Source organism: Caballeronia calidae (assembly GCF_900044055.2).
GTDB lineage: Bacteria > Pseudomonadota > Gammaproteobacteria > Burkholderiales > Burkholderiaceae > Caballeronia > Caballeronia calidae.
Window position 1 is genome coordinate 281,352 of the sequence record NZ_FCOX02000001.1, and the last position, 57,267, is coordinate 338,618.

Below are 57,267 nucleotides of genomic sequence, written 5' to 3' on the forward strand. Positions count from 1 at the left end.
GCGGCGCGGTCGTGCGCGCGCACGCGGCGGGGCTGTCTTCGCGCTCGATCGCGCATCGGCTGTCGGCGTGGCGCGCGTTCTATCGATGGCTCGCCGAGCGCGTCGAGATGCCCGCGAATCCCGTCGCGACGGTGCGCGCGCCCAAGCGCGAAAAGACGCTGCCGAAGGCGCTTTCCGTCGATGACGCGATGGCGCTCATGGACGCGCCGCAATCCGGCACGCCCGAAGCGCTGCGCGATCACGCGATGCTCGAGCTCTTCTACTCATCGGGCTTGCGGCTCGCGGAACTGGTGAGTCTCGACGTGCAGCACGTCGAAACGTCCGTGAGTTGGCTCGATCTCGAGAACGCCGAGGTCCACGTCCGCGGTAAAGGAAAACGCGAGCGCAAGGTGCCGGTCGGCAGCAAGGCGATCGAAGCGTTGCGCGCCTGGATCGCCGTGCGCGGCCAGTTCGTCAAGCTCGATCCGCACGCGCTCTTCCTGTCCGTGCGCGGCAACCGCATGGCGCCCGGCGTGGTGCGCGAGCGCGTGAAGCGGCTCGCGCTCCAGGCGGGCATTCCGTCGAACGTGCATCCGCACGTGCTGCGTCACTCGTTCGCCACGCACGTCCTGCAATCGAGCGGCGATCTGCGCGCGGTGCAGGAGTTGCTGGGCCACGCGAGCATCACGGCCACGCAGGTGTACACGTCGCTCGATTTTCAGCATCTCGCCCGCGTCTACGATAAGGCGCACCCGCGCGCAAAGAAGCGCGATTGATTCCTCCGGCGCCTCACGCGCCTCACTCGCATCGCAATGAACACCATCACCCTCAAACCGGCGAAGGAAAAATCGCTCGTTCGCCGCCATCCGTGGATTTACGCCAACGCCATCGCGCGTATCGACGGCACGCCCGCGCCGGGCGCGACCGTCATCGTGCGCGCGGCCGACGGACGTTTCCTCGCGCGCGCGTCGTACAGCCCGCAATCGCAGATTCGCGCGCGCGTGTGGACGTTCGATGAAAGCGAGCCCGTCGATCACGCGTTCTTCAAGCGCCGCGTGCAGCGCGCGGTCGCACATCGGCAGACGATGGTGAAGGACACGGGCGCCACGCGTCTCATCTTCGGCGAGGCGGACGGCCTGCCCGGCCTGATCGTCGATTACTACGTCGCGGATGACGGCACTCACGCGCAGCTCGTCTGCCAGTTCATGGCGACGGGCGTCGAGGCGTGGAAGGAAGCGATCGTGCAGGCGCTGATCGCCGCGACCGGCTGCCCGAACGTCTACGAGCGCTCGGATGTATCGATCCGCCAGAAGGAAGGGCTCGAGCAGACGACCGGCGTGCTCGCCGGCGACGCGCCGCCCGACACGCTCATCACGAACGAATGCGGCGTGCGCTATCACGTCGATGTGCGCAATGGCCACAAGACGGGCTTCTACGTCGATCAGCGCGATAACCGCGTGCTCGTCGCGCAGCACGCCGCCGGCCGCGAAGTGCTCAACTGCTTCTGCTATACGGGCGGCTTCTCGCTCGCCGCGCTGAAAGGCGGGGCGACGCGCGTCGTGTCGGTCGATTCGTCCGGCGAGGCGCTCGCGCTCGCGCGGCAAAACGTCGTCGCGAATGGCTTCGATGCGCAAAAAGCCGAATGGCTCGACGCCGATGCCTTCAAGACGCTGCGCCGCCTCTACGACGAAGGCCAGCGCTTCGACCTGATCGTGCTCGATCCGCCGAAGTTCGCGCCGTCGAAGGAAACCGTCGATCGCGCCGCACGCGCCTACAAGGACATCAACCTGAGCGGCTTCAGACTGCTGCGTCCGGGCGGCTTGCTGTTCACGTACTCGTGCTCGGGCGCGATCGATTCCGACCTGTTTCAGAAGATCGTGGCGAGCGCGGCGGCGGACGCGCGCGTCGATGCGCGCATGCTCAAGCGGCTGGGCGCGGGCGTCGATCATCCGCTCTTGACCGCGTTCCCCGAAGGCGAATACCTGAAAGGGCTACTGTTGCAAATCGCCTGATCGGCCCAAAGTAGGCGCAATTCACGCGCGAAAGGCGCAAGAAGCATCGGCTTGACAAATATGTTTCAATAATCGATTCAGCGCGATTCCTGAACTTAAAAGGACACAGGCGACACCATGATTCCCGTAACCATCCTGACCGGCTTTCTGGGCAGCGGCAAAACCACGCTGCTCAAGCGCATCCTGAACGAGCAGCACGGCATGAAGATCGCCGTGATCGAGAACGAGTTCGGCGAAGAGAACATCGACAACGAAATTCTCGTGCAGGAGACGAACGAGCAGATCATCCAGATGAGCAACGGCTGCATCTGCTGCACGATCCGCGGCGATCTGGCGCGCGCGCTCGAAGATCTCGCGAACCGCAAGAAGGCGGGCACGCTCGATTTCGACCGCGTCGTCATCGAAACCACCGGCCTCGCGAATCCGGGCCCGGTCGCGCAGACGTTCTTCATGGATAACACCGTCGCCGACGAATTCCTGCTCGACGCGATCATCACGCTGGTCGACGCCAAGCACGCCGATTCGCAGCTCGATCAGCACGAAGTGGTGCAGCGGCAAGTCGGGTTCGCGGACCGACTGTTCGTCACGAAGTCCGATCTCGTCTCCGCCGATGAGCTCGATTCGCTCAAGCATCGTCTGGTGCACATGAACCCGCGCGCGGCGATCAAGGTCGTGAATTTCGGCGATGCCGACATCAAGGAAATTTTCGACCTGCGCGGCTTCAACCTGAATTCGAAGCTCGAGATCGATCCGGACTTCCTCGCGGAAGAAGAGGAGCACGATCACGACCATGATCACGCGCACGATGACGATCACGATCATTCGACCTGCGGCCACGATCACAGCCACGATCACGACCACGGGCATCATCATCACCATCACGCGCATCACGACGACAAGATCAAGTCGTTCGTGTACCGCAGCGAAAAGCCGTTCGATCCGAACCGCCTCGAAGACTTCCTCGGCGGCATTCTGCAGATCTATGGCGAACGCCTGCTGCGCTACAAGGGCGTGCTTTATATGAAGGGCGTCGATCGCAAGGTCGTGTTCCAGGGCGTGCATCAGATGATGGGCAGCGACCTCGCCGGCAAGTGGATGCCGGTGGATAAGAAGAACAGCAAGATGGTGTTCATCGGTATCGAGCTGCCGAAGGATCTGATCACCGACGGCCTGGACGCCTGCCTCGTGAAGTAATCCGGCACGCATCTCGCTTGGATCGTGCCATTCACGCGGGGCGAAATAGGACGCTGATCGGAAACGCCGCCGCGAACGGCTCGCGCGCGGCGTTTTTCATATTCGCGATCTTTCGATGCGGGTATGTAGGCGCGACCACGAACCGACATCGCTTTTTGCACGTCCAAGCGTTATATTTTTGAAATTCCGGCGCGAATTGACAGGGTTTTCCTCGGTTATCGTCGGAAATTGCGGTTCAGTTACAATACAGCCCCACTGGAGAAGGGCAGTTTCGCTGGATGTTCGTCAGAACGTTCGACCAGCGGATGTCAGTAAAGGGATGTCCCGTCGGGACGATGCCTCGATTTGCCGGGGGAAGGCAAATCAAGACAAAGCACCGGGGCCGGAAATTTCCCGGGCCATGCGAATGCGCCCGGTCATCCGGAGCATCATCCAATATCGGTTTCCAGAGGAGTTCGGCCCCGCATCGGCGTATCGCAAGCTTCAAGCGTACCGATGCGCTGCATGCGGGTAACGCAAGTGCGGGCGTTGCGAAGACATCGCCTTACATTGAAGAAGCAAGCAGATGACAACGAAACTCTTGACCGAAGCCGAAATCCTGAAGATGAGCGAGAAGGATTACATGAACGAGGATCAACTCGCCTTCTTCAAGAACCGGCTCGAGCAGTTGCAAGCGGACATTCTGAAGAATGCCGGCCAGACGACGGAGAATCTGCGGGAAACGGTGATCGTGCCGGACCCGGCGGATCGCGCGACCATCGAGGAAGAGCATGCACTGGAACTGCGCACGCGTGACCGCGAACGCAAGCTTCTGAAGAAGGTGCAGCAATCCCTCGCGCGCATCGAATCCGGCGATTACGGCTGGTGCGAGGAAACCGGCGAGCCGATCGGCATTCCGCGCCTGCTCGCGCGTCCGACGGCCACGCTCTCGCTCGAAGCTCAGGAACGCCGCGAACTGCGTCAGAAGCTGTTCGGCGACTGAGATCGCCGCCGGCCGGCGTGCGTTGCGGGACCGCCCGCCACGGGGAGCACGCCGCCGCGAAAAGTCGCGCACGCGCTTTGCAGCAGGAAAAAGGCACACGTCGATCGTGTGCCTTTTTTGCTTCCGGTCGGGTAAAAACGCGGGACATCCTGCCGCACGCCTTGATAAATCCCCCGTCGCCCTAAAATGATTCCGACGCGCCCCGCACAGGCATCATCGCGGCAGGCGCGCGCGCGGCGCCGTCGGCCCGAGGCCACTGGCCCGGCGGAACCCCGCGCCGTGCACTCCATCGAATTCTCGACTGCGCGGCGGCTTTAGCTCAAAGACAAAGCCGCCCCGCGTCCTTCTGTTTTCACAAGGAACGCACATGGAACAATTTCACGGCACGACCATCGTCTCCGTGCGCCGCGACGGCAAGGTCGCGCTGGGCGGCGATGGTCAGGTGACGCTCGGCAACATCGTCATGAAAGGGGGCGCGAAGAAAGTGCGCCGCATCTATGGCGGCAAGGTGCTGGTCGGCTTCGCCGGCGGCACGGCCGATGCGTTCTCGCTGCTCGACCGCTTCGAAGCGAAGCTCGAGAAACATCAGGGCAATCTGACGCGCGCCGCCGTCGAACTCGCGAAGGACTGGCGCACCGATCGCATGCTGCGTCGTCTCGAAGCCATGCTGATCGCCGCCGACGCGAGCGCGACGCTCGTCATCACCGGCAACGGCGACGTGCTCGACCCCGAACACGGCATCGCTGCGATCGGCTCGGGCGGCGCCTACGCGCAAGCCGCGGCGCAGGCGCTCGTCGAAAACACCAGTCTCTCGCCGCGCGAGGTCGTCGAAAAGGCGCTCACCATCGCCGGCGACATGTGCATCTACACCAACCACAATCGCGTCATCGAGACGATCGAGTAAAGGACTGAAGCGATGACCACCATGACTCCCTCCGAAATCGTCTCCGAGCTGGACAAGCACATCATCGGTCAGAAGCGCGCGAAAAAGGCCGTGGCCGTCGCGCTGCGCAACCGCTGGCGCCGTCAGCAGGTCGCTGATCCGCTGCGCCAGGAAATCACGCCGAAGAACATTCTGATGATCGGGCCGACAGGCGTCGGCAAGACGGAAATCGCGCGTCGTCTCGCGAAGCTCGCGGACGCGCCGTTCATCAAGATCGAGGCGACCAAGTTCACCGAAGTGGGCTACGTCGGCCGCGATGTCGACAGCATCGTGCGCGATCTGATCGAGATTTCGGTCAAGCAGACGCGCGAATCCGAGATGAAGAAGGTCCGCACCAAGGCCGAGGACCGCGCGGAAGACCGCATCCTCGACATTCTGCTGCCGAGCGCGCGTCCGGTCGGATTCGGCGCGTCGAACGCGATCGAGTCGAGCGGCGAAGGCGGCGACAACGCCACGCGTCAGACCTTCCGCAAGCGCCTGCGCGAAGGCGCGCTCGACGACAAGGACATCGAGCTCGACGTGGAAATGCCGCAGGTCGGCATGGACATCATGGGGCCGCCGGGCATGGAAGACATGACCGAGCAGATCCGCTCGATGTTCGCGAACATCGGCGGCGGCAAGAAGACGCGCCGCAAGGTGAAGGTGAAGGAAGCGCTGAAGCTGCTCACCGACGAGGAAGCCGGCAAGATGCTCAACGACGAAGAGGTCAAGAGCAAGGCGGTGCAGAACGTCGAGCAGAACGGCATCGTGTTTCTCGATGAAATTGACAAAATCGCGTCGCGCAGCGAAGCGGGCGGCGCTGAAGTGTCGCGCGCGGGCGTGCAGCGCGATCTGCTGCCGCTCGTCGAAGGCACGACCATCAACACGAAGTACGGGATGATCAAGACCGATCACATCCTGTTCATCGCGAGCGGCGCGTTTCATCTCGCCAAGCCGAGCGACCTGATTCCCGAGCTGCAAGGGCGCTTCCCGATTCGCGTCGAGCTGGATTCGCTGTCGGTCGAAGATTTCGAATCGATCCTGAATGCGACCGACGCGAGCCTCGTCAAGCAGTACAAGGCGCTGCTCGCGACGGAAGGCGTCGAACTCGATTTCGCGCAGGAAGGCATCCGGCGTCTGGCCGAAATCGCGTTCTCGGTCAACGAGAAGACGGAGAACATCGGTGCGCGGCGGCTTTATACCGTGATCGAGAAGCTGCTGGAGGAAGTGTCGTTCGCGGCGGGCAATCACACGGGCCAGCCGGTGCACATCGACGCGGCATATGTGGACCGCGCGCTCGGCGAAGTGGCGCAGGACGAGGATTTGTCGCGCTACGTGCTCTGACCAAAGCGCGCTATCTAAACGAAGAAACCGGGCCGCGAGGCTCGGTTTTTTTGTGCTCGCTGCGTTTGCTGCGTTTGGTATAGGCGAAAAAAAGCCCGCCTAGGTTGGCGGGCTGAATCCATATCAGGAGGAGACATGGAGGAGACAGTTCCAATCATACACAGCCGCCTGATGCGACGCAATACAAATTTTAGTAAAAACCCCTATAGCGTCGACTTGTGGTATCTGCGCGTCATTTTTGAGATTCCGCCCGCCGATGACAGCGCAAGAAACGGCGCGTAACCTCATTTGCATGGCTCTACCGTGGTCCCGTACCCACGAGCCATCGAGGTCGTCATGAAAACCGTAGCAGACCCCAATTTCACATCGGAAGGGAGCCGCTGGCAGGCAGTCGTCGATCGCGACGAGCGCGCGGACGGCGCCTTCTTCTTCGCCGTGCGCACGACCGGCGTGTTCTGCCGGCCGTCGTGCGCGTCGCGCGCGCCACGTCGTGAGAACGTCGAATTCTTCCCGACGACGGACGCTGCCGAGCAAGCCGGATATCGCGCGTGCAAGCGCTGCCAGCCGACGAGCCTGCCGCGCGAACTGGCGATCGTCGAGCGCGCGTGCAAGGTGCTCGACGCCGATCCGCAGCAGCGCATGACGCTCGCGCAGTTGAGCGACGCCGTGCACGTCAGCCCATTTCATTTGCAGCGGCTTTTTTCGCGGATCGTCGGCATTTCGCCGCGCCAGTATCAGGCGGCGCAGCGCGCGGGCGTGCTGCGCGACGCCTTGCAGCGCGGTCGCGACGTCACGCGAGCGACGCACGACGCCGGCTTCGGCTCGCCGTCGCGCATGTACGAAGCGGTGCCCGCCGAACTCGGCATGACGCCATCCGCATACCGTCGGCAGGGCGCGGGACTGACCGTGCGCTACGCCACCGCCGATACGCCGCTCGGCCAGGTGCTCGTCGCCGCGACGGACAAGGGCGTCTGCAATATCGCATTCGGCGACGACGCGAACACGCTCATCGAGCAGCTCGGCGCCGATTTCGCGCGGGCCGAGCGTGTCGAGGATGCCGCGAAGATGGAGCCGTTCATCGCGCAGATTCGCGCGTATGTGCAAGGCACGCGCGAGCGCTTCGACTTGCCGCTCGACATCGGCGCGACCGCGTTTCAGCGTCGCGTGTGGGATGCGTTGCGGCGCATCCCGTACGGCCAGACGCGCAGCTATACCGAGATCGCCGAATCGCTCGGCTCGCCGCGCGCGGTGCGGGCAGTGGCGAATGCCTGCGCGTCGAATCCGGTGGCGCTCGCGATTCCGTGCCATCGCGTGATCGGCAAGGACGGCGCGATTGCGGGCTATCGCTGGGGCAAGCCGCGCAAGGAAGCGTTGCTCGAAACCGAGCGCGCGCGCAACGAAGCGAACAAGGTCGCATGAAACACGGGCGCTCGCCGTCGATCTGACGCGCGAGCGCTCCGTTCTCCTCGCGAGCCGTCCGAAGCGGCTTCAAAGCGCGCCGCCAAGCGCCGCGCAAATCTCCCTAAAAACCCGCAAACCCTTGCCGGATCTGGGTCCAAGCAGGCCTTACACCGAGATGTTAAAGTGCCCGCTACCCCAAAAATACGATCCGGGCGCATGCCGCTCGCGCTCCTCGCAGAACGTTTCAATGGCAAACAAGAATTCGGCTCACCCCAAGTCCGGCGCTTTTGAGCGCAGGCTTGCCGCGCTCGCGTCCGGCCCCAACGCCGACGCGTTGCGTCAAGGCTTGCGCGGCATCGAAAGAGAAAGCTTGCGCGTGACGCCGCAAGGCAAGCTCGCGATGACGCCGCATCCGCGTTCGTTCGGCTCGGCGCTGACGCACCCGCTCATCACGACCGATTACTCCGAAGCGCTCGTCGAACTCATCACGCCCGCCGAATCCGACGCGGCCATCACGCTCGACCAGCTCGACGCGCTGCATCGTTTCGCGTACGCGCACATGGGCGACGAGTTGCTGTGGAACGACTCGATGCCCAATTCCTTGCCGCCCGAGGACGAGATTCCGTTCGGCTATTACGGCACGTCGAACATCGGCAGACTGAAGACGGTGTATCGCCGCGGGCTCGCGCTGCGCTACGGGCGCACGATGCAATGCATCGCGGGCATCCACTACAACTATTCGCTCGACGAAGCGGTGTGGCGCGCGTGGCAGGCGCTCGATAATTCGAGCACGCTGTCCGCGAAAGACTTCCAGTCGGAGCGCTATTTCGCGCTCATCCGCAACTTTCGCCGCACGAACTGGCTGCTGATGTATCTGTTCGGCGCTTCGCCGGCGTTGAACAGGCGCTTCGTCGAAGGCAAGCCGCATCACCTGGAAACGTTCGACGCCGACACGTTCTTTCTGCCGCACGCGACCAGCCTGCGCATGAGCGATCTCGGCTACACGAACAATCCCGCGCAGGCGGACCTGCTGCCGAGCTACGACGATCTCGATGCCTATCTCGACGTGCTCGCCAAAGCGGTGAGCCAGCCGTACGCGCCGTATGAAGCCATCGGCACGCAGCGCGACGGCGAATGGGTGCAGATCAACACGAACGTCCTGCAGATCGAAAACGAGTTCTACTCGACGATCCGCCCGAAGCGTGTCACCTACTCCGGCGAGCGGCCGTTGCACGCATTGGCCGAGCGCGGCGTGCAGTACATCGAAGTGCGCTGCCTCGACATCGATCCGTTCGAACCGACCGGGATCTCGCTGGAAACCGCGCGTTTTCTCGATGCGTATCTGCTGTACTGCGCGCTGGAAGACAGCCCGCCGTTGCCGCGCGACGCGAGCATCGAAGCGAACGGCAACTTCAGCGCGGTGGCGAAGGAAGGGCGCAAGCCGGGCCTCGCGCTGCAACGCGACGGCGCGAGCGTGTCCATGCAGCAATGGGCCGAGGAGCTTTTCGATGCGATCGCGCCCGTCGCGAAGACGCTCGACGCGCTCAACGGCAACGACGATCACACGCGCACGCTGGCGGCGCTGCGTCCGCGTATCGCCGATGCATCGCTCACGCCGTCCGCCCGCGTGCTCCAGACGATGCGCGACAAGCAGCAATCCTTCGATGACTTCGCGCTCGATCTGAGCACGCGCCACGCACAAGCATTCCGCGCGCGCCCGCTCCCGCCCGACGAAGAGCGCATGATGGAGGAACTCGCGGCGAAATCGCTCGTCGAGCAGGCCGTGGTCGAAAGCCGCGACACGGAATCGTTCGAAGCGTTCGTCGCCGCGTATCAGGTCTACAAGCTGAATCCCGAGAGCGCGTAAGGCGGAAGTTTTTCCGCTGTTTCGTTTCGCGAAACGGCAAGATTTGCCGGTTATGCAACAGACGGAAACGCATCGCAACATCATCCGGCTCGGCTGGTCGAAGGATTGCCGACTTATCGACGATTCGGGGGAGCAATGAAAAAGAAGTTCTTCGGCGCGGCCGCGCTGGGGGCCGCGTCGCTCGCGCTGTTGAGCGGCTGCGCGGTGGATGACCAGGTCAGCAGCACGATCATGGAACAGGCCACGCAGCCGCTCACCTGCATGAGCAAGGCGGAATGCGACGCGTGGTGGGCGCGCGCCCAGGTGTGGGTGACCAACCACTCGGAATACAAGCTGCAGACCGTCACGGATTCGATCATCCAGACTGCGGGGCCGTCGAGCGGCAAGCGCGCGCTCGCGTATCAGATCACCAAGACGCCGACCAACGAAGGGACCGCGACCATCGGCTTCGCGGCGCACTGCGACAACCCGCTCGGCTGCCAGCCGAATCCGTGGGAGGCGGGCGCGAACTTCAAGCAGTTCGTCCGCAACGGTCCGGGGCTCCGGAAAACCGCCACGCCGCAAGCCGCGCAGGCAGACGCCGTGGCACCCGCCGCGCCGGCGCCGGGCGGCGTGCAGGTGAGCCCGCTCGATCAACCCGTCCCGCTCAATCTCGAGAGCCAGCCGGGCCAGTCCGCAGCGCCGCCGCTTCAGTGACCCATCATGGCTGACGCGCCCTTCTTCGGCCGCGTCAGCCACACCATCACGGCCAGCGCGAGAAACGCATAGAACGAAATGCGGAAGAAGTCGTTGGTCGACATCATGTACGCCTGCGCCGTCACCACGCGATCCAGCTGCGCGGTCAGCGCCTGTCCCGACAAGCCCAGTCCCGAGAGCAGATCCGAGTAAGCCGACGTGCCGGCCGAATACGGCGTGACCGATTCGGTGAGCCGCGCGTGATGGCGGATCATGCCGTTTTCCCACATCGTCGTGCTGACCGCCGTGCCGATCGCGCCCGACAACACCCGCAGAAAGTTCGACAGGCCCGCCGCGCCCGCGAGCCGGTCGTCGGAGACGCTGGAGAGCGTGATCGTCGTCATCGGCACGAAGAAGCAAGCCACGCCGATGCCCTGAATCAGGCGCGGATAAATGATCTCGTGGAACGGCGTGTCGAGCGTGAAGGTCGAGTTCCAGTACGACACGAACGCGAAGGTGACGAACGCCAGGCTCGCGACGACGCGCAGCTCCAGCCGATGCATGTTCTGCCCGATGAGCGGCGAGAGCACGAGCGCGAGGATGCCGACCGGCGCGACGGCGAGACCCGCGAGCCACGACGTGTAACCGAGCACGGTCTGAAGCCAGAGCGGCAGCACCACGACCGAGCCGAAAAAGGCGAGAAAGCCGAGCGACGTGATGAGCACGCCCATCGCGAAATTGCGGTCGCGGAACAGAGAGAGGTCGATCACCGGCTCCTTCTCGGTCAGCTCCCACGCCAGCATGAACGCGAGCGACACCGCCGAAACGATCGCCAGCGTCACGATGAAGTTCGAGCTGAACCAGTCGTGGTCGCGGCCGAGATCGAGCATCATCTGCAGGCTGCCGACGCCGATCACGAGCAGCGCGAGACCGACGCCGTCGATGGGCTGATTCGTCGTCTTCGTCTCGTGGCCGCGAAGCAGGAAATACGAGATCGCCGCCGAAAACACGCCGATCGGCACGTTGATATAGAAGATCCACGGCCACGTGTAGTTATCGCTGATGTAGCCGCCCATCACCGGGCCGAAGATCGGCGCGACGATCACGGTCATCGCCCAGAGGCCGAGCGCGAGGCCGCGCTTTTCCGGCGGATAGCTGCGCATGAGGATGGTTTGCGACAGCGGGACCATCGGGCCGGAGACGAAGCCTTGCAGCAAGCGGAACGCGATCAGCGATTCGAAGTTGTGCGCGAGCCCGCACAGCGCCGACGCGATCGAAAACAGCAGCACGGAAATCGTGAACAGCTTCACCTCGCCGACGCGCCGTGCGAGCCAGCCGGTCAGCGGCACCGCGATCGCGGACGCGACCGAGTACGACGAAATCACCCACGTGCCTTCGCTCGTCGCGACGCCGAGGCTGCCGGAAATCGTCGGCACGGCGACGTTCGCGATCGATGTATCGAGCACTTCCATGAAGGTGCCGAGCGCGAGGCCCATGGTCAGCAAGGCGAGGATGCCGCCGGTGAGCGGCATGCGCGCGGGCGGCGTGGAAGGCGTGCTCGTCGCGGATGTGGACATCTCATGTTCTCCAGCGCGGACGGTGCGTCAAACACGCATCGCGCGCAAACTTTCTCTTGCCGAGGCATTCTCTGCCCAGACAGTGAAATCAGCGAAATAGCTCGCTAGTTTCGTCGGATTATTCAGGATAATTCTTCGTCGTCGACGCAGGGCGTGCAATGCGCGAAAGGCGTATTGCCGATGATCCGCCCGAGCATCCCGAGCAACAGATCCAGTTCCGACCGGCTGAAACCTTGCAACTGCTCGTTGAGCACCGCCGCGCCGATGACCGGCAAGCGCTCGGCCGCGTCCCGCCCGCGCCCGGTCAGACTCAGCTCGACGATCCTACGATCCGCCTCGCTGCGCGCGCGGCTCACGAAGCCTTTCTTTTCGAGCCTGTCGAGCATGCGCGTCATCGAGCCGCTGTCATAGGACATCTCGCGCGACAGCTCCAGCGGCGTGCGCGCCCGCCCCGACGCGAGCAGCATGATCACGCCGATTTGCTGCGACGTGAGATCGAGCGGTTTGAGCGCCTCATCGGTACGCATGATGAGCACGTTGCGCGCCTTGGCGAGGTAATAGCCGAGGCTCGTTTCGAGCTGGATCGTGGCTGGATCGTAAAGCGGTTCGCTGTTCATCGACTTCGGTCAAAACGGGTGACGCGGGTTGCGACATTGCGTCGCGTCACACGACGGCAACAACTGCGAAAAAGCAATCAGTAGTGTCTTGAAAACTAGTTGCACAGTCAATATTATTACATGCAACGAGTTACGCGCTTGATGCGCCGCCCGAGACTATGTTCTGATCGCCAGCTGCGTCGTTCGCGACGCCCGAAGGACCATCCAATGACCCGCTTTGCCCGCTCCGCCCGCCGACGCTTCGGCCCCATCAGCAGCACGATCGCCAACGCTTCCCGCCACTTCGTCCCGCCGAAGCTGGGTTCCTGGAAACTCGCGTTGTATCTGATCGTGTTCCTGCTGCCGGGCGGATCGTTCGTGGTGCTCGGCATGGGATGGTTCGAGAATCGGCAGCGACGCAAGGCGGCGGCTTCGGCCAAGCCCAGAAAGGCATCCACGCGCCCGATGCTTCCCGCGCCATGTTCGCCATGTCCCGGAAGCGGCGGCGCTGGCGGCGCATGATCCGCACGCGTAACGCGTCGTAACCTATTCCCTTCTCCGCGTAACACCCGCCTTACGGCGAACCCGTTACCCTAACGTCTGCCCGACAACGCCCGGCGCGCGCATTTCGAGTGCGCGCCGCGTTCCGTTACCATCTCGGCTTGCCGCGTTCGTCGCATCGGACGGAGCGGCGCCGACAGGATTCCGACAAGCAGATGCCGTATCGCCCCGCCTTTCCCGCTCCTTTCATCACACGCCGGCTGACCGCCACGGCACTGGCCGCCACGCTCGCGATGCTCATCGCGGGCTGCGCGGTCGGCCCCGATTATCAGCGCCCGTCGACGGCAGTCCCGGCCAGCTACAAGGAAGCGCCCGAAGGCTGGAAGGTCGCGCAGCCCGCCGATCAGATCGACCGCGGCTCATGGTGGACCATCTACAACGACGCCCGCCTCGATGAACTCCAGACGCGCCTGAATCAGTCGAATCAGAGCATCGCGCAGTTCGCGGCGGCTTACCGGCAGGCACGCGCGCTCGTCGGCGAGGCGCGCGCGGCGTATTTCCCGACGATCGGCGCGTCGGCATCGGCATCGCGGTCGGGAACCGGCGCGGGCAACCGGTCGACCAGCAGCTCGAGCCTCGGCCAGCAGGGTTCGATCAACAACCAGTTCAGCCTCGCGCTCGACGCATCGTGGGAACCGGACCTCTGGGGCAGCGTCTCGCGCACGGTCAACGCGCAGAAGGCGGGCGAGCAGGGCGCCGCCGCCGATCTCGCCAACGCGCGGCTGTCCGCGCAGGCGACGCTCGCGCAAAGCTACTTCCAGCTGCGCTCGCTCGACGCCCAGCAAAAGCTGCTCGACGAGACCGTCGCCGCCTACGAGCAATCGCTCAAGCTCACGCAGAATCAGTACGCGCAGGGCATCGTCGCGCGCTCGGACGTGATTCAGGCGCAGACGCAGTTGCAGTCCGCGCAGGCATCCGCGATCGATAACGGCGTCGCGCGCGCGCAGTTCGAGCACGCGATCGCGGTGCTCGTCGGCGAACCGGCATCCACCTTCTCGATTCCGCCGATTCCCCTCGACGCCACCCCGCCCACGGTGCCCGTGCAGATGCCCTCCGCCATTCTCGAGCGGCGTCCGGATATCGCGTCGGCGGAACGCAAGGCGGCCGCGGCGAACGAGCAGATCGGCATCGAAATGGCCGCGTATTTCCCCACGCTCACGCTCTCGGCGCAAGGCGGCTTTGAAAGCTCGGTGCTGTCGCAATTGCTGCGCGCGCCATCGCGTTTCTGGACGCTCGGGCCGGATATCGCCGCAACCATCTTCGACGGCGGCCTGCGCTCCGCGCGCACCGAAGCCGCGCGCGCCGCCTACGATCAGAACGTCGCGACCTATCGGCAGACGGTGCTCACGGCGTTCCAGGACGTCGAGGACAATCTCGCGTCGCTGCGCATTCTCGAGAAGGAAATCGTCGTGCAGCAGCAGGCCGTCGCGTCGGCGCAGCAGGCGCTCGCGATCATCAACAATCAGTACAAGGCGGGAACGGTCGCGTACATCAGCGTGCTGACCGCGCAGACCACCGCCTTCACCGCGCAGCAGAAGCTCGCGAATATCGCGGGGCAGCGGATGGTGTCGTCGGTGGGACTGGTAAAGGCGCTCGGCGGCGGCTGGGATGTCGCGCAGATGGATCGCGAGACGGGCGCGGTGGAGGCGCCCGCCGCGGCCGCGTCGGCTGCGAGCGCGACGCAAACCGCGAACCGCTGATCGTTCAGCGCATGAAGGTGAGCGCGACCGTATCCGGATCGGTATGACGGCCGAGCAGGTTCAGAAGACCCGCGAGGTTTTCGCGCTGCTCGGGCGCGGCGGTGGCCGTGCCCTGAAACGACGTCGATCCCTGCGATAGCGATCCGTTGCCGTTGAGCATCAGCGGCCCCTTGCTCGTCGAGAGATCGATCGTCGCCGATGCGCCCTGCGCCTGCAGCGCGACACGGTACGAGCCGAGCGGCTTCACGCGCGAGACGCGCGAAGCCATGTCATCGAGCGTGACGACCACTTGCCCGTAAGCGTTGCGCTTCAGCAGGCGGAATTCGGTCCACGAGAGCCGCACGCTACCGTCGAAATCCAGCGTATTGAACGGCGCGCCGAGACCCGCGAGCAGCGCCGCGGGCACCGCGATCTGGCCGGCGGTCACCATCGCGCCGCGCGTGGTGGCATCGACGACCACGGCATCGGGCATCGCTTCGGTCTGGCGCATCGTCATGTGCACGCGCCCCGTGAAGAGCGGCAGGAAAGACGTCGTCCATTCGATGCGTCCCGGCAGAAGCGTCGCGCCCGCGCCATCGCTGCCGGCGGCGAGCATCAGCGTGGCCGAGCCGTGCCACAGCGAGCCGGCAGGATCGACCAGATTCACGTGGCCGCCCGTCGCCTTCGAGAACTGCGGCACGATCCACGCGGCCGGCATCATTACGAGCAACGTGCCGGCGACCGAAATCAACATCACGAAAATCGCCGGCAACGTCTGCCGGATTCGTCGCGTCCAGTAGCTCATTTCACGCCGGCCGGTTGCAGCGATGCGGTCAGGTCCACCTGGCCATCCGGCTTGAGCGCCGTGACATGCGCCTCCGACACCTGCACCTTGAACTGCTTGCGCGCGTCGTCGAGCCACATCGTCCAGTTCGGGAACGACGCGTTCTTCAACTGGATCTGCACCGCCGCGCCGATCACCTGAACCTGCGTCGGCTGCATGCCGTTGTCGGCGAGCGATTTGGCGAGCGCATCGCGCAACGCGCCGCCCGTCGGCGTCACGCCTTCGGCGCTGCCCGCGAGCGAACGCGCTTCGTTGGCTTGCGCGGTCATCGTCGCGAGCTGGCGCTGCATCGTCGGCAAGCTTTCGCGCAGCCGCGCGCGGCCTTCGAACGCAGGCGCCCACAACACGAGATACACGAGCGCGAGACCGAGCGCGAGGCCACCCCACATCAGGAGCGTCTTCTCGCGCGGCGTGCGCACTTCCCAGAATTCCGACAGTGAACGTCCGATTTCCGCTTTCATTGGCCGCTCCTGATCGTCCATTTGCCGGTGTTGCTATCGATCGAACCGTTCAGGCCGTTCGCGGCGAGGCGCTTCGTGAGGTCGGGATCGACCTTCGTTTCCGGCTTGAAGGTCACTTCCAGATGACGGTCGCGATAGTCGAGCCCCGCGACGCCGTTCACCGGCACGGGACCGAGCGAGCGCGCGAGGCCGTCCGCCAGCGACAGGAAATCCGACGGCGACAGCTCGCCCGACGCCACGCGCAGGCGATCGAGATTGCGCGACATCTGATCGGGCGCGTCGAGCACGACGGTCGTCTTCGGGAACGCGTTGAGCAGCAGCTCGGTTTCCTGCGCGCTGATCGCGTCGCGCTGGCGCGCGAGTTGCAGCCATTGCACGTTGACGCCGATGATCGACACGACGATCGACGCCGCCACGAGCGCGATCGGCACGCGCAGCCGACGCATCGTTGCACGGTCGAGGCGCCACGGCTGCGCGGCGAATTCGAACTGGCACAGATCGAAGCGGCTCGCGACGGCGTTGCGCGCGAGCGCCTCGAATGCGAGCGGCTGCGCGCCCGCGACGGCCGCCGCGGCATTGCGCGAGCCGGACAGACGCGGCTCGTCGCCGGGCAGATCGACGAGCGAATAGAGCGTCGTGGGATGAACGCCCGCGAGCGCGCCGAGCGTCGCCTCGATGGAGTCGGCGGGCAGCGCGAGGCCTTCGCCGAGCGCCGCGCGCTCGCCACGCGCAATCGCGATCTCGATGCGCTGCGCGCCGGCCACGGCGGGCGCAGGCGCGGCCATCTCGCCGATCAGCGCGGGCGCGGTCGAGACGACGTGACCGAGCAGGCCCGCGACGAACGGCGTCGGCGGCGCTTCGTGCTCTTCGCCTTCCGCGGCTTCCTCGACGAGCGCCGCGGCCGGAACCGGCAGGCAGCGCATTGCGGGTACGGCCTTCACATTGCGATGTCCCGCGCCCGCGAACGCGCCGAGCACGAAGCGGAACCAGCCGCGATCGATTACGGCGACGACGCGCTTGCCATCCGCGAGCTCGACCGGATCGACGGCGATATGACACGTCTGCGGGTCCTGAATCAGCTGATCCTCGACGACGTTCGGCAGCGCCTGCCGCAAGCGCGGCCCCTTGAGCGGCGGCACGGAAGCGGCGAGCAAAAGCGTGTCACGCGCGGCGACGATCAGCACGGTCGCGCTCGCGCGCGGCAGAAGCCCGAGCGCCGCGCGGCCGCTGCGTTGCGGCTCGCCGCGCTTGTCGAGCAGCAGAAACGGCAGATCCGGCAGATGCCACTCTTCCGAGCGCACCGCGGGATCGCGCGGCGGTAATAGAACGATCAGTGTGCTCAAAGGCCACTTCCTCTCAACAATGACTGCGGCACGTCTTCAAAGCGTGTCGCGCGTATAGACGATGCGCGTCGTATGCGTCGTCGGATCGCGATAGACGAGCGTCGTGCGCTCCAGTTGCGCGCGTTCGTGTTCGACGCGCCCGTGAATCACGAAATACTTCGTGGTGACGTCCATCTCGTTCGGATCGATCGACACCGTCTTGACGCCCGCGCCGGTCAGCGCGAGCTGCACATTGCCGACATCGTGGAAGAACACCGTCTCGCGGCGCGCGACGAACGCCTGCCCCTGCGACAGATTCATCCCCGGCACGACGGCCGCGACGACTTCGGCGGGCGCGGTGTTCATGTTCACTGCAGTCGTCGTCGGCAGCACGGTGACGAACGGGCGAAGCTTCGCGACCGCTTCCGCCGAAAAGCCCGGCACGTCGAGCAGCGAATCGACGCTGATCATCTGCAAGGGCGCGACGGGCGCGTTGCTGTCCGCGTCCTTCAGGCCGGGATCGTCGGTGAAGTTGCCGCCGCCCATGCCGCCGCCTTGCGCGATCGCCGCCATCGTCGATTCGGCGCTCTGGCCGGTCGCGCCCGTCGCGCTGTTGCCGGTCTGCGTCTGAAAGCGCGTCGCGGAGCGCGCGAGGCCCGCGCGCATCTGCAGCGCCACGGTTTTCGCCAGCGAGCCGTTGATGCCGAGCATCGCGAGCAGCCGCTGAAACGCCTGAATCTGCGCGACGTTGATGGTCAGCACGCCGGGCGTGGGTGTCGACACCAGATTGCGCAGGTTGAACTTCGCCTGCGCGTCCTCGATCGAGCCGGACAGATACGTCGATGCGCCTTGCTGCGCGCGCACTTCGCCGATCTGCCCGAGAAAATCCGACAGCTTCGTCTTCGCGATCGGCACGCCCCACACGCCGCCGAGATACGTGACCGTCGGCGAGGTGTCCGCTTCCGAGCGCAGGATGAGGCGCGTCCAGTCGAGCGCGCTGCGCGAAATCCATTGCGCCTGTGCGAGCAGCCGCTGATTCTCGATGCGGCGAATCTGCACCTGCTGGCGCCACAGCATGCCCGACACCAGAATCGCCGCGAGCGATACGACCAGCAGCGCGCTGATGATCGCGACGCCGCGTTGCTTCTTCCCTGGCCTGTGCGCTCGCATCGTCATTCCCCGACCAGAAACACGCGCGTGAGCGGCACTTGCAGACTGCGCGCGCCGACCGCGACCTGAACGCCCGACACCGCGCGCGCCAGTGGCGCGTTGCCCAGTTGCGGCACCTTCAGGTTGTTGTCGTTCTGGTTGATCTGCGAGAGCACGTCGCCCATGCGCGTCGTCCAGCCTTTTTCGGGGATGTACACGCGCGTCGCGAGCGTGGCCACCCCGCCCATCAACGGCACCGCGCTCCAGCCGTCGGCGCGATCGCCCGATGACAGCGCGCGGCGCACTTCGCCCACGTTCGACAGCGGCGGCGATGCATAGCGCACGATGCGCCCGTCCGACAGCCGGTAACGCACGACCTGCAGACGCGGCGCCACACCCTGCGCGAACACGCCGCGCACGATCTGCAGCGAGCCGTTGCCGATCTGCACCGCGGGCTGGCCGGCTTCGTCGTCGGTTGCGGCCTGGCGCGCGTCGATGCGCATCTGGTCGAACAATTGCGCGACGATGCGCTCGTCTTCCATCGAATTCTCGATGGTCGCGCGGCCGCGAATCACGGAGTCGAGCCCGCGCCACGACAGCACGGCGATCACCGCGAGAATCGCGATCGCGATCAGCATCTCCAGCAGCGTGAAGCCGCGCTGCCCGCTGCCGATGCGAAAGCGGCGGTCAGAGCGAGCGGTTCGTTTCATTCGCTACCACCGTGACCATTTGCGCCAGATAACCGGAGCGGCCGGGCGTCGAGACGAGCATCTCGACGCGCCGGAAAATCGGATTCGGCGTCTGACTCACACGCTGCGTGCAGTTGAGCTTCAGATTGCCCTGCGAGCAGTCGAAGGTGCGCGAGCCGACCGGCGGAAACTGACGCGACAGCTTGAGCTGCGCGAGCTCGTTGTCCGCGCTCCAGCCCGCGAGCAGCCGCCGATGCAGGTCCGCCTCGCCCGTCGCGAGCGAGCCGACCGCGCGCACCGAAGCGGCAAGCGCCACCGCGATGATCGCCAGTGCGACGAGCACTTCGATCATCGTGAAGCCGGGTTGATGTCGACGACGTTGGCGCATCATCGCACCTGGAAGCGGCCGTTGCCGCCACTGACGATGGTCGCGCGCCCCGCCGGCGAGATCAGCGTGATTTCCATCGGCGTATCGATGGCCTCGGTGCCGAACACGAGCCGGCTCACCGACTTGTCGGAATCGAGAAACTGGATCGATACGCCGGTCACGCCGCCTTCCCAGCGCCGCGCGCGAAGCAGATCGTCGCGCAGCGGACGCCAGCCGTCTTCCGTGCGGATGTCGAAGCGGAAGCCGCCGTCGACCGGCTGCCACGCGATCGGCCGCGCGCGCACCTGCGCTTCGTCGCCCGCCGATTCGAAGAGCAGCGCGAGCCGCTGCGCTTCCTCGTTGAGATCGGTGCGCGGATTGCGCGTCAGCTGCAGCGACGCAAGCGACACGAGCAGCCCCGCGATCACGAGCACGACGAGCATTTCGAGCAGCGTGAAGCCTGCGTTGCGCCTTGCTTGTCGTTGCCTGTTCACGCCGCTTTCCTTCGTCTACTTCCGGATGCTTATTGCCACGACCCGACGTCGGCATCGTTGCCTTCGCCGCCCGCCTTGTTGTCCGCGCCGTAGCTGAACACGTCGATTTCGCCGTGCACGCCCGGATTCAGATATTGATACTGGCCGCCCCACGGATCGTTCGGCAGGCGCTCGAGGTAGCCGCCGTCCTTCCAGTTGTTCGGCACCGGCTCGGTCGACGGCTTTTCGATCAGCGCGCGCAGGCCTTGCTCCTGCGTCGGATAGCGGCCGTTATCCAGGCGATACAGCTTCATCGCCTGCATGATCGTGCCGATGTCCTGCTTCGCGGCGACGCGGCGCGCCTCGTCCGGGCGGCTCATGATCTTCGGCACGATCAGCGCGGCGAGAATGCCGAGAATCGCGATCACGACCATGATTTCGATCAGCGTGAAGCCGCGCTGGCGACGACCTTGCGCCTGAATTTGTTGGATTCGCATGCGGCGTTGGGTCCACATTTGCATGACTGCTACCTCTTGTATTGAAGTTTTCATTTCCGGGCCTCATGCCCGGTGATTTAAAAAATCGCGCGGCTTCGCATCTCGACGAAGCCGCCGCTCATTCTATCGATGTGCTTTCACCGCGTGATTCGTGCCCGCACGAGGCATCGCGTCGCGCTCAGCGCACCCAGATTGTGGGCCCGGGCGGATTCTGCGGCAGGAAGATCTCCGATTTCACGCCGTTGCGATCGATGATGATCGAGCGCGCGCGCACTTCCGAGAGCTTCACGCCTTGCGTGAGCGGACTGCCGAGCGATATCGCGCGCGCCGGCTCGCCGCCGTAGCTCACGATCGCGGCGGCGCCGCCCTGCAACGCGAGAATGCCGAACAGATGCACATCCGAATTGGCCTGCCGCTCCAGGCGTCCGCCGAAGATCGTCGCGGCCTGTTCGACCGACGGCGCGCGTGTCGCGGCGGCGGCGGGCAGCGGCGCGGTCTGGCGCGAGGTCAGCGTGACGACCCAGTACGTCACCGTCACGCAGAAGAGCGCGAGGGCGGCAAGCGTTAGCAGGCGAGTTTGCAGGGCGTTCATTACTGCACCAGATTATTCAGTTCGATGATCGGCAGCATCACCGCGAGCACGATCACCAGCACGACACCACCCATCGCGAGAATGAGCAGCGGCTCGAGCAGGCTCGTCAGGAACATCGTGCGGCGTTCGAGTTCACGCGCTTCGCCTTCGGAGGCGCGGTCGAGCATCGAGGTGACGTCGCCGGTCGCTTCGCCGGAGCGGATCAGATGGACCAGCACGGGCGGAAACGTCTTCGTGTTGCCGAGCGCGCGCGACAGGGACGAGCCTTCGCGCACGCGCACGATGGCGTCGTCGACGTTGTTGCGCATCGCCGTGTTGCTGAGCGTTTCGCCGGCCGCCTGCAGCGCGCGCAGGATCGGCACGCCGGCGGCGGTCAGGATCGCGAGCGTGCTGGCGAAGCGCACGGTGTTATAGCCGCGCACCAGCTTGCCGATGAGCGGCGCGGTCAACAGCCACCGGTCGAACGACATGCGCGGCCCGGGCCGCGAGAGGATGCTTTTCACCAGCCACGCGAAGAGCGCGACGCCGATCAGCACCGCCCACCAGTAGCTCCGGACGAAGGCGGAAAGCGACATCATCATGACGGTGAGGAAGGGCAGTTGCTGCTTCGTGCTCGCGAACACGTTCACGACCTGCGGCACGACATAGCTCAGCAGAAACGTGACGATGCCGAACGCGATGATCGTCACGATGCCCGGATACGTGAACGCCAGGATGATCTTCTGCTTCAGCGCGTTGCGCTGCTCGATGTAATCCGCGAGACGCGACAGCACGAGCCCGAGCTTGCCGGTGTGCTCGCCCGCCGCGACGAGCGCGCGATAAATCTCGGGAAAATCCTTCGGATGCTGCGCGAGCGCGTTGGCGAAGGAATGGCCGCCGAGCACTTCCGCGCGGATCGCGGCCATCAGTTCGCGGATGTAGTCGCGCTCGGACTGCTCCGTCAACACCTGAAGCGTTTCGCCGAGCGGCAGCCCGGCGATCAGCAGACTCGCGAGCTGGCGCGTGAGAATCGCCTGCTCGCGCGTCGACAGACGGCGCCCGAGCGAAAGCCTTTGCTGACGCTCGCCGCGCGTGCGCGAGCCCGCCGCCTCGACGACGAGCGGCGTCAGGCCTTGCGTGCGCAGGTGACTGCGCGCGGCGCGGGCGCTGTCGGCGTCGAGCACGCCTTTCTGCGTCTTGCCCGCCGAGTCGATCGCTTCGAAACGAAATGCCGGCATCGATCAGTCTCCGCCCGTCACGCGCAACACTTCTTCCAGCGAAGAAACGCCCGCGGCGAGCCAGCGGTCGCCGTCCTCGCGAAGCGTGCGCATGCCTTGCTTGCGGCCCGCTTCGAGAATCTCCGCGTCCGCGGCGTTGCGATGGATGAGCGGCCGGATCGTGTCGTCGATCAGCAGCAGTTCATAGACCCCGCGGCGGCCGACATAGCCCGACTGGCCGCATCGGTCGCAGCCGACGGGATGGTAATGCTTCGTGCCGTCTTCCTCGACGCGCTCTTCCTTGCACACCGGACACAGTTGCCGCACGAGCCGCTGCGCGAGCACGCCGAGTAGCGACGAAGCGAGCAGATACGGCTCGACGCCCATGTCGGTGAGACGCGTGACGGCGGAGGCGGCATCGTTCGTGTGCAGCGTCGCGAGCACGAGGTGGCCCGTGAGCGACGCCTGCACCGCGATCTGCGCGGTTTCGAGGTCGCGGATTTCACCGATCATGATGATGTCCGGATCCTGACGCAGAATGGAACGCAACGCGCGCGCGAACGTCATGCCGATGCGCTCGTTCACCTGCGTCTGGCCGATGCCCGACAGGTCGTATTCGATCGGATCTTCCACCGTCATGATGTTGGTGGTCGTGGTTTCCAGCCGCGACATCGACGCGTACAGCGTGGTCGTCTTGCCGGAGCCGGTCGGCCCGGTCACGAGCACGATGCCGTGCGGCTTGCCGATGAGCTTGTCGAAGTTGACGAGCGTGTCGCGCGCCATGCCGAGCGTTTCGAGGTTCAGGCGCTGCGCGTCCTTTTCCAGCAGACGCAGCACCGCGCGCTCGCCGTGGCCGGTCGGCAGCGTGGACACGCGGACATCGACGGGACGCCCGCCCACGCGCAGCGTGATGCGGCCATCCTGCGGCAGACGTTTCTCGGCGATATCGAGCTGCGCCATGATCTTGATACGCGAGATCAGCGCGCCGTGCAGCGCCTTCTTCGGGCGCACGACATCGCGCAGCGTGCCGTCGACGCGAAAGCGCACGACCGACGCGTTCTCGAACGGCTCGATGTGAATATCCGATGCCTGCTCGCGCGCCGCCTGCGTCAGCAGCGCGTTGATCATGCGGATGATCGGCGCGTCGTCCTCGGATTCAAGCAGGTCTTCGACTTCCGGAATGTCCTGCATCAGGCGCGACAGATCGACTTCGCCTTCCACCTCACCGACCACCTGCGCCGCGCTGCCGTCGTTGCGCGCGTAGGCCGAATTGATCGCGGCGGCGAGCTCGTCGCCGGATTTGCGCACGATCGACACCGCGCCGAAATTGCGCGCGACTTCGGCGAGCGCTGCGTCGGACGTGCGCTCGCTGATCCACACTTCGATGCTGTCGGCGTGCTGATGCGCGAGCAGAATCTGCCCGCTGCGCGCGAAGCCGTAGGGCACGAGGCGGGCCGCCAGCGGCGACGCCGCGTCGTTCGCGCTCTCGACTGCATCGTTGACCGTGGTCACGGGCTGACTCCCGGCTGGTTGCCGTCGAGCGATTTCGCGCTCGGCTGGTTGTTCGGCACCGCGTAGTTGGCCGCGCCGTTGCTGTAAGGCGCGCCCGGCTGCGGCGGATACGTGCCGCCCTGCGGCGCCGGACCCACTTCCGGATTCTGCGGCAGCGTCGTGCTCGGGCCGGGGCCGCGCGTCGTGTTGCTCCAGTCCAGCAGATTCTGGGCCGGCGCGCCGCCGCCTTCGCTCGGGCCGAGCGGCTTCGGCGGAATCACCGGCACATTCTGATCCTTGATGAGGCGGTTGTCCGTCGTCGAGCCGTATTGCTGCTGACGCAGATAGTCGTAACGCGTGTTGGTGATCTGCGTGGCGGTCGACTGATCGCGCACGATCACCGGGCGCAGGAACACCATGAGGTTGGTCTTCGTGCGCGTCTTGCTTTCGCTGCGGAACAGGCTGCCGATGAACGGAATATCGCCGAGCAGCGGAATCTTGCTGTTGTTGTTGTTGTACTGGTCCTGCATCAAGCCGCCCAGCACGACGATTTCGCCGTCGTCGGCGAGAATGGTCGACTGCACCGAGCGCGTGTTGATGGTCACGCCGCCGGGGTCGTTCTTCGTGCCGTTATCGACGCTCGAGTCTTCCTGATAAATCTGCATCTTGAGCACGCCGCCGTCCGTGATCTGCGGCTTCACGTGCAGCGTCACGCCGACGTCGCGGCGATCGAACGTGTTGAACGCGGTGACCGAGGTCGCGGCGTTGGCGGTCGGCGTGGCGTAGGAGCCCGTCACGACCGGCACGTTCTGGCCGACGACGATCTTCGCTTCCTCGTTGTCGAGCGTAATGAGGTTAGGCGTGGACAGGATATTCGCGTCCGACGACGTCGACAGCGCCTGCAGCAGCCCGCCGAGACCGAACAGGTTGCCGAAGCGGTGCAAGAGGCCGATGTTCAAACCCTGCGCGAGAAGGCCGGTCGTCGACGTGATCGCGGACGGATTCTGTGCGATCGCATTGCCCTGCAAGGTCAGATCGACGATGTTCGTGTTGCCGCTGCCGAAGCTCGAACTGCCGTACAGCGCGTTGTTGCCGCCGTTCGACAGCAGCAGGCCCTGCCACTGAATGCCGAGATTCGCGCCGGTCGTCGCCGAGAGTTCGACGATCAGCGCCTCGATGTACACCTGCGCGCGGCGCGCGTCGAGCTGGTCGATCACGGCGCGCAGGTTGCGGTACATCGGATCGGGCGCGGTGATGATCAGCGAGTTCGTCGCGGCATCGGCCTGGATCATGCCGCCGCCCTGATCGTTGCCGGACTCGTTCTCCTTGTTCGACGAGAAGCTCGAGTCGCGGTTGCCGCCGCTGCCGGACATCGGATTGCTGCTGCTTCCCGAGCTGCCGCTCATACCGCCGGGCAGCGGCGGCATGCCGGACTGACCCGTGGACATCGACGAATTGCTCAGACCGCCGCCGCTCTGGCCGAAGCTGTTCGAGCCGGTATTGGAACCCGACGTGTTGTCCGAGCTGTTATTGCCCTTGCCGAGCATGCCGCGCAGCGTCTTGGCGAGGCGCGTCGCGTCGGCGTTGCGCAGCGCGACGACGTGCATGTTGCCCGGTTGCGTGGTGGGCGCGTCGAGCTTCTGCGCCAGTTGCTTGGCCGCCGCGAGACGCGCGCTGCTCGAAGCGCGGAACATCAGGGAGTTGGTGCGCGCATCCGGCGTGACGGTGACTTTGAGCGTCGCGTCGGTGCTGCCGACCGTGCCGGGATCGAGCAGCTTGTTCATCTGCTCGGCGACGTCGATGGCGTTCGCGTTCTTCAGCGTGAAGACGTCCACCTCGCGTCCGGCCGCCGTGTCGACGCCCGCGATGATGCCCGCGATGCGGCGGACGTTATCGGCGTAATCGGTGACGACGAGCGTGTTGTTGGCCGGGTAGGCCGCGATCGTGTTGTTCGGCGAGATCAGCGGACGCAGCACCGGCAGGAGGTTATTCGCCGATTCGTTGCGCAGCTGAAAGACCTGCGTGATGACCTGATCGCCGCGCGCGGCCGGCGCGTTGCCGACGTAGGTCGGCACGCCCTGGAGCTTGGCGTCGGCCTCGGGCACGACCTTCAGGACGCCGTGATCCTGCACGAGCGCGAAGCCCTGCATGCGCAGCGATGATTGAAGTGTCTTCAGTGCCTGTTCCTCGGGAACCGGGTTCTCCGAGACGAGGTTCAGTTGCCCCTTGACGCGGGGATCGACGATGATCGTTTTGCCGGTGGCGGCGCCGATCGCTTTCGCGACCTGGTCGATATCCGCGTTGACGAAATTCAACGTCACTTGCGCGTGCGCGGCTTGCGCGACGATAAGTCCCGCCGCCAGCAGTGCCGTCGCCATGCGACGCAGTGCCATAGGTTGTCTTCTCATGGATGTGATGTCAGAGCCGGGTCTCGAAGAGCCGGCCAAGGCAGCATCGCTCGTCAGCCGAGAGCGCCGCCTACCGCGGCGTGGTTCGGGCAGACCCGGCCACCGCGATCATTTTAAAAAATATGACGATAACAGCTTTAAGTAACGAAATCGTGCCAATTCGTTCCGGATCAGGTTGCCCTTCCGCTGCTCGTTCGATACAAATTCCAGCGCGCTCAAGCTTTCGAATAACTTGCCGATAGACCGTATCTGGGCGATTCCAAGCGTCGGCCGATGTACGCGGGAGCCGAATTGTAACCTGTCCAGATGTCTTATTATTCATACATTTAGAACGTGCCCATCCGACCGGCCGCTATACTTCCGCGCCAGCAGTCTTTGGGTGGCTGAAATGGGCCTATGTCTGATAGCCAACTTATGGCCTGAATCGTCAGCCGGTATGATACGGTCGGTTCCGCATTCCGGGCGGTGACAAAAAGGACGGGTTTTCCCCCATTCAGCCCGGCCGCGGACGTTGATTTGTTGGCGTTGGCGCCGAGGCGCCGCAACGGCGGCATGACGTTCCGCATGGGCGGATGGAGTAGAAGAGAAGATGAAGAGAATCGTGCGACTGCTTGCGATATGCGGGCCGCTGATCGCGGCCGGCTCCGCGCATGCGGACTGCTTCGACGAAGCGGCGAAGTATCAGAAGGTCAACCCGCTCATCCTGCGCGCCATCGCATGGCAGGAATCCCACAACAAGCCCGACGCCATCAACAAGAACGCGAACGGCTCGACCGATTACGGGTTGATGCAGATCAACTCCATCCACCTCAATACGCTCGCGCAGTACGGCATTTCGAGCGGCACGCTGATGGAGCCGTGCAAGAGCGTGTACATCGCGGCGTGGCATCTGCGCCAGAAGATGAACAAGTACGGCAATTCGTGGCAGGCGGTCGGTGCTTACCATTCCGAAACACCGGCGCTGCGCGACAAGTACTCGGCGCAGATCATCGAGATCCTTCGCCGCTGGAAGCTGGTTCAGGCCACGCGCTAACCGGCCGCCTCCGCGCCGCGTCCGGCGCATTTGATGCAAAATCCCCTATTCGATTGTCCGCGTTGCCCCAACGGCAGCGCGGACCCGCGCTCGCGCGCTCCATTCCCCGTCACGCTTTACTGCGATGAACCAAACGCCATTGCCCATCACCGTGCTATCGGGATTCACCGGCGCGGGTAAGACCACACTCGTCGATGCCTTGCTCGCCAACGCCGAAGGCTTGCGGCTCGCCGCCGTGACATGCGGCAAGGTCGCCGCCGGCGCGGACCGGCAGACCACCGACCTGCCCAACGGCTGCATGCTGTTGAGCCTGAGCGACCGGTCCATCGAAGCCGTCGAGCGCGCGATCACCTGGATCGCGGAACAGCAGCGGTTCGATGCGGTCGTCGTCGAAACATCGGTCATCGCCGATCCGATGACGATCGCCGAGCATCTCGCGTTCGGCGACGACGACGATGCAACGCTCGCGGGCCGCGCGCAGCTCGATACCTTCGTCACCGTGATCGATGCCGCGAACTTCTCGCGCGACTATGCCTCTTCCGATGCACTCGCCGAGCGCGGTCTTCCGTCGGCGGACCATGACGAAGAAGACGGCAAGACGGTGGTCGAGACGCTCGTCGAGCATATCGAATTCTGCGATGTCATCGTCATCAACAAGACGGATCTCGCCGGCGCCGACGAAGTCGGAAAAGTCGCGCGCATTCTGCATGGCCTCAACCCTCGCGCGGTTCAGGTGCGAACGCAGTCGGGCAATGTGCCGCCCGATGAAATCCTGAACACCGGCCGCTTCGATTTCGATGCGACCGCGAGCGCGCCCGGCTGGCTCGCGATCCTCAATGGCGAGCATCCATCGAGCGACGAACCCGATGCGTTCGGCGTCGGCCATTTCGTGTATCGCGCGCGCCGGCCGTTTCATCCCGAGCGACTGTGGAATCTGCTGCATCAGGAATGGCCGGACGTGTTGCGCGCGAAGGGCTTCTTCTGGCTCGCGACGCGAAGCGATGTCGGCGGCTCGCTGTCGCAGGCGGGCGGCACGGTGCGGCATGGTCCGGCAGGCGTGTGGTGGGCGGCGCAGGATCGCAGCGAGTGGCCGACCGATGACCCCGAACTCGAAGCGGAGATCGTCGCGGAATGGTATGGCGATCCGGATGACAACAGCATCGGCGATCGTCGGCAGGAGCTCGTTCTGATCGGCCTGAATCTCGATCCTGCCTCCTGGCAGGATAAGTTCGATGCATGTCTTTTGAGCGACGACGAATGGGCGCTCGGTCCCGATGGCTGGCAACGCTTCGCCGATCCGTTCCCGGCATGGGAAGTCGAAGACCACGACCACGACCACGATCACGACCATGGTCCGGATTGCGACTGCGAGGATCATCGACATTGATCGCTGTGCCGGCTCGATGCAATGTCGAGCCGGCAACCGCAACGTGAACCGAAGCGCACAGTCGAAAAAAAACCCGCCGAAGGCGGGTCATGTACAACTGGCTACCCTTGGTAGCCGCACAATCGGCAAGATGCTTACCGCTTGTTCACTGCGTCCTTGAATGCCTTGCCAGCCGTAAACTTGACCGTCTTGGCGGCCGGAATCTTGATGGATTCGCCGGTTTTCGGATTGCGGCCGGTGCGCGCTGCGCGCTTTCCCGAGCCGAAGCTGCCGAAGCCGATCAACTGCACTGCGTCACCTTTCGAGACAGCCTTCTTGATCACTTCGAGCAACGTGTCCAGCGTTTCGCCGGTTTGAGCCTTGCTGGCGCCGGTTTGAGCGGCTACGGCGTCGATCAATTCCTGTTTGTTCATTAAGGTTCCTTTATCAGTTTAGGTTGACACGAACAGCGCGAACGCGCCGATTATACGTGCGCAAGCGGTGCAGGCTAGTAGGGACGGCCTTCTGGCGTGCCCGCCCGACGGATCGGCGTTGCTTCGCGCCATCTCACCGGCGTTGCTCCACTTCGTCGCCTTCACGCCGCCTCTGTACGCGGCGCTTGGTATGATAGCGCAGCGCAAACCCAATCAGGATAAGGGTTTCAAAGATTTACCCTTATATTTTCGGGGCTCCCGGCCGACTTTTTGGCGTAGAACATCTGGGTGCGATCCATGCTACGCGAGCTGATCATCGAATACGGCCTGCCGTTGGTTTTTGCCAACGTTCTGCTCGAGTGCCTCGGCCTTCCGCTCCCAGCCTTGCCCACATTGGCTTTGACGGGTGCGATCACGGTCTCCGCGAGCTTCGCATCGGGTGCCTTTTCAGGCTTGCCTTCGCTCTTTCCATCGGCTGCATTCGGACCGCTTGCTGCGATCGTCGTGACCGCCAGCATCGCCGCGCTCATCGGCGATACGCTGTGGTTCTGGCTCGGGCGCCGCTACGGCAGCCGTGTGCTCGGCTTCATGTGCAAGCTCTCCATCTCGCGCGATACCTGCGTGACCCGCAGCCTCGACTTCTTCGGACGCTTCGGCGTGCGCATTCTCGCGCTGTCGAAGTTCATCCCCGGACTGTCGACGCTTGCGATTCCCGTTGCGGGCGCGACCGGCATCGGCTTCGGGAGCTTTCTTTTCTATGACGCGCTCGGCGCGCTGCTGTGGTCCGGCGTGGGCGTCGCGTTCGGCGCGATGTTCGCCGATCTCGTCGATAGCGCGCTCGCCTGGCTCGACCTGTTCGGGCGCGGCGTGATCGTGCTTGCGGGCATCGCGCTTGCGCTCTATCTCGCCGTGCGCTGGTGGCAACGCGTGTCATTGTTGCGCAGGCTGCGCATGGCACGCATCGATATCGCCACGCTGCGCACGCTGCTCACGGACGAGCCGCCGCCGCTCGTCATCGACGTGCGCCGTCGCGAGCGTCGCGCGATGGATCCCTATGCCATTCCCGGCGCGCTGCTGCTGCATGACGATGCCGCATCGCAGCTCGCGGACATCGCGCGCGACCGCAAGCTCGTGACGTACTGCGATTGCCCGAGCGAAGTGTCGGCGGCGCTCGCGGCAAAGGAACTGACCGCGCATGGCTTCACCGATGTCGCGCCGCTGCTCGGCGGACTCGAAGCATGGCGCGCGGCCGGTTATGCGCTCGAGCCGCTGATCGTCGAAGACACCGCGAACGGCGCAGCGCATGGCATCGCCAAGTCTTCATCCGTTTGATCTTTCATCGCGCATCCGCTTCACGCGACGCGCGGCCTCTTCATCTATCGCATGACCGAATCCCTGCTTTTCGCGCCGCACGATCTGCCCGCGCGCTGGCGGCACAAGCGCGTCTTCACGTTCGTCGATACGACGTTCAGTGTCTTTCTTTCTCTCTGGCAACGCTGGCGCGATGACGACGCGCGTTGCGACCGGCTGCATGTCGTCGCGCTTGCGCCGCTCGCCTCGCTGGACGATGCACCTTCGGCCGACGACGCATCGCCGCTCGCCGCTGAACTCGCACGCGCGTGGCCGATGCGCGTGCCGGGCGTGCATCGGCTGGAGTTCGATGAGGGACGCGTGGTGCTCACGCTGGCCATCGGTGACGACGTGCAGGAGATGCTCGCGAAACTCTGGCTACGCGCAGACGCTTTCCATCTCGATCCAGCCGGCGATCCGCGCAAGCTGTGCAAATCGCTCGCGCGTTTTGCCGGCGACGGCGCGACGGTCAGCACGATCGTTGCCGGTGATGCGCGGGCGCAACTCGAGCGCGCGTTGGCGGCATCGGGTTTCGCGTGTTCGTCGTCCGCGACGGATGCGCCGCTCACCGCGCGCTTCGCACCGCGCTGGCGTGTGCGGCGTCACGAACCGCCGCTTCCTTCCGATGCGAACGCGCACGACGCCATCGTGATCGGCGCGGGCCTCGCGGGTTGCGCGGTGAGCTCGCGTCTCGCGGCGCGCGGCTGGCGCGTCACGCTGATCGATCGTCACGCGCTGCCCGCACGCGATGCATCGGGCAATCCGGCAGGCGTGTTTCATCCTATCGTCTGGCGCGATGACAGCGTCGCCGCGCGCCTCACACGTGCCGGCTTTCTCTACACGTTGCGTCGATGGCGAGCGCTCGAAGCGGCGCATCACGATTTGTCGAGAAGCGGCGCGGGCCTGCTTCAGATCGCCGATACGCAGGAAGACGCCGATGCGCTCGCCGGCGCCATCGCGCGCTTCGCGTATCCGCCCGATTACGTGCAACCGATGACCCGCGACGATGCATCGCGCCTCGCCGGCGTCGATGTCGCGCGCGGCGGCTGGTTCTTTCCGCATGGCGGCGCAATCTCGCCCGCGGCGATATGCGCGGCGCAACTCGCCGATGCGTCCGCACTCATTACGCCGCGCATGAACACGGACGTTGCGCGCATCGCGCACGATGGCCGCGTCTGGCGAACCTTCGACGCGAACGGCGATGAGATCGCGAACGCGCCGGTCATCGTGCTGGCCAATGCACACGACGCCGCGCGCCTCGCGCATCTCCATGGCGAACCGACGCGCAGCGTGCGCGGCCAGCTCACCGTGCTCGCGCAAGGCGCGCTCGATGCGTTGCGCATGCCGGTGATCGGTGAAGGGTACGCGGTGCCGCTCGGCAGCGATGGCGCGCTGATCGGCGCGACCTACGACATCGACGATACCGACCGCGAGATCCGCGATACCGGGCATCTCGAGAACATCGAGCGCGTCGCAGGCATGTTGCCGCAGCTTGCATCAGCGCCGACGCAAGTCCGTGCGGGCCGCGTCGCGTTTCGCTGCGTGACGAGCGACCGCATGCCGATGATCGGCCAGCTCGCCGACGAAAACGCCGCGCGACGCGATGCGCATCAATTGTCGGGCGCATGGCCGCTCGACCTGCCGCGCATGCAGGGGCTTTATGGCGCGTTCGCGTTCGGCTCGCGCGGCCTCGTCTGGGCGACGCTCGCGGCGGAGCTGATCGCATCGCAGATCGAAGGCGAGCCGTGGCCGATCGAGCGCGAACTGGCCGAAGCCATCGACCCAGCTCGCTTTTTGCTACGGGCATTGCGTCATGGGGAAATCGGCTCGGCTTAGTTATCCCCGTCGTGCTGTGGATAACCCGTCGGATTGCAGGCGAAAGACATGTGAACGCGTTGTGCACGTAAACGGGACAACTGAGGCGTCCGGTTTACGCGCCCAAAGTTGTTCCAGGTTCGCCGCGCGGCACCAACATGTTTACGGCCCGCTTTTGCTTTTTCCAAATGATTGAATAAAAAGACGAAAGCTGTGTTATCCACAGAAAAAGCAGGTGCTTGTTAACCACTACTACGTTTATATAAAGTAAACCTGTAAACACCTGACGGCGAGCCCATCGGGCAGCCGTGAACCAAAACTCCGGACGCCGCGCAAACGGCTACCGGTCAGCCTTTCCATTCCGGTCCAGGCTCGGCGGTCGCTTTTACTTCATAAGAATCATGAGTTTGGACTTTCTGTCAGGGGTTCCGAGGTATGGCACAATCGCGCTTCTTCCTGCGTCGCGCCGTCGAGACGGCGACCGCTTCAATGGAACGATGGTTGCGCGCCAAGAATCTGATACCAAGCCGCATCGTCGTTCACTGTGTTCGGCCCGGCATCGGGGCGAGCGCCCCATGCGTTCCTCGTGTCATACGGATCCGGGATCTCCGGTGCGACATTGAGAGCATGTAGGGCGCATCGCTTGCCGGCCGGACGCGTCGTCTAATTCGTGCACGGTCTGACCGTGACGCCGTGTTCGTTCGTATTTCGTTTCGCCTGAATGAACCAACGCTCGCCTGGCCGGGCGGATGCGCCTCGCCTGCGAGCGCGCACCGCGGACGCCAGTCACGCAACGGAACGTGCACTCCCTGCAGCAACAAGCAGCAATGAAGGAGAAGCCAACACGATGAATTCGGCATTTTCATTTTTGCCCACGTGGCCGCTCGAACCCGACGCCATTCTGTGGGCCGGGCTCGCGCTCGTCACGGCGGGACTCGCCGGCGAGCTGCTGTGGCGCGCTTGGCGTCTGCCGCGCATCACCGGTTTCGCGGTGATCGGGCTGATCGCCGGCAATGCGGGGCTCGGCGTGATCGACGCCAGCGCGGGCGGCCTGTCGCGGCCGCTGCTCGATGTCGCGCTCGGCCTGCTGCTCTTCGAACTGGGTGGCCGGCTCGATTTGCGCTGGATCCGCCGCAATCCGTATCTGATCCTGTCGAGCATCGCCGAGTCGACGCTGACGTTCGGCCTCGTGCTGATCGCGCTGACGCTGCTCAACGTGCCGACGATGCCCTCGGTCGTGATCGCGGCCATCGCGATGGCCACGTCGCCCGCGATGGTCATTCAGCTGAAGACCGAGCTGCGCGCGGAAGGCCAGGTCACGCAGCGCCTCATGACGCTGACGGCGCTGAACAGCATGTACGCGGTGGTCGTCGAGAAGCTCGCGGCCGGCGTCTTGCATCAGGAGATCTACGGGAATGCGTTCGCGACGATCCTTCAGCCGTTCTATCTGCTGATCGGCTCGCTCGTGCTCGCGTTCCTGCTCGCGCGCGCGTGCAACATGCTGGTGCGGCGCCTGCCGGCCAACGACGAGCATTCGTTCGTCGCGCTCTTCGGGCTCGTGCTGCTGGCGATCGCGATCGCGCACATCTTCAAGCTGTCGACGATTCTCGCGCTGCTCGCCGCGGGCATCATCGTGAAGAACGCCGATGAACGGCCGCAACTGTGGCCGTCGCATTTCGGCTCGGCCGGATGGCTGCTCACCGTGATTCTTTTCGCGCTCACGCTGACGTCGTTCCACTGGCGCGACATCGCGCTCGGCGGCATCGCGGCGCTCGGGCTGATCTTCGCGCGTTTCATCGCCAAGCTCGTCGGCGTCCTGATCTTCGCGAAGCCGAGCGGGCTGAACCTGAAGCAGGGCGCGGCGCTCGGCGTCGCGCTGACACCGATGTCGGCGCTCGCGTATCTGCTCGTCGACGACATGTACGTGCTTTATCCCGACTACGATCCGACGCTGCGCGCGATCGTCATGTGCTCGATCGTCGTGCTGCAGATCGTGGCGCCTTTCCTGGTTTACCGCAGCTTGTCGGCGGTGGGCGAGCGGCGCGAATGACCGCGCCCCGCCTGCCCAAGCATTGATCATTCAAGAGGCGTCATGGCACTCGAACCTTTCATCAACTCCGAACCCTTCACGTTCGGCGTCGAGCTGGAGATCCAGGTCGTCAACACGCACGACTACGATCTGACCCGCGCGGCGTCCGACCTCATGCGTCTCCTCAAGGACGAAAAGATTCCGGGCAACATCACGCCCGAGATCACCGAAAGCATGATCGAGCTGTCGACCGGCATCTGCACGACGCACGAGCAGGCCGTCACCGATCTGCGCAGGATCCGCGACGTGCTCGTCGCCGCGGCGGATCAGCTGAACGTCGGCCTCGCCGGCGGCGGCACGCATGCTTTCCAGCAGTGGAGCGATCGCCAGATCTACGACGCGCCGCGCTTCCAGTACATCTCCGAGCTGTATGGATACCTTGCCAAACAGTTCACGGTGTTCGGCCAGCACGTGCATATCGGTTGCCCCGATCCGAACAGCGCGCTCTTCCTGCTGCATTCGATGTCGCGTTACATCCCGCATTTCATCGCGCTTTCGGCATCGTCGCCGTACATCCAGGGCGTCGATACGGGTTTCCACTCGGCGCGGCTGAACTCGGTATTCGCGTTCCCGCTGTCGGGCCGCGCGCCGTTCGTGCTGACGTGGGACAGCTTCGAGGAATACTTCTCGAAGATGGTCAACACGGGCGTCGTCAACAGCATGAAGGACTTCTACTGGGATATCCGGCCGAAGCCCGGCTTCGGCACCATCGAAGTTCGCGTGATGGACACGCCGCTTTCGGTCGACAGGGCCGCGGCGATCGCCTGCTACATCCAGACGCTGTCGCGCTATCTGCTGCTCGACAAGCCGCTCACGCCGCGCGAGGACGATTACCTCGTCTACACCTTCAACCGCTTCGAGGCATGCCGCTTCGGGCTGGAAGGCACGTGTATCCATCCGCAGACGGGCGAGCGGCGCACCATCGGCGAGGACATTCTCGCGACGCTCGACGTGCTCGCGCCGCATGCCGAAGCGCTCGGCTCGCAGGCCGCGCTCGCGCAGGTCGCGGATATCGCGCGCGGCATCAACGACGCGACCTGGCTGCGCGATGTAGTGCACAAAGAAAAGTCCCTGCACGAGGCGGTCAGGCAGCAATGCCTCCAGTGGCGCCGATAACGCCGCGCTTGGCGCTCACAGGGATCAGCCAGTCATGATCAAAGGCCGCTTCGATTCGCTTCGAAGCGGCCTTTCTCATTGGGGCAAATGAAACATGTGCATGACGAGCAGCGGGAATAAAGCGCTCGCGGCAACGTTTGAAGAGGAACCGATAAGGCGACGCTAAGGTTTACTTCAGGAAATCCGTATACATCCGTAATAGTAGTTAGCAAGGCGCGGGCCCTTCTGTGGAAAACGTCAAAAAACGGTGCAAAGTCAATGCACTAGCACAATGATAAGCATGGGGATTGTGCGTGCGCCGCGGCATGACATTCTGGACAACGGAAGGGCGCCGATGCGGCATCGAGTGTTATCAAGAATACGTCCACATACAAAGAAGACGTTTTTCCACGGGTTATCCACAGTTCTGCGTGGATAATTAAGGTGTACGTTTGTTCTATGTCGCTTAGAATGGCGACTCTGCTGATATAGCGTTATAGTCGGCAGGAGAATAGCGCCACGAGCAGGAACATAAGACGGCGCATAACGAAGAGGGTTGCAATGTCCCCAATCGGGTATGGCCAATTGGCTTGGCACGCCTGAATTTTGAGACGGCGGGGACCGAGAGCGGAGTGCAGTTCGCAAGGGGTTCGGAGTACTTTCTGCGGGCGGCGTTTCGAATGAGGTGTTCGCGGCGGTCGCGCGAACATGCCGTCAAAACCATAAGCGGAACAACAAGCGAAAGACTATGAGTGAAGGCGTTTACGGAGAGCAGGCGACGGGGCGGGTGACCCACGGCCTGCTGAGGCTGAGCACCGCGATGCGCAGCCAGGCATGGGAATGGGCGGAAGGCGCGGGGCTCACGCCGACCCAGGGTGAAATTCTCGTTCTGCTGATGCAGCGCAAGGGGCCGATGCGTCTCGGGGAGATCGCGCGCGAAACGGCACTGACCGCCGCCACGACGAGCGATGCGGTGAGCACGCTCGAAGGCAAGGGTCTCGTCGAAAAGCGCCGTGCGATCGACGACGGCCGCGCGCTCGCGGTGCGTCTGACCGCGCGCGGCCGCACGGCGGCGAAGAAGGCGCTGCAATGGCCGGACTTCCTCTCGAAGGCGGTCGGCACGCTGCGCGAGGACGAGCAGGTGGCGTTCTATCGCACGCTGCTCAAGACGATCCGTCAACTCGAGTCGCAGCAGCAGATTCCGGCGCACCGCATGTGCCTGTCCTGCTCGCACTTCGAAGCCAGCAAGAATCCGAAGAAGACGCCGCATCACTGCGCGCTTCTGCAGATCGACATGGCCGACACCGATCTGCGTCTCGACTGTTCGGTATACGAAGAAGCCGACGTCGCCACGCAGAAAAAGAGCTGGAAGGTCTTCGCGCAGGTCGCCTGACCTGGCAGGCTCACCGGGTAAGCGAGATGTGGCGTCATCGGGCGCTGTGAGGCTGCGGCGAGTCGGTTAGACTGTGCCCGTCGCGCCTCGCCGCGAGGCGCGGCTCGTCTGATTTGTTCCGAGCCATGCACAGCCGACCTACGGAAAGCCGCCGATGAAACATGAAGTTCTGGCGATTCGCCACGTCTATTTCGAAGATCTGGGCAGCCTCGAACACGTGCTCGGCGATCGCGGCCATTTGGTGCGCTATCTGGACGTCGGGCGCGGCCGTATCGACGCGCCGAATCCGCTCGATCCTTCCCTGCTCGTCGTGCTCGGCGGGCCGATCGGCGCGTATGAGGACGCGCACTATCCTCATCTCGCGCCGCTTCTGTCGATGCTCGAAAAGCGCATCGCGGCCGGCTTGCCGACCATCGGCATCTGTCTCGGCTCGCAGCTGATCGCGCGGGCGCTCGGCGCGCGGGTGTATTCGTCGGGCAAGCTCGAGCTCGGCTGGTCGCCGCTCACGCTGACCGATGCCGGGCGGGCGTCCGCGCTGCGTCATCTCGAGGTCGAGGGCGCGTCCGTTCCCGTCTTTCACTGGCACGGCGATACCTTCGATCTGCCCAAGGATGCGACGCTGCTCGCGTCGACCGACGCGTGCGCGCATCAGGCGTTCACCTGGGGCGAACACGTGCTCGCGCTGCAATGCCATCCCGAAGTGCTCGTGGAGCGCTTCGAGAGCTGGCTCGTCACCTATCCGGGCGATATCGCGAGAAGCGGCACGACGGTCGCCGCGCTGCGCGAGGACACCGCGCGCCACGGCGCGAATCTCGAGCGCGCGGCCCGATCGATGTTCGGCGAGTGGCTCGACCGCTTCACCGTGCAGGCACGCTGACTTGCGATGACGTGTGATGGTATGAACCATCGCGCGTGATCCGGCGCGATGGCTGTCCTGCACGATAGAAAGCGCGGTGCTATTCTCGATCGCTCCTTTTCTAGCGACGAGTCTTGCTCATGAGCGCGCTGTTCACTCCCACGACCTTACGCAGCCTCCAGATCCCGAATCGCATCTTCGTCTCGCCGATGTGTCAGTACTCCGCCGAGCGCGGCGAGGCCACGGCGTGGCACATGATCCATCTGGGCCAGCTCGCGTTGTCCGGCGCGGGCATGCTGTTCATCGAGGCGACGGCCGTCGAGCCGGACGGGCGCATCACGCCGGGCGATCTCGGCCTCTGGGACGACGTCACCGAAGCCGCGCTGCGTCCGGTGCTGGCTGCCATCCGCCAGTATTCGAAGATTCCCGTGACGATGCAGCTGGCGCACGCGGGCCGCAAGGCATCGAGCCGTAAGCCGTGGGAAGGCGGGCAGCTCATTTCCGTCGCCGATGGCGGCTGGATGACGTACGCGCCGTCCGCCATTCCTCACAAGCCGGAAGAAACGCCGCCGCTCGCGCTCGATGCCGCCGGCCTCATTCGCGTCAAGGAAGCGTTCGTCGCGTCGGCGAAGCGTGCGGCGCGGCTCGGCATCGACGGAATCGAAGTGCATTGCGCGCACGGTTATCTGCTGCATCAGTTTCTCTCGCCGCTTTCGAATCAACGCACCGACGAATACGGCGGCTCGCTCGAAAATCGCATGCGTTATCCGCTCGAAATCTTCGATGCCGTGCGCGCCGCGTTTCCCGCCGACAAACCGGTCGGCGTGCGCGTGTCCGCGACGGATTGGGTCGAAGGCGGCTGGGGTATCGAGGATACGATCGCGTTCGCGTCGGAGTTGAAGAAGCGCGGCGTCGACTGGGTCGATGTGTCGTCGGGAGGCGTGTCGCCGTTGCAGAAGATTCCGTTGTCGTCCGGCTATCAGGTGCCGTTCGCGCAGGCCGTGAAGGAGGCAACCGGCGTGACGACGATCGCGGTCGGCCTGATCACCGAGGCGAAGGAAGCGGAGGACATCGTCGCGAGCGGCAAGGCGGATTTCGTCGCGATGGCGCGCGCGATGCTCTACGATCCGCGCTGGCCGTGGCATGCTGCCGCGGAGCTCGGGGCGACCGTCACGGCGCCGCCGCAATACTGGCGCTCGCAGCCGCGCGAACAGAAGAACCTCTTCGGCGAGATCACCATCGGGCAACGTTGAAAAGTATGGAGCACCGCCAGGGCGGTTGAGCTTTCGCGCGCCGGGAGTGTAGGATACCGGTGTGTTGAGCGCATGCGTTCAACCTAGCGAACGCGGCGCCTCCGAGGCCACCGCGTTTTTTTTCATCCCGATGTTCATCCCGAGCGCGCGGGAGCGAAGCGTTATTTAAGGATTCATTCGATGAGTTCACGCAGGGTCACCGTTCGCCGCTCCGGCGTGCACGGCAAGGGCGTGTTTGCCGTGAAGCGAATTGCCGCGGGCGAGCAGGTGATGGAGTACAAGGGCGAGCGCATATCGTGGAAGGAAGCGCTGCGCCGCCATCCGCACAATCCCGACGAGCCGAACCACACGTTCTACTTCGCGCTCGACGACGGCCGCGTGATCGACGGCAAGATCGAAGGCAACAGCGCGAAGTACATCAATCATTCGTGCGCGCCGAACTGCGAGGCGGAGGAAGTCGAAGGCCGCGTGTTCATTCACGCGCTGCGCGACATCGAGGCGGATGAGGAGCTGAACTACGACTACGGGCTCGTCATCGAAGGCCGCATCACGAAAAAGCTGAAGAAGGAATACGAGTGCCGGTGCGGCGCGAAGAAGTGCCGGGGCACCATGCTCGCGGTGAAGAAGGAAAAGAAGAAGAAATAGTAGGCCGCCCATACGCGGCGCTTCGATTCGAAAGAGCCACGGCAGTGGCTCTTTTTCATTCCTCGGCGGGCTTCACTTCCTTCAGCGGCATACGCACGATGAAGCGCGCGCCGCCTTCGGGCGCGTCCTCGTAATGCACGGTGCCGCCGTGCAGCACCATGATGTCGTGAACGATCGCAAGGCCGAGGCCCGCGCCGCCCTCCACGCTTTGTCCATCGCCGCGGAAGAAACGCTTGAAGAGATCCGGCTGCTGATCCGGCGGAACGCCTGGGCCGTTGTCCTCCACGACGACTTCGCCGAAACGGCGGCCTTTCGTGTCTTGCCACTCGGACACGGTCATCGTGATGCGCGCGCCTTCGCCGCGGTACGGCGGAATGTACTTGAGCGCGTTGTCGATCAGATTCGCGAGCACTTCGCGGGCGAGCACGAGGTTGCCGCGCACGATCATCGGATGCTGGTTCTCGGGATCGTCGAGGCGCTGAAAACCCAGGTCGACGTGCGCGGCGAGTGCGCGCGGCACCCATTCCGCGCCGGTTTCGAAGGCGAGCGCGGCGATATCGAAATCGGAGAAGCGGGCCGCCTGTTCACCCGGCTCGGCACGCGCCAGCGACAGCAGCTGATTCGACAGCCGCACCGCGCGATCCGCCGATGCGCGCAATTCCTTCACCGCTTCGATTGCCTTCGCGGGATCGCGCGAGCTGAGCGCCTGCTCGGCGTGCAGCTTGACCGCAGTCAGCGGCGTGCGCAGTTGATGCGCGGCATCGGCGATGAACTTGCGCTGCGCATCGAGCGCGGTTTGCAGGCGCACGAGCAGGCCGTTCATCGCGCTCGTGAGCGGACGGATTTCGCTCGGCACGTAGGTTTCATCGACAGGCTCGAGCGAGATGTGCGTTTGCTGATTGAGCGTGTCGGCGAGATCGGTGAGCGGGTTCAACTGCTGATTCACGACGCGCCACACGATCACCCAGCCGGCGAGCAGCAGCAGCGCGAGCGGCATCATGATCGCGATCAGAAACTCCACCGCGATGCGATAGCGCGAGCCCACGCGCTGCGCCACCTCGACGACGATCGGATTGCCGGTCGGCTGCGGCACGCGCACTTGTGCCGCGCGTACGGAGACGCCCTGAAAGTGCGTCTCGAAGACGTATGCGTAGTGAATGCGCCGCACGCTCGTGCCCGTCAGCGGCAGTTCCGGCTCGCCGGCGATTTCCTCGTCGCCCGTGCTGATGCGGTAGATGAGCTGCTCGACGGGATCGGAGAACATCGCCTGCGCGAGCGGGGGCACGGTGACGGGCGCATCGACGCCCGCGAGCTGGATCTGCTTGCCGATGGCGGTGGCGAGATCCGCGAGCGAGCGGTCGACCACGTGCTGTGTGTATTGCCACGCGAGCCAGTACGCCATGAGCCCGCTCATCAGCGCGAGCAGGGAAAGCGGTGCGGCGAGGCGGCGCAGCAGCGTGCGCCGCAGGCTCGGCGGCGCCGGCGTTTCGGTGGCTTTCGATCGCGCCAGATCGAGCCAGTCTTCGCGGGCGAAACGTTGATCGCCCGCGCGGCGGGTGGGAAATCGCAAGGCGGTCTACGGCAGAAGCATTACGCCGCTTGCCGGATCTCCTGAAGCAGATAGCCGAAGCCGCGAACCGTCACGATTTCCACGCGCGTGTTCTCGAGTTTCTTGCGCACGCGATGCACATACACTTCGATGGCGGTATCGCCCAGATCGCCGCCGAAGTGCGTCAGATGATCCTGCAACTGCGCCTTGCTCACGACGCGGCCGTGGCGCAGCAGCAGCATTTCGAGCACCGCGAATTCGCGCGGCGAGAGTTCGAGCGGACGCTCGTCGTTGAAGATGCGGCGATCGACGCCCGACAGACGCAATCCGCCGAGCGACACTTCCGGACGCGGCACATCGCCATGCGGGCCGCTGCGGCGCATGACGGCGCGGATGCGCGCCTCGAGCTCCTGCGGCTCGAAGGGCTTCAGCATGTAGTCGTCGGCGCCGCTGTTCAGGCCTTGCACGCGGTCGTGCAGTTCGTCGCGCGCGGTGAGGATGATCACCGGCGTGTGGCGGTTGCTTTGGCGGAAGCGCGAGAGCAGCGTCATGCCGTCGATGCCCGGCAGGCCGAGATCGAGAATGACGAGTTCATGGCGATTCTGCGCGAGCGCCTGCTCGGCGAAGATGCCGTCGTGCACCATGTCGACCGTGAAGCCGGATTGTTCGAGGCTGCTTTGAATGCCGCGCGCGATGGGGCGGTCATCTTCGATCAGAAGGATTCGCATGGAGTCGCTCAAGTACAATGGGTTGAGCTCGGGCGGGCGGGGCGGTCGGTGACATGCACGACGCAGCGGCGCGGGCTCGAGCCGGTTTAAAACTCACATCTCATGCGGCGTTGCGCGGCCGTTTCCTGAATACCGCGAGCGGCCGTACATCGAATGTATTTCTGCCCGGACATGGCTGTCATCTCGATCAACGAACTCGAAGCCGCGATCAACTACTGGCGCGGCCGCTCCCCTTCGAGCGGCGACGAACTCAGCCTCTGCAAGGAGGCGAGCGCGTTGTCCAGGCCCTATGCGCTGCTGATTGTACAGCGTCAGTCAAGCCTGCCGCCCGAGCAACTGGACGACGAGGCGCGCGCCGCATGGGAAGCTTACGAGCGCTTCAAGAATGGCATTCGGGACTGAAAGTTATCTGACACCCAAGCTTTCTTTTCGCTGTTCGAATGCTTCCAATTGTTCCGGATTCCGGCAATTCCGCGCCATTCTCGCCTTTCGGCGGTGTCATGGTTGGTAACACACACGTTACCTTGTTTGCTTCGGTAATCAATTAGTAATATAGGCGCGAAACGGCCCTTTCGCGCAAAGGGTTTGTGAGCACGGCGTCTTCGATGCGATAAAGTCGCACTCACCACCGCTCCCGCGCACATCCGCCTCATGCTCGAACTCGATCATTTCGACCTCGCCCTGCTCGACGTGCTTCAGCGCTTCGGACGCGCCACGCATCAGCAATTGGGCGAGCAGGTGCCGCTCTCGCCGTCGCAGATCGGGCGGCGTCTGCAGCGGCTCGAAGCGACGGGTGTCATCGAAGGGTATCGGGTGGTCTTGCGGCCGGAGAAGCTCGGTCTCGGCGTGACGGCGTTCACGAGCCTGAAACTGAAGCATCACGGCGATTCGGTCATCGAGCAGTTTCAGCAGCAGATCGAGATGCTGCCCGAAGTGCTCGAATGCCACGCCACCGTGGGCGACGCGGATTATTTGCTGCGCATCGTCGCGCCGGATCTGAACGCGCTCTCAGGCTTCGTGATGAAGAAGCTGATGCGCGTGCCGGGCGTCGACAGCGTGCGCTCGAACATCGTGCTGACGACATTCAAGCGCAACGGCCCGCTGCCGCTTTCTCATCTCGCCGACGACGCCTCGGGGCTCAGCAAATCCACGTAAGCCAGCGGCACGAGGTCCGACTGCGCGACGCCGAGGCGGGCGAACATCGCGTGCGCTTCTTCTTCGCCGCCGGCTTCGTCGTCATCCTGGGCGAGCACCACTTCCAGTTCGATGAAATCGCCGAGGCCGTCCACGCGATCCAGATGGATGCGGGTGCGCCCGACGAGGTACACATGCCGCTCCTTCGAAACGATGCCGCGCGTGGTCAGCGCCTGCGCGAGCAGCGCATGCATCGCTTCCGGATTCGTGACGGGGCTGCGCGTGTAGTACGAAACTTTGGGGCCGTCGCGATCGTCGCGCTGATAGAAGATCAGCTCGGACGGCGTGCCGTCGTCGAACTGGCGCAGCTTGAGGCGGCCGGTCGGCACGTCGTAGAAGAAGTCCTGCTGGCGAAACACCAGCGGCGCGTCGGCGGCGAGCGCGGCCGCGCGTTCGCGCAGTTGCTCGAATTGATGCGCGCGCGCCTTGATCTCGATGTTGCGTGCCATGAAGACTCCTCGAACGTACTCGGTTGGATGGATCAGCGAACGCTCAGACTAGCAAACAATCGATGAAGCTCGCTTGACCGAACCGGCGCGCGGCGTCGGGATTTCCACTTACACCGACCATTGCGCGTCGATAAGCCGCAGCGCCGCTGCGATCGCCGGTTCCTCGCGTCGCTCCGCGAGCGTGACGAACGAAAGCTGCGTCGGCACGGTGACGCCTTCGACGATCGTCAGCGCGTGCGCGTGCGCTTGTGCCAGCGCGATCGAATCGCGCACGAGCGAAAGACCGACGCCCGATTTCACGAGATCGAGCATCGACGGTTCCTGATCCACTTCCGCGACGATCACCGGCATCGCGCCCGCGTCGCGGAAGAGGCGCGACAGAAGGCGGTTGTGCGCGGACTCGGGCGGCGTCCAGATCCACGGCAGTTTGGCGAGCGCCGCCCAGTTGCGCTTGCCCTTGTTCACGCGGTTGTGCCAGCCGGCGGGCGCAAGCACGCGATAGATGAACGGCGTGAGCCTGACGACGTGAAAGCGCTCGCCGTCGCGGGTGCCGTCGATGACCGGATCGCCGATGTAATAGCCGACGTCCAGCTCGCGCGCCTTCACGCGCTCCAGCACCCAGCCCGACATGCCGTGCCGCAACGACGTCTCGATGCGCGGATGCGTTTCCACCAGTTGCCGCAGGAAGCCGCCGAGGCGCAGAAACTCGGGATCGAGGATGGTGCCGATGCGCAGTGTGCCGCTCACTTCGTGACGCAGCGCAGCAGCGGCGCGTTGAACATCGGCGGCGGCGGCGAGCGCGCGCTCGGCGTGCGGCACGAGCGCTTCGCCGTCGCGCGTGAGCAGCAGGCCATGCGACGTGCGCGAGAACAGCACGACGCCGAGCATCTCCTGCAGGTTCTTGATCTGCAAGCTGACGGCCGGCTGCGTGAGATGCAATCGCGCCGCGGCACGCGTCAGATTGCCTTCGCGTGCGACGGTGAGAAAGGCGCGCAAGAGGGTGTAGTCCATCGGCTGATATTAGCGCGTCTTATATCTCTGTTGAACATATCTGATTGGATTCGGCGTTGCGTCCGGCAGTACGCTCGGGTTATCAGACGAAGCACGATGCCGCGACGCAATCGAGCCGACACAGGAGACAACGATGAAACAGGACGCGCGCAAGCTCGAAGGCGAATTCGACTACATCATCGTCGGCGCGGGCACGGCCGGCTGTGTGCTCGCGAATCGCCTCACCGAAGATCCCAACGTGAACGTGCTGCTGCTCGAAGCGGGCGGCAAGGACGACTATCACTGGATTCACATTCCGGTCGGTTATCTGTATTGCATCGGCAATCCGCGCACGGACTGGCTCTATAAGACGCAAGCGGAGCCGGGCCTCAACGGGCGCACGCTGGCATATCCGCGCGGACGTGTGCTCGGCGGATGCTCGTCGATCAACGGCATGATCTACATGCGCGGCCAGCGCGAGGATTACGACGACTGGGCGCATATCAGCGGCGATCCGAACTGGTCGTGGGATTCCGTGCTGCCCGTCTTCATGCGCAGCGAGGACCATCACGGCGGCGGCAATCAATGGCACGGCGCGGGCGGCGAATGGCGCGTCGAGAAGCAGCGCCTGAAGTGGAAGATTCTCGAAACCTTCGCGCAAGCCGCGCAGCAAAGCGGCATTCCCGCGACCGATGACTTCAATCGCGGTGACAACACCGGCGTCGGTTACTTCGAAGTCAATCAGCGCGGCGGCATACGCTGGAACGCAGCGAAAGCCTTCTTGCGCGAAGCGATGAAGCGCCCCAATCTCACGACGATCACCGGCGCGCACACACAAAGGCTCATATTCGAAGGCACGCGCTGCGTCGGCGTGGAATATCGCGGCGGCGATGTCGACTACATCGCGCGTGCACGTTGCGAGGTCATTCTCAGCGCGGGCGCGGTGAATTCGCCGCAGATTCTGGAGTTGTCGGGCATCGGCAATGGCGCGCGTCTGCAGCGTCTCGGCATCGATGTCGTGAAGAGTCTGCGTGGCGTCGGCGAAAATCTGCAGGACCACTTGCAATTGCGCATGGCCTACAAGGTCAACGGCGTGCGCACGCTCAATACATTGTCGGCGCATTGGTGGGGCAAGCTTTTCATCGGCATGCAATACGCGTTGATGCGAAGCGGCCCGATGTCGATGGCGCCTTCGCAGCTCGGCGCGTTCGCGAAGTCCAATCCCGACGATGCGTCGATCACGCGCGCCGATGTCGAATATCACGTTCAGCCCTTGTCGCTCGAACGATTCGGCGAGCCATTGCATCCGTTCAACGCGTTCACTGCATCGGTGTGCAACCTGCGGCCGACATCGCGCGGCAGCGTGCATATCGAATCGCCGGATGCCCATGCGGCGCCGCTCATCGCGCCGAACTATCTGTCGACGGACCGCGACCGCGAAGTCGCCGCGAATTCGCTGCGCCTCACGCGGCGCATCGTCAGCGCGCCCGCATTAGCGCAATACGCGCCCGAGGAAATTCTTCCCGGGATACAGTTCCAGACGCAGGAAGAACTGGTCGAAGCCGCAGGCAAGGTCGGCACGACGATCTTCCATCCTGTCGGCACATGCCGGATGGGCACGGACAACGATCCCGGCGCGGTCGTCGATAGCCGCTTGCGCGTGATCGGCGTGCGGGGCCTGCGCGTGGTCGATGCATCGGTGATGCCGACGATCACATCGGGCAACACCAACTCGCCCACGCTCATGATCGCCGAGCGCGCGAGCGACATGATTCGCGAAGACAGGCGCGGCATCGAAACGGAGGAAGTGATCGCGACCGCGCTTGCATGACAAAGAGGTGACGCGCGCACTTCATATGTCGGGATGACGCGTGCATGACGCGCGCATGACGCTGCGATGCAATGCTTATATGCACGGAGAATAAGCACTCTCCATGCCCCGGTTGCGTGCATGCTCAAGGCTCCAAGCAATTCGTTAGTTAGTGCAAATCCCAATGATTGCGCTGCATCATTGGCGCGACAATGGCCCCGGATCAAGTGATGCTCGGCATATCGCGTGCACACTTTGTGCGGGCGCAACAGCGATGCACGAAGCGAAGCAGTACCGGAATGGAGACAACGTCCGGTGCTCGCGGAAAGAAAAAATAAGGCGCAGGTGAACGGGGTTTTGCCCAGCGCCTCACTTCGCATGGAAGGGGACATGATTCTCGGCGACACCATTCTGGAAACGCGAGGGCTCACAAAGGAATTCAAGGGCTTCACGGCCGTGAATGGCGTGAACCTGCGCGTTCGCCGCGGTTCGATCCACGCGCTGATCGGACCCAACGGCGCAGGCAAGACCACCTGCTTCAACCTGCTCACCAAGTTCCTCGAACCCACTGCGGGCCAGATCGTTTTCAATGGCACGGATATCACGCGCGAGCGCCCGGCGCATATCGCGCGGCGCGGCATCATCCGCTCGTTTCAGATCTCCGCCGTGTTCCCGCATTTGACGGTGTTGCAGAACGTTCGTATCGGCCTGCAGCGGCAACTGGGCACGTCGTTTCATTTCTGGCGTAGCGAGCGCTCGCTCGATGCGCTCAACGATCGCGCGATGGATCTGCTCACGCAAGTCGGCCTCACCGATTTCGCCGACACCAAAACCGTCGAGCTTTCGTACGGCCGCAAGCGCGCGCTCGAGATCGCGACCACCTTGTCGATGGAACCGGAACTCATGCTCCTCGACGAACCGACGCAAGGCATGGGCCATGAGGACGTCGATCGCGTGACGGCACTCATCAAGAAAGTGTCGGCGGGCCGCACCATCCTGATGGTCGAGCACAACATGAACGTGATCGCGGGCATCTCCGACACCATCACCGTGCTTCAGCGCGGCGAAGTGCTCGCCGAAGGCAGCTACGCGGAAGTGTCCAAGAATCCGCTCGTGATGGAAGCCTACATGGGCAGCGCCGATGCGGCGCTCACCGGAGCGCATGCATGAGTACGACCGTGGAAGAGCGCCGCTCGCGCGAGGCGAACGGCGCGGCGGGTAATGTTCCCGCGCTGGAATTATCGGGCCTGCAGGCGTGGTACGGGGAATCCCACATCCTGCACGGCGTGGATCTCAAGGTGAATCGCGGTGAAGTCGTCACGCTGCTCGGCCGCAACGGCGCGGGCCGTACGACGACGCTGCGCGCCATCATGGGTTTGACGGGTCGGCGCACGGGATCGATTCGCGTCGCGGGAACCGAAACCATCGGCCTCGCGACGCACAAGATCGCGCATTACGGGGTCGGCTATTGCCCGGAAGAGCGCGGCATTTTTTCGAGCTTGTCCTGCGAGGAAAACCTCTTGTTGCCGCCGCTCATCGGCAACGCCAAAGAGGCGATGTCGCTCGACGAAATCTACTCGATGTTCCCGAACCTGAAGGAACGCCGCGCGAGCCAGGGCACGCGTCTTTCGGGCGGCGAGCAGCAGATGCTGGCCGTGGCGCGCATTTTGCGCACGGGCGCCAATCTGCTTCTGCTCGATGAAATTTCGGAAGGGCTTGCGCCGGTCATCGTGCAGACACTCGCGCGCATGATCCTGATGCTGAAATCGCGCGGCTACACGATCGTCATGGTCGAACAGAATTTTCGTTTCGCGGCGCCGCTCGCGGACCGCTTCTACGTGATGGAGCACGGAAACATCGTCGAGCATTTCGGCGCGGGGGAACTCGAAGCGAAGATGCCGGTGCTGCACGAACTGCTCGGAGTCTGAGCGGCGCGTGGCACGCCAGGTTGAGAAGGGCAACACCAGTAATACCGCAACAAATCAAAACTCATGGAGACTGGAATGAAAAAGAAGACCCTCGCGCGCCTCTCTAATCTGTGCTTTGCGGCTGCGGCGGCGAGTGTGGCGGTGATGAGCAGCAGTGCATCCGCCGCCGACGGCAACAGCGTGAAGATCGGTTTCGTCACGGACCTGTCGGGCCTGTATGCCGACATCGACGGACCGGGCGGCCTCGAAGCGATTCGCATGGCGATCGCCGATTTCGGCGGCAAGGTGAACGGCAAGCCGATCGAGCTCGTCTATGCAGACCACCAGAACAAGGCCGATATCGCCGCATCGCGCGCGCGTGAATGGATCGACCGCGATGGCGTGAACGTGATCATCGGCGGCACGAACTCGGCGACGGCGTTGTCCACCGCGCAAGTCGCTGCGGAGAAGAAGACGCCGTACATCAACATCGGCGCGGGCGCGGACAACCTGACCAACGAGCAATGCTCGCCGTACACCGTCCACTACGCCTACGACACGATGGCGCTCGCGAAAGGCACCGGTTCCGCGGTGACGAAGCAGGGCGGCAAGAGCTGGTACTTCCTGACGGCGGACTACGCTTTCGGCAAGGCGCTGGAAAAGAACACGGCTGACGTCGTGAAGGCCAACGGCGGCCAGGTGCTCGGCGAAGTGCGTCATCCGCTGTCGGCGTCGGACTTCTCGTCGTTCCTGTTGCAGGCACAGGGATCGAAGGCGCAGGTGCTCGGCCTCGCGAACGCGGGCGGCGATACGATCAACTCGATCAAGGCCGCGAAGGAATTCGGCATCAACAAGTCGATGAAGATCGCCGCGCTGCTCATCTTCATCAACGATATCCACAGCCTCGGGCTCGAGACGACGCAAGGCCTCGTCGCGACGGACAGCTGGTACTGGAACAAGGATGAGAACACGCGCAAGTGGTCGCAGCGCTACTTCGGCAAGATGAAGAAGATGCCGTCGAGCCTGCAGGCCGCCGACTACTCCGCCGTGATGACGTACCTGAACGCGGTGAAGGCGGCGGGCACGACCGACAGCGACAAGGTGATGGCGCAGCTTCGCAAGACGAAGATCGACGACTTCTACGCGAAGGGCTACATCCGTGAAGACGGCTCGATGATCCACGACATGTACCTGATGGAAGTGAAGAAGCCGTCGGAATCGAAGGAGCCGTGGGACTACTACAAGATCACCGCGACGATTCCGGGCGATCAGGCGTTCGGCACGAAGGCGGAGTCGCGCTGCAAGCTCTGGAAGTAAGCGTTCGGTAGTGCCTCATGGGGCAATAACGCGTTCGCGCGGCGGCGGCCGAAGAAGGCCGCTTGCCGCCGCACCCGCGTCAACACGTTTCTGACGGCAGGTTCAATGGAAATATTCGGCATCCCCCTCGCCGCAATGATGAGCCAGCTGCTGCTCGGGCTGGTGAACGGCTCGTTCTACGCGATCCTGAGCCTCGGGCTCGCGGTGATCTTCGGCCTGCTCAACGTCATCAATTTCGCGCACGGCGCGCTCTTCATGCTGGGCGCGATGCTCGCGTGGATGGGCTACTCGTATCTCAGCGTGCCCTATTGGGCGATGCTCGTGCTCGCGCCGATCGTCGTCGGGCTGTTCGGCGTGATCGTCGAGCGCTCGATGCTGCGCTGGCTCTACAAGCTCGATCATCTCTACGGGCTCTTGCTCACCTTCGGCCTCACGCTCGTGATCGAAGGCGTGTTCCGCTCCATCTATGGATCGTCGGGCCAGCCGTACGACGTGCCTTCGCTGCTCACCGGCGCGACCAATCTCGGCTTCATGTTCCTGCCGAACTATCGTGCATGGGTGGTCGTCGCGTCGCTCGTCGTGTGTTTCGCGACGTGGTTCGTGATCGAGAAGACGCGCATCGGCGCCTATCTGCGCGCGGGCACGGAGAACCCGAAGCTCGTCGAGGCCTTCGGCATCAACGTGCCGATGATGATCACGCTCACCTACGGCTTCGGCGTCGCGCTCGCGGCGTTCGCGGGCGTGCTCGCGGCCCCCGTAATCCAGGTGTCGCCGCTGATGGGCCAGTCGATGATCATCACCGTGTTCGCGGTCGTCGTGATCGGCGGCATGGGCTCGATCATGGGTTCGATTCTCACGGGCCTTCTGCTCGGTGTGATCGAAGGCTTCACGCGCGTGTTCTATCCGGAAGCGTCCGCGACGGTCGTCTTCGTCATCATGGCGATCGTATTGATGATTCGCCCGGCAGGACTCTTCGGCAAGGAAAAATGATGCAGAGAAAAGCGCTCTACACGCTGTTGCTGATCGGGCTGATCGCGGCGCCGTTCGTCGGCGTGTATCCGGTGTTCATGATGAAGGTGCTGTGCTTCGCGCTCTTCGCGGCGGCGTTCAACCTGCTGATCGGCTATACGGGGCTGCTGTCGTTCGGGCACGCGATGTTCCTTTCCACCGCGGGCTACATCACCGGCTACGCCATTCAGACGCTCAACTTCACGCCGGAGCTCGGCGTGATCGCGGGCACGGCGGCCGCGACGCTGCTCGGCCTCGTCGCCGGGCTGCTCGCGATCCGGCGCCAGGGCATCTACTTCGCGATGGTCACGCTCGCGCTCGCGCAGATGGTGTACTTCGTGTTCCTGCAGGCGCCCTTCACGCATGGCGAGGACGGTCTGCAAGGCGTGCCGCGCGGCAAGCTCTTCAACGTCGTCGATCTGGGCAGCGACATCACGCTCTATTACGTCGTGCTCGTCGTGATGCTGCTCGCGTTCGCGCTGATCGTCCGCATCGTGCACTCGCCGTTCGGGCAGGTGCTGATCGCGATCAAGGAGAACGAGCCGCGCGCGATCTCGCTCGGCTACGACACGTCGCGCTACAAGCTGCTCGCGTTCGTGCTGTCGGCGGGTCTCGCGGGTTTCGCGGGTTCGCTCAAGACGGTCGTGCTCGGCTTCGAAACGCTCGGCGACGCCTATTGGACCATGTCCGGCCTCGTCGTCCTGATGACGCTCGTCGGCGGCATGAGCACGATGTTCGGGCCGCTGCTCGGCGCCGCGATCATCGTCGCGCTGGAAGACCGGCTCGGCGATATCGGCAGCGGCATCGCCCGGCTCACCGGCGTGTCGTGGTTCAACTCGCTCGGCGAATCGGTGACGATCGTGACCGGGCTCATCTTCATCGCGTGCGTGCTGGCTTTCCGCCGCGGGATCGTCGGGGAGATCGTCGCCCGGGTTCGTCCGCTGCAGAGCTAAAGCGATTTAGTTTGAAATACGAACGAATCGGGCAATTGCGAGATGCGCGCTGTATTGCAAGAAATACGCCCCGTTGAAGTGCTTTTCTGCACCACTAGGGTAAATGCTAGGTTGTCGCACAGTGTTGCATTCTTTAACATGCGTCCTAGTTCTGTTGCACCCAGATTTTTTGAGGTGGAGAACGAGGAGACATGAGGCACGAAGTGCCCGACCGAAAAGCGCTGTTGGATGAGTCCAACAGCGCTTTTTTATTTGCCCGTCGATAATACGAATAAATCCCGCGCGGCATTTTAAGCGGGGTTTTCCCGAGGGTTTCGCGACTCGCACGGCGACGTTGCCAAGGCATTGAAAAACAACGCTGAAGCGTGCCGGAAACCCTTCAAAATGCTTGCTGCGCGGCGGTTTAGTCCGCTAAACTGCATTTCCCGACCCGTCGGTCGGCGATTTCAGGCGGGCGCGAATCACGGGCATATTCGCAAGCAGTTCTTCACGCAGAAACACGATTTACGGGGCGCAAATCAATGAAGTTGGCTTTACGCGGTAAGACGGTCGCAATGGCCGTCGCGGCATTATCGGCGGTATTCAGCAATCAGGTTTTGGCGGACGTGAAAATCGGCGTGACGGTCTCGGCAACGGGTCCGGCGGCGTCGCTCGGCATTCCGGAAAAGAACACCATCGCACTGTTGCCCAAGGAGGTCGCCGGGCAGAAAGTGGAATATATCGTCCTCGACGACGCCACCGATTCCACTCAGGCCGTGAAAAACGCGCGCAAGCTGACGAGCGAAGATCACGTCGATGCACTCGTCGGCTCGACGGTCGTGCCCAATTCGCTCGCGATGACCGACATCGCCGCCGAAGCGCACACGCCGATGATTTCGATGGCCGCGGCCGCGAGCCTCGTCGAGCCGATGGACGCGAAAAAGGCGTGGGTCTTCAAGACGCCGCAGAACGACATCCTGATGGCCACCGCGATCGCGCAGCACATGGCCAATCACGGCGTGAAGACGGTGGCGTTCATCGGCTTCAGCGACGCGTACGGCGAGAGCTGGTTCAAGGAGTTCTCGAAGGCCGCCGATCTCGCGAAGCTGAAGGTCGTCGCCAATGAGCGCTTCGCGCGCAACGACGCATCGGTGACGGGACAAGTGCTCAAGATGATGTCGCAGAACGCGGACGCGGTGCTGATCGCGGGCGCGGGCACGCCGGCCGCGCTGCCGCAGAAGACGCTCAAGGAGCGCGGCTACAAGGGCAAGATCTATCAGACGCACGGCGTCGCCAATAACGACTTCCTCCGCGTGTGCGGCAAGGATTGCGAAGGCACGTTCCTGCCGGCGGGGCCGTTGCTCGTCGCGGAGCAGCTGCCCGACAGCAATCCCGTGAAGCAGGCCGCGCTCACGTACAAGAAGGCGTATGAAGGCGCATACGGCGCGGGCTCGGTGTCGACCTTCGGCGGTCACGCGTGGGACGCGGGCCTCATCCTGCAACGCGCGATTCCCGTCGCCCTGAAGAAGGGCCAGCCCGGCACGCCGGCGTTCCGCGAAGCGTTGCGCGCGGCCATTGAAGAGACGAAGAATCTGCCCGCCTCGCACGGCATCTTCAACATGAGCCCCAATGACCACTCCGGACTGGACCAGCGCGCACGCGTAATGGTGGAGATCGTCGGCGGCAAGTGGAAGCTCTCGAGCAACTGACGGAATCGCATGTGAATTGATTCGGAGAACAAAGGCGCGTTAGCAACACAACGCGCCTTTTTTTCTGTGTCGTGCAGTGAGAAACCGCAGCGGAAAGAGAGGGCGCAAACGCCTCGCCCGCAGCGGCGCAACGGTCAGGGAAAACCAGCCTTGGCATGCAGTAACGCGGTAAATAGATTGGGGCGGCTCTTTGGTTAGCCCAAGGCAGCGGCATCGATAACAACTCGCAGCAGCGCACCGCAGGGGTGCGTGAACAGCAAGTCGCGTTTGGAGACAAGCAATGAAAACGAAGAAGGCATGGATCAGGACGAGCATCGCGCTCGCCATCGCGGGCAGCGCGCTCATGGGTGCGGGCGCGGCGTTCGCGCAAGTGAAGATCGGCGTGACGCTCTCGGCGACGGGGCCGGCGGCATCGCTCGGGATTCCCGAGAAAAATACCGTCGCGTTGTTGCCGAAGGAGATGGGCGGGAAGTCGGTCGAATGGATCGTGCTCGATGACGGTTCGGACACGAGCCGTGCCGTGCAGAACACGCGCAAGCTGATCGACGAAGATCATGTCGATGCGATCGTCGGTTCCACGGTGACGCCGAACTCGCTCGCGATGATCGACCCGGCCGCCGCCGGCAAGACGCCGATGATCTCGATGGCGGCATCGGCCGCGATCATCTCGCCGATGGATGCGAAAAAGGCGTGGGTCTTCAAGACGCCGCAGAACGACGCATTGATGGCCGATGCGATCGCGGGCTACATGGAGAAGCACGGCGTGAAGACGGTGGGTTTCATCGGCTTCGCGGATGCCTACGGCGACGGCTGGTACAACGTCTTCAACACGGCGGCGAACGCGCACAAGCTGAAGATCGTCACGAACGAGCGCTATAACCGCACGGACACGTCCGTGACCGGCCAGGTGCTCAAGACGATGGGCGCAAACCCGGACGCGGTGCTGATCGCGGGCGCGGGCACGCCGTCCGCGCTGCCGGCGAAGGCGCTGAAGGAGCGCGGCTACAAGGGCAAGGTCTATCAGACGCACGGCGTCGCCAATAACGACTTCCTGCGCGTGTGCGGCAAGGATTGCGAGGGTGAGATTCTGCCCGCCGGTCCGGTGCTCGTGACCGAGCAGCTGCCGGCGAGCAATCCGGTGAAGAAGTCGTCGGCGGCGTACAAGGACGCGTATGAGAAGGCGTACGGCGCGGGTTCGCTGTCGACGTTCGGTGGTCATGCGTGGGACGCGGGCCAGATGCTTCAGCGTGCGATTCCGGAGGCGCTCAAGAAAGGCCAGCCGGGGACGCCGGAGTTCCGTGAGGCGCTGCGCGCCGCGCTGGAAAACCTGAAGGATCTGCCCGTCTCGCACGGCATCATGAACACGACGCCGACGGATCACAACGGCTTCGACAATCGCGCGCGCGTGATGGTGCAGATCGTCGACGGCAAGTGGAAGTTGCTGAACGACTGAGTCTGACAGGACGCGCTTCATCGCGCGTTCTCGTTTCTTAATTTCAAGATGAACGGGCGGCGCACCGGCAACGGCGCGCCGCTTTGACCATGTTCCGGCGGGCGTTATTCAGACCGCCTGTTTCACAAGAAGCTCCGAAGAGGAAGTATGGACTTATCGATTGCGGCGATCCTCGCGCAGGACGGGATCACCACGGGTGCGATCTACGCGTTGCTCGCGCTCGCCTTGGTGCTCGTGTTCTCCGTGACACGCGTCATTTTCATTCCGCAGGGCGAGTTCGTCGCGTACGGCGCCCTCACGCTGGCCGCGCTGCAAACGCAAAAGCTGCCCGCGACCTGCTATTTGCTCATCGCGATGGGCGTGGGCTGCTTCGTCGCCGAAGTGGCGGGCATCGTGCGACATCCTGCGCGATATCATCAGATCGGGCGCCTGCTTGCGGTGCTGGCGGGCAAGTATGTGCTGTTTCCCGTCGCGGTCTGGGCGCTCACGCAGGCCGTCTTCGCACAGACCTTGCCGATGATCGCGCAGATCGCGCTGACGCTCCTGATCGTCGTGCCGATGGGGCCGTTCGTCTATCGGCTCGCGTATGAACCGATCGCGGAGGCGAGCACGCTGCTGCTGCTGATCGTCGCGGTGGCGGTGCACTTCGCGATGGTCGGTCTCGGGCTCGTCATGTTCGGCGCGGAAGGCTCGCGCACGACCGCGTTCTCGGATGCCACGTTCAATCTCGGTAGCGTGTCCATCTCGGGGCAAAGCCTTTGGGTCGTCGGCACGGCGGTGGTGTTGATCGTCGCGCTGTACGTCTACTTCGACCGCTCCATCTCCGGCAAGGCCTTGCGCGCGACTTCGGTGAACCGGCTCGGCGCGCGGCTCGTCGGCATCGGCACGACGCAGGCGGGGCGCCTCGCGTTCACGCTCGCGGCGGGCCTCGGCGCGCTCTGCGGCGTGCTCGTCGCGCCCATCACGACGATCTACTACGACTCGGGCTTCCTGATCGGCCTGAAGGGCTTCGTGGGCGCGATCGTCGGCGGTCTGGTGAGCTATCCGCTCGCGGCGGCGGGATCGCTGCTGGTGGGCCTGCTGGAATCGTATTCGTCCTTCTGGGCGAGCGCGTACAAGGAGGTGATCGTTTTCACATTGATTATTCCGGTCCTGCTGTGGCGAAGCCTGGCGAGCCCGCATTCGGACGAGGACGAGGAGTAAGCCGATGAAATTCCTGCATCGATATCGATTTTTCTGGGTTTTCCTGCTCGTCGTCTTCGCGCTGCCGATTCTGCCGCGGCCGGTCGCCGTGCCCGAGTACTGGATCACGCTGCTGAACTACATCGGTCTCTATTCGATCGTCGCCATCGGGCTCGTGCTGCTGACGGGCATCGGCGGGATGACGAGCTTCGGGCAGGCCGCTTTCGTCGGCGTAGGCGCCTATGCGACGGCCTTCCTGACGACGCGCTACGGCGTCTCGCCGTGGCTCGCGCTGATCGCGGGCGTCGTGCTGACGGCGTTCATCGCGCTGCTGCTCGGGCTCATCACGATGCGTCTTTCCGGGCACTTTCTGCCGCTCGGCACGATTGCGTGGGGGCTCTCGCTGTTCTATCTGTTCGGCAACATGGAGTTGCTCGGCAAGTACGACGGCATCAACGGGATTCCGGTGCTCAATTTGTTCGGATGGGAGCTGGAGTCGGGCCGGAGCATCTACTACCTGATCTGGGTCGTGGTGCTGCTCGCCGTGATCTCTGTTCAGAATTTGCTTAATAGCCGTCCGGGGCGCGCGATTCGTGCGCTGCGCGGCGGCGGCACGATGGCCGAAGCGATGGGCGTCAACACGGCGTGGATGCGCGTCGTGATCTTCATCTATGCAGCCGTTCTGGCCGCCATTTCGGGCTTCCTGTACGCGCATTTGCAGCGGGCGGTGAATCCCACGCCGTTCGGGCTGAACCACGGCATCGAGTTCCTGTTCATGGCGGTGGTCGGCGGCATCTCGCATGTCTGGGGCGCGATTCTTGGTGCGACGATCCTCACCGTCCTTCAAGACTATCTGCAGACGCTGCTGCCCAAGCTGCTCGGGGCAAACGGCAATTTTGAGATCATCGTCTTCGGCGTCGTGATGGTGCTGCTGCTGCAATACGCGCGGCAGGGCGTCTGGCCGTTCGTCGCGCGTCTCTTCCCGCGCGGCCCGCGCGCGCATGTGCCTGATCATCGCGATTCGTTGCCGCAGCGCAGCAAACCGCAGGCGGGCGAGCGGTTGTTGGTTGTTGATAAGGCGCGCAAGCAGTTCGGCGGGTTGGTCGCGGTCAACGATGTGAGCTTCGAGGTGAAGGCGGGAGAGATCATCGGTTTGATCGGACCGAATGGCGCGGGCAAATCGACGACCTTCAATCTCGTGACCGGCGTGCTTCAGGCGACGAGCGGCGCGATCAGTTTCCACGGCGAGCGCATTGAAAAGCTGACTTCGCGTGAGATCGTGAAGCGGGGCATCGGGCGGACGTTTCAGCACGTCAAGATGCTTCCGGGCATGACGGTGCTCGAGAACGTCGCCATCGGCGCGCATCTGCGTGGCAATACGGGCGTGTGGCGCAGCATCGCGCGGCTGAATGCGCCGGAAGAGGCGCGGCTC

Annotated in this window: 52 protein-coding genes (2 of these 52 running past the window's edge); 33 read left to right on the top strand and 19 right to left on the bottom strand. The window is 64.0% G+C overall.

Annotated features, from left to right (window positions below):
* The 9 genes from xerC to AWB78_RS01415 all read left to right on the top strand — a co-directional run.
* On the top strand, window positions 1–755 hold the 3' portion of the coding sequence (gene xerC, locus AWB78_RS01375) for a tyrosine recombinase XerC (RefSeq protein WP_062601546.1). 184 nt of this gene lie to the left of the window's left edge; only the last 755 of its 939 coding nucleotides appear in the window; its start codon lies off the left edge, out of view; its stop codon occupies window positions 753–755.
* A 36-nt stretch (window positions 756–791) separates the two neighbouring features.
* Window positions 792–1,991 (top strand): class I SAM-dependent rRNA methyltransferase, encoded by a 1,200-nt coding sequence (locus tag AWB78_RS01380; protein ID WP_062601547.1) that lies wholly within the window; start codon window positions 792–794, stop codon window positions 1,989–1,991.
* Window positions 1,992–2,108: 117 nt separating this feature from the next.
* Window positions 2,109–3,185, top strand: a complete 1,077-nt coding sequence (locus tag AWB78_RS01385) for a CobW family GTP-binding protein (RefSeq protein WP_062601548.1) — start codon at window positions 2,109–2,111, stop codon at window positions 3,183–3,185.
* A 565-nt stretch (window positions 3,186–3,750) separates the two neighbouring features.
* Window positions 3,751–4,167, top strand: a complete 417-nt coding sequence (gene dksA, locus AWB78_RS01390) for an RNA polymerase-binding protein DksA (RefSeq protein WP_008352366.1) — start codon at window positions 3,751–3,753, stop codon at window positions 4,165–4,167.
* A gap of 367 nt (window positions 4,168–4,534) precedes the next feature.
* Window positions 4,535–5,071: an ATP-dependent protease subunit HslV gene (gene hslV / locus AWB78_RS01395; RefSeq protein ID WP_062601549.1), complete on the top strand. Its 537-nt coding sequence runs from the start codon at window positions 4,535–4,537 to the stop codon at window positions 5,069–5,071.
* Between the two features lie 12 nt (window positions 5,072–5,083).
* Window positions 5,084–6,433 carry an ATP-dependent protease ATPase subunit HslU gene (hslU, locus tag AWB78_RS01400; protein WP_062601550.1) on the top strand — a complete coding sequence of 450 codons (1,350 nt, stop codon included), beginning with the start codon at window positions 5,084–5,086 and terminating at the stop codon, window positions 6,431–6,433.
* 336 nt (window positions 6,434–6,769) lie between these two features.
* Window positions 6,770–7,852 carry a bifunctional DNA-binding transcriptional regulator/O6-methylguanine-DNA methyltransferase Ada gene (gene ada / locus AWB78_RS01405; RefSeq protein WP_062601551.1) on the top strand — a complete coding sequence of 361 codons (1,083 nt, stop codon included), beginning with the start codon at window positions 6,770–6,772 and terminating at the stop codon, window positions 7,850–7,852.
* A gap of 229 nt (window positions 7,853–8,081) precedes the next feature.
* Window positions 8,082–9,701 carry a glutamate--cysteine ligase gene (gene gshA, locus AWB78_RS01410; protein ID WP_062601552.1) on the top strand — a complete coding sequence of 540 codons (1,620 nt, stop codon included), beginning with the start codon at window positions 8,082–8,084 and terminating at the stop codon, window positions 9,699–9,701.
* A 135-nt stretch (window positions 9,702–9,836) separates the two neighbouring features.
* Window positions 9,837–10,397: a hypothetical protein gene (locus AWB78_RS01415; protein ID WP_062601553.1), complete on the top strand. Its 561-nt coding sequence runs from the start codon at window positions 9,837–9,839 to the stop codon at window positions 10,395–10,397.
* On the opposite strand, the gene AWB78_RS01420 is transcribed toward AWB78_RS01415, so the two are convergent.
* The gene (locus AWB78_RS01420) at window positions 10,391–11,953 is read right to left on the bottom strand and encodes a DHA2 family efflux MFS transporter permease subunit (RefSeq protein ID WP_062601554.1); all 1,563 of its coding nucleotides are present in this window, start codon (window positions 11,951–11,953) and stop codon (window positions 10,391–10,393) included. The genes AWB78_RS01415 and AWB78_RS01420 overlap by 7 nt on opposite strands.
* Before the next feature lie 122 nt (window positions 11,954–12,075).
* Window positions 12,076–12,570 (bottom strand): MarR family winged helix-turn-helix transcriptional regulator, encoded by a 495-nt coding sequence (locus AWB78_RS01425; RefSeq protein ID WP_062601555.1) that lies wholly within the window; start codon window positions 12,568–12,570, stop codon window positions 12,076–12,078.
* A 207-nt stretch (window positions 12,571–12,777) separates the two neighbouring features.
* Between AWB78_RS01425 and AWB78_RS01430 the strand changes: the two genes are divergently transcribed.
* Complete coding sequence (locus AWB78_RS01430) at window positions 12,778–13,071, top strand: hypothetical protein (protein WP_062601556.1); 294 nt, start codon at window positions 12,778–12,780, stop codon at window positions 13,069–13,071.
* Window positions 13,072–13,265: 194 nt separating this feature from the next.
* Window positions 13,266–14,810, top strand: a complete 1,545-nt coding sequence (locus AWB78_RS01435; RefSeq protein WP_062601762.1) for an efflux transporter outer membrane subunit — start codon at window positions 13,266–13,268, stop codon at window positions 14,808–14,810.
* Window positions 14,811–14,814: 4 nt separating this feature from the next.
* On the opposite strand, the gene AWB78_RS01440 is transcribed toward AWB78_RS01435, so the two are convergent.
* From AWB78_RS01440 to gspD, 12 genes are all read right to left on the bottom strand, one after another.
* Window positions 14,815–15,594, bottom strand: coding sequence for a type II secretion system protein N (locus AWB78_RS01440; RefSeq protein ID WP_062601557.1), 780 nt, complete (start codon window positions 15,592–15,594; stop codon window positions 14,815–14,817).
* On the bottom strand, window positions 15,591–16,094 hold the full coding sequence (locus AWB78_RS01445) for a type II secretion system protein M (protein ID WP_062601558.1): 504 nt from the start codon (window positions 16,092–16,094) through the stop codon (window positions 15,591–15,593). Before AWB78_RS01445 ends, AWB78_RS01440 begins: the two co-directional genes overlap by 4 nt.
* Window positions 16,091–17,437 carry a type II secretion system protein GspL gene (gspL, locus tag AWB78_RS01450; RefSeq protein WP_062601559.1) on the bottom strand — a complete coding sequence of 449 codons (1,347 nt, stop codon included), beginning with the start codon at window positions 17,435–17,437 and terminating at the stop codon, window positions 16,091–16,093. Before gspL ends, AWB78_RS01445 begins: the two co-directional genes overlap by 4 nt.
* A gap of 36 nt (window positions 17,438–17,473) precedes the next feature.
* Window positions 17,474–18,592, bottom strand: a complete 1,119-nt coding sequence (gspK, locus tag AWB78_RS01455; protein ID WP_062601560.1) for a type II secretion system minor pseudopilin GspK — start codon at window positions 18,590–18,592, stop codon at window positions 17,474–17,476.
* Window positions 18,589–19,275, bottom strand: a complete 687-nt coding sequence (locus tag AWB78_RS01460; RefSeq protein ID WP_074173370.1) for a PulJ/GspJ family protein — start codon at window positions 19,273–19,275, stop codon at window positions 18,589–18,591. Before AWB78_RS01460 ends, gspK begins: the two co-directional genes overlap by 4 nt.
* On the bottom strand, window positions 19,253–19,645 hold the full coding sequence (gene gspI, locus AWB78_RS01465; protein ID WP_062601561.1) for a type II secretion system minor pseudopilin GspI: 393 nt from the start codon (window positions 19,643–19,645) through the stop codon (window positions 19,253–19,255). Before gspI ends, AWB78_RS01460 begins: the two co-directional genes overlap by 23 nt.
* Window positions 19,642–20,115, bottom strand: a complete 474-nt coding sequence (locus AWB78_RS01470; protein WP_062601562.1) for a GspH/FimT family pseudopilin — start codon at window positions 20,113–20,115, stop codon at window positions 19,642–19,644. The genes gspI and AWB78_RS01470 overlap by 4 nt, the downstream gene beginning before the upstream one ends.
* A gap of 29 nt (window positions 20,116–20,144) precedes the next feature.
* Entirely contained in the window at window positions 20,145–20,615 is a 471-nt protein-coding gene (gene gspG, locus AWB78_RS01475) for a type II secretion system major pseudopilin GspG (protein WP_062601563.1), read from the bottom strand.
* Between the two features lie 154 nt (window positions 20,616–20,769).
* Window positions 20,770–21,183 (bottom strand): type II secretion system protein N, encoded by a 414-nt coding sequence (locus tag AWB78_RS01480; protein ID WP_062601564.1) that lies wholly within the window; start codon window positions 21,181–21,183, stop codon window positions 20,770–20,772.
* Window positions 21,183–22,400 (bottom strand): type II secretion system inner membrane protein GspF, encoded by a 1,218-nt coding sequence (gspF, locus tag AWB78_RS01485; protein WP_062601565.1) that lies wholly within the window; start codon window positions 22,398–22,400, stop codon window positions 21,183–21,185. Before gspF ends, AWB78_RS01480 begins: the two co-directional genes overlap by 1 nt.
* Window positions 22,401–22,403: 3 nt before the next feature.
* Window positions 22,404–23,891, bottom strand: coding sequence for a type II secretion system ATPase GspE (gene gspE / locus AWB78_RS01490; protein ID WP_062601566.1), 1,488 nt, complete (start codon window positions 23,889–23,891; stop codon window positions 22,404–22,406).
* Window positions 23,888–26,263, bottom strand: a complete 2,376-nt coding sequence (gene gspD, locus AWB78_RS01495; RefSeq protein WP_062601567.1) for a type II secretion system secretin GspD — start codon at window positions 26,261–26,263, stop codon at window positions 23,888–23,890. Before gspD ends, gspE begins: the two co-directional genes overlap by 4 nt.
* 604 nt (window positions 26,264–26,867) lie before the next feature.
* Here gspD and AWB78_RS01500 point away from each other — a divergent pair.
* Window positions 26,868–27,311, top strand: a complete 444-nt coding sequence (locus tag AWB78_RS01500) for a lytic transglycosylase domain-containing protein (protein WP_062601568.1) — start codon at window positions 26,868–26,870, stop codon at window positions 27,309–27,311.
* A 124-nt stretch (window positions 27,312–27,435) separates the two neighbouring features.
* Window positions 27,436–28,698, top strand: a complete 1,263-nt coding sequence (locus AWB78_RS01505; protein WP_062601569.1) for a GTP-binding protein — start codon at window positions 27,436–27,438, stop codon at window positions 28,696–28,698.
* Between the two features lie 134 nt (window positions 28,699–28,832).
* On the opposite strand, the gene AWB78_RS01510 is transcribed toward AWB78_RS01505, so the two are convergent.
* A complete protein-coding gene (locus AWB78_RS01510) occupies window positions 28,833–29,111 on the bottom strand; it encodes an HU family DNA-binding protein (protein ID WP_008352404.1) in 279 nt (92 codons plus the stop codon).
* 297 nt (window positions 29,112–29,408) lie between these two features.
* Between AWB78_RS01510 and AWB78_RS01515 the strand changes: the two genes are divergently transcribed.
* The 8 genes from AWB78_RS01515 (at window position 29,409) to AWB78_RS01550 (ending at window position 39,607) form a co-directional block, all read left to right on the top strand.
* Complete coding sequence (locus AWB78_RS01515; RefSeq protein WP_062601570.1) at window positions 29,409–30,443, top strand: VTT domain-containing protein; 1,035 nt, start codon at window positions 29,409–29,411, stop codon at window positions 30,441–30,443.
* 51 nt (window positions 30,444–30,494) lie between these two features.
* Entirely contained in the window at window positions 30,495–32,297 is a 1,803-nt protein-coding gene (mnmC, locus tag AWB78_RS01520) for a bifunctional tRNA (5-methylaminomethyl-2-thiouridine)(34)-methyltransferase MnmC2/FAD-dependent 5-carboxymethylaminomethyl-2-thiouridine(34) oxidoreductase MnmC1 (protein WP_062601571.1), read from the top strand.
* Between the two features lie 826 nt (window positions 32,298–33,123).
* A complete protein-coding gene (locus tag AWB78_RS01525; protein WP_062601572.1) occupies window positions 33,124–34,326 on the top strand; it encodes a cation:proton antiporter in 1,203 nt (400 codons plus the stop codon).
* A gap of 42 nt (window positions 34,327–34,368) precedes the next feature.
* A complete protein-coding gene (locus tag AWB78_RS01530) occupies window positions 34,369–35,481 on the top strand; it encodes a YbdK family carboxylate-amine ligase (protein ID WP_062601573.1) in 1,113 nt (370 codons plus the stop codon).
* A 727-nt stretch (window positions 35,482–36,208) separates the two neighbouring features.
* Complete coding sequence (locus tag AWB78_RS01535; protein ID WP_062601574.1) at window positions 36,209–36,853, top strand: MarR family winged helix-turn-helix transcriptional regulator; 645 nt, start codon at window positions 36,209–36,211, stop codon at window positions 36,851–36,853.
* A 154-nt stretch (window positions 36,854–37,007) separates the two neighbouring features.
* A complete protein-coding gene (locus tag AWB78_RS01540; RefSeq protein WP_062601575.1) occupies window positions 37,008–37,730 on the top strand; it encodes a glutamine amidotransferase in 723 nt (240 codons plus the stop codon).
* A gap of 119 nt (window positions 37,731–37,849) precedes the next feature.
* Window positions 37,850–38,962, top strand: a complete 1,113-nt coding sequence (locus AWB78_RS01545; RefSeq protein WP_062601576.1) for an NADH:flavin oxidoreductase/NADH oxidase — start codon at window positions 37,850–37,852, stop codon at window positions 38,960–38,962.
* A gap of 180 nt (window positions 38,963–39,142) precedes the next feature.
* The gene (locus AWB78_RS01550) at window positions 39,143–39,607 is read left to right on the top strand and encodes an SET domain-containing protein (RefSeq protein ID WP_062601577.1); all 465 of its coding nucleotides are present in this window, start codon (window positions 39,143–39,145) and stop codon (window positions 39,605–39,607) included.
* A 55-nt stretch (window positions 39,608–39,662) separates the two neighbouring features.
* On the opposite strand, the gene AWB78_RS01555 is transcribed toward AWB78_RS01550, so the two are convergent.
* Window positions 39,663–41,117: a sensor histidine kinase gene (locus tag AWB78_RS01555; RefSeq protein ID WP_062601766.1), complete on the bottom strand. Its 1,455-nt coding sequence runs from the start codon at window positions 41,115–41,117 to the stop codon at window positions 39,663–39,665.
* Between the two features lie 80 nt (window positions 41,118–41,197).
* Window positions 41,198–41,884, bottom strand: coding sequence for a response regulator transcription factor (locus tag AWB78_RS01560; RefSeq protein WP_014192702.1), 687 nt, complete (start codon window positions 41,882–41,884; stop codon window positions 41,198–41,200).
* A gap of 171 nt (window positions 41,885–42,055) precedes the next feature.
* Here AWB78_RS01560 and AWB78_RS01565 point away from each other — a divergent pair, with 171 nt between their 5' ends.
* Both AWB78_RS01565 and AWB78_RS01570 read left to right on the top strand, forming a co-directional pair.
* Entirely contained in the window at window positions 42,056–42,286 is a 231-nt protein-coding gene (locus AWB78_RS01565) for a DUF3717 domain-containing protein (RefSeq protein WP_062601578.1), read from the top strand.
* 249 nt (window positions 42,287–42,535) lie between these two features.
* Window positions 42,536–43,039 (top strand): Lrp/AsnC family transcriptional regulator, encoded by a 504-nt coding sequence (locus AWB78_RS01570; RefSeq protein WP_062601579.1) that lies wholly within the window; start codon window positions 42,536–42,538, stop codon window positions 43,037–43,039.
* On the opposite strand, the gene AWB78_RS01575 is transcribed toward AWB78_RS01570, so the two are convergent.
* Window positions 42,997–43,527, bottom strand: a complete 531-nt coding sequence (locus tag AWB78_RS01575; protein ID WP_062601580.1) for a class IV adenylate cyclase — start codon at window positions 43,525–43,527, stop codon at window positions 42,997–42,999. The two genes, AWB78_RS01570 and AWB78_RS01575, sit on opposite strands and share 43 nt — an antisense overlap.
* A 108-nt stretch (window positions 43,528–43,635) precedes the next feature.
* On the bottom strand, window positions 43,636–44,538 hold the full coding sequence (locus tag AWB78_RS01580; RefSeq protein WP_062601581.1) for a LysR family transcriptional regulator: 903 nt from the start codon (window positions 44,536–44,538) through the stop codon (window positions 43,636–43,638).
* 133 nt (window positions 44,539–44,671) lie between these two features.
* Between AWB78_RS01580 and AWB78_RS01585 the strand changes: the two genes are divergently transcribed.
* The 10 genes from AWB78_RS01585 to AWB78_RS01630 form a co-directional block, all read left to right on the top strand.
* Window positions 44,672–46,348: a GMC family oxidoreductase gene (locus AWB78_RS01585; protein ID WP_062601582.1), complete on the top strand. Its 1,677-nt coding sequence runs from the start codon at window positions 44,672–44,674 to the stop codon at window positions 46,346–46,348.
* A gap of 369 nt (window positions 46,349–46,717) precedes the next feature.
* Window positions 46,718–47,497 (top strand): ABC transporter ATP-binding protein, encoded by a 780-nt coding sequence (locus AWB78_RS01590; RefSeq protein ID WP_008352429.1) that lies wholly within the window; start codon window positions 46,718–46,720, stop codon window positions 47,495–47,497.
* Window positions 47,494–48,255: an ABC transporter ATP-binding protein gene (locus AWB78_RS01595; protein ID WP_062601583.1), complete on the top strand. Its 762-nt coding sequence runs from the start codon at window positions 47,494–47,496 to the stop codon at window positions 48,253–48,255. The genes AWB78_RS01590 and AWB78_RS01595 overlap by 4 nt, the downstream gene beginning before the upstream one ends.
* A gap of 75 nt (window positions 48,256–48,330) precedes the next feature.
* Window positions 48,331–49,551, top strand: coding sequence for an ABC transporter substrate-binding protein (locus AWB78_RS01600; protein ID WP_062601584.1), 1,221 nt, complete (start codon window positions 48,331–48,333; stop codon window positions 49,549–49,551).
* 105 nt (window positions 49,552–49,656) lie between these two features.
* Entirely contained in the window at window positions 49,657–50,541 is an 885-nt protein-coding gene (locus tag AWB78_RS01605) for a branched-chain amino acid ABC transporter permease (RefSeq protein WP_062601585.1), read from the top strand.
* Window positions 50,541–51,512, top strand: coding sequence for a branched-chain amino acid ABC transporter permease (locus AWB78_RS01610; RefSeq protein WP_062601586.1), 972 nt, complete (start codon window positions 50,541–50,543; stop codon window positions 51,510–51,512). Before AWB78_RS01605 ends, AWB78_RS01610 begins: the two co-directional genes overlap by 1 nt.
* A 521-nt stretch (window positions 51,513–52,033) precedes the next feature.
* Window positions 52,034–53,200 carry an ABC transporter substrate-binding protein gene (locus tag AWB78_RS01615; protein ID WP_062601587.1) on the top strand — a complete coding sequence of 389 codons (1,167 nt, stop codon included), beginning with the start codon at window positions 52,034–52,036 and terminating at the stop codon, window positions 53,198–53,200.
* A gap of 280 nt (window positions 53,201–53,480) precedes the next feature.
* Window positions 53,481–54,653: an ABC transporter substrate-binding protein gene (locus AWB78_RS01620; RefSeq protein ID WP_062601588.1), complete on the top strand. Its 1,173-nt coding sequence runs from the start codon at window positions 53,481–53,483 to the stop codon at window positions 54,651–54,653.
* 147 nt (window positions 54,654–54,800) lie between these two features.
* The gene (locus AWB78_RS01625) at window positions 54,801–55,856 is read left to right on the top strand and encodes a branched-chain amino acid ABC transporter permease (protein WP_062601589.1); all 1,056 of its coding nucleotides are present in this window, start codon (window positions 54,801–54,803) and stop codon (window positions 55,854–55,856) included.
* A gap of 4 nt (window positions 55,857–55,860) precedes the next feature.
* A protein-coding gene (locus AWB78_RS01630; protein ID WP_062601590.1) for a branched-chain amino acid ABC transporter ATP-binding protein/permease crosses the window boundary here: on the top strand, window positions 55,861–57,267 show its 5' portion. Its footprint extends 378 nt past the window's final position; the window shows 1,407 of its 1,785 coding nt (coding positions 1–1,407); its start codon is at window positions 55,861–55,863; its stop codon lies beyond the right edge, outside the window.

Coding starts and splice junctions, on each gene's coding strand:
- hslV (WP_062601549.1), top strand. CDS start 4,535: ATGGAACAATTTCACGGCACGACCATCGTCTCCGTGCGCCGCGACGGC.
- AWB78_RS01625 (WP_062601589.1), top strand. CDS start 54,801: ATGGACTTATCGATTGCGGCGATCCTCGCGCAGGACGGGATCACCACG.
- gshA (WP_062601552.1), top strand. CDS start 8,082: ATGGCAAACAAGAATTCGGCTCACCCCAAGTCCGGCGCTTTTGAGCGC.
- AWB78_RS01420 (WP_062601554.1), bottom strand. CDS start 11,953: ATGTCCACATCCGCGACGAGCACGCCTTCCACGCCGCCCGCGCGCATG.
- AWB78_RS01425 (WP_062601555.1), bottom strand. CDS start 12,570: ATGAACAGCGAACCGCTTTACGATCCAGCCACGATCCAGCTCGAAACG.
- AWB78_RS01605 (WP_062601585.1), top strand. CDS start 49,657: ATGGAAATATTCGGCATCCCCCTCGCCGCAATGATGAGCCAGCTGCTG.
- AWB78_RS01460 (WP_074173370.1), bottom strand. CDS start 19,275: ATGAAACGAACCGCTCGCTCTGACCGCCGCTTTCGCATCGGCAGCGGG.
- AWB78_RS01535 (WP_062601574.1), top strand. CDS start 36,209: ATGAGTGAAGGCGTTTACGGAGAGCAGGCGACGGGGCGGGTGACCCAC.
- AWB78_RS01525 (WP_062601572.1), top strand. CDS start 33,124: ATGAATTCGGCATTTTCATTTTTGCCCACGTGGCCGCTCGAACCCGAC.
- dksA (WP_008352366.1), top strand. CDS start 3,751: ATGACAACGAAACTCTTGACCGAAGCCGAAATCCTGAAGATGAGCGAG.
- AWB78_RS01540 (WP_062601575.1), top strand. CDS start 37,008: ATGAAACATGAAGTTCTGGCGATTCGCCACGTCTATTTCGAAGATCTG.
- AWB78_RS01550 (WP_062601577.1), top strand. CDS start 39,143: ATGAGTTCACGCAGGGTCACCGTTCGCCGCTCCGGCGTGCACGGCAAG.
- AWB78_RS01430 (WP_062601556.1), top strand. CDS start 12,778: ATGACCCGCTTTGCCCGCTCCGCCCGCCGACGCTTCGGCCCCATCAGC.
- AWB78_RS01580 (WP_062601581.1), bottom strand. CDS start 44,538: ATGGACTACACCCTCTTGCGCGCCTTTCTCACCGTCGCACGCGAAGGC.
- AWB78_RS01500 (WP_062601568.1), top strand. CDS start 26,868: ATGAAGAGAATCGTGCGACTGCTTGCGATATGCGGGCCGCTGATCGCG.
- AWB78_RS01505 (WP_062601569.1), top strand. CDS start 27,436: ATGAACCAAACGCCATTGCCCATCACCGTGCTATCGGGATTCACCGGC.
- gspK (WP_062601560.1), bottom strand. CDS start 18,592: ATGACGATGCGAGCGCACAGGCCAGGGAAGAAGCAACGCGGCGTCGCG.
- gspG (WP_062601563.1), bottom strand. CDS start 20,615: ATGCAAATGTGGACCCAACGCCGCATGCGAATCCAACAAATTCAGGCG.
- gspF (WP_062601565.1), bottom strand. CDS start 22,400: ATGCCGGCATTTCGTTTCGAAGCGATCGACTCGGCGGGCAAGACGCAG.
- AWB78_RS01600 (WP_062601584.1), top strand. CDS start 48,331: ATGAAAAAGAAGACCCTCGCGCGCCTCTCTAATCTGTGCTTTGCGGCT.
- mnmC (WP_062601571.1), top strand. CDS start 30,495: ATGACCGAATCCCTGCTTTTCGCGCCGCACGATCTGCCCGCGCGCTGG.
- AWB78_RS01615 (WP_062601587.1), top strand. CDS start 52,034: ATGAAGTTGGCTTTACGCGGTAAGACGGTCGCAATGGCCGTCGCGGCA.
- AWB78_RS01590 (WP_008352429.1), top strand. CDS start 46,718: ATGATTCTCGGCGACACCATTCTGGAAACGCGAGGGCTCACAAAGGAA.
- AWB78_RS01620 (WP_062601588.1), top strand. CDS start 53,481: ATGAAAACGAAGAAGGCATGGATCAGGACGAGCATCGCGCTCGCCATC.
- AWB78_RS01595 (WP_062601583.1), top strand. CDS start 47,494: ATGAGTACGACCGTGGAAGAGCGCCGCTCGCGCGAGGCGAACGGCGCG.
- AWB78_RS01545 (WP_062601576.1), top strand. CDS start 37,850: ATGAGCGCGCTGTTCACTCCCACGACCTTACGCAGCCTCCAGATCCCG.
- AWB78_RS01480 (WP_062601564.1), bottom strand. CDS start 21,183: ATGAACGCCCTGCAAACTCGCCTGCTAACGCTTGCCGCCCTCGCGCTC.
- AWB78_RS01415 (WP_062601553.1), top strand. CDS start 9,837: ATGAAAAAGAAGTTCTTCGGCGCGGCCGCGCTGGGGGCCGCGTCGCTC.
- AWB78_RS01440 (WP_062601557.1), bottom strand. CDS start 15,594: ATGAGCTACTGGACGCGACGAATCCGGCAGACGTTGCCGGCGATTTTC.
- gspI (WP_062601561.1), bottom strand. CDS start 19,645: ATGATGCGCCAACGTCGTCGACATCAACCCGGCTTCACGATGATCGAA.
- AWB78_RS01575 (WP_062601580.1), bottom strand. CDS start 43,527: ATGGCACGCAACATCGAGATCAAGGCGCGCGCGCATCAATTCGAGCAA.
- AWB78_RS01585 (WP_062601582.1), top strand. CDS start 44,672: ATGAAACAGGACGCGCGCAAGCTCGAAGGCGAATTCGACTACATCATC.
- AWB78_RS01380 (WP_062601547.1), top strand. CDS start 792: ATGAACACCATCACCCTCAAACCGGCGAAGGAAAAATCGCTCGTTCGC.
- AWB78_RS01435 (WP_062601762.1), top strand. CDS start 13,266: ATGCCGTATCGCCCCGCCTTTCCCGCTCCTTTCATCACACGCCGGCTG.
- gspD (WP_062601567.1), bottom strand. CDS start 26,263: ATGGCACTGCGTCGCATGGCGACGGCACTGCTGGCGGCGGGACTTATC.
- AWB78_RS01560 (WP_014192702.1), bottom strand. CDS start 41,884: ATGCGAATCCTTCTGATCGAAGATGACCGCCCCATCGCGCGCGGCATT.
- AWB78_RS01570 (WP_062601579.1), top strand. CDS start 42,536: ATGCTCGAACTCGATCATTTCGACCTCGCCCTGCTCGACGTGCTTCAG.
- AWB78_RS01385 (WP_062601548.1), top strand. CDS start 2,109: ATGATTCCCGTAACCATCCTGACCGGCTTTCTGGGCAGCGGCAAAACC.
- AWB78_RS01515 (WP_062601570.1), top strand. CDS start 29,409: ATGCTACGCGAGCTGATCATCGAATACGGCCTGCCGTTGGTTTTTGCC.
- AWB78_RS01445 (WP_062601558.1), bottom strand. CDS start 16,094: ATGAAAGCGGAAATCGGACGTTCACTGTCGGAATTCTGGGAAGTGCGC.
- AWB78_RS01530 (WP_062601573.1), top strand. CDS start 34,369: ATGGCACTCGAACCTTTCATCAACTCCGAACCCTTCACGTTCGGCGTC.
- AWB78_RS01565 (WP_062601578.1), top strand. CDS start 42,056: ATGGCTGTCATCTCGATCAACGAACTCGAAGCCGCGATCAACTACTGG.
- AWB78_RS01610 (WP_062601586.1), top strand. CDS start 50,541: ATGCAGAGAAAAGCGCTCTACACGCTGTTGCTGATCGGGCTGATCGCG.
- ada (WP_062601551.1), top strand. CDS start 6,770: ATGAAAACCGTAGCAGACCCCAATTTCACATCGGAAGGGAGCCGCTGG.
- AWB78_RS01510 (WP_008352404.1), bottom strand. CDS start 29,111: ATGAACAAACAGGAATTGATCGACGCCGTAGCCGCTCAAACCGGCGCC.
- hslU (WP_062601550.1), top strand. CDS start 5,084: ATGACCACCATGACTCCCTCCGAAATCGTCTCCGAGCTGGACAAGCAC.